We start from the raw sequence: 56,283 nt of genomic DNA, 5'->3' as shown, positions 1-56,283 counted from the left end.
CCCGTCCGTCGCGGTGCGCGAGGACGAGGTGCCGGAGCGCCAGGGCGTCGATGGGCAACATCCCCATTGCGCGCAGTGCCTGCTCGTCAGCATCGTGGATGCTGTCGCTCAGTGCCTGCAGGCTCGCGATGGCAGCCGCACCCTCGGCGGTACGGGGCTGCTGGGCGAAGAGGTCGGACTCGCTGTGAGCGTGGTTCTCGGTGCCCATCGTGTCCCGTCCCGTCGTTTGGTGGATAGATGCCATGTTCCGCCATGAAGCTGGGAACGCAAACTGGGTAAGTAATCAGCCGGGTGAGACAAGTGTCGTCGTCATGGCGCCACCGATGTGCGGTGGCGGAGATCAGAAGGAGTGACCATGTCGAACACTGCAGGGCGTCCCGCACGGAACGACTCCGTCGTCCGTGCCACCTGGAACGAGACCAAGTCCGCGCTCAAGACCACCGAGTTCTACGCCTGGCTGGTCGTGTCGATCGCGATCCTCGTCGCCTCGGCGGTCGTCGACAACGCCGACGAGGGCCACACCGGCTTCGGTGCTGACCAGGCTTGGCTGTACGTCGCGATCGTGACGGCTGCCTACATCGTCAGCCGTGGCATCGCCAAGGCCGGCGTGCGCAAGCCCGACTGGAACGACGACGACCGACGCGACGTCAACGGGCGCTCGAACTGACCCCCGAGCACCACGTGCACCCGGCTCCCTGAGCCGGAACCAGGGCCGTCCCGATCACATCGGGGCGGCCTTCGGCATGTCCGCTCGTCGTGTCCGCACCGATAGCGTGAACCACATGCTCGACGCCACCCCAGCCCCCTTCGACACCCCGGTCGGACGCATCGTCGGAACGGTCGACGGTGCTGTGGTGCGCGTGCTCGGGATCCCGTACGCGCGGGCCGAGCGCTTCGCGCCGCCGGAGCCGATGCCGCCCTTCGAGGCCGAACTGCACGCGTCGACCCCCTCGCCGGTGGCACCGCAGCCGCACGCGCAGTTCGTCGACCAGCTGCTCAACCCCGTCGAGGGGATCGAGATCGACGAGCACTGCCAGCGCCTGTCGATCACCCTGCCCGCCGACCTCCGGCCGGACGAGCGCCTGCCCGTGATGGTGTGGATCCACGGCGGCTCCTACGTCATCGGCGGCGGAGACCTGCCGATCTACGACGCCCGCGACCTGGTGACCGAGCAGCGCGTCGTCGTGGTCTCGGTCACGTTCCGGCTCGGGATCCTCGGGTTCCTCGGTGACGGCCGGACGATCCCCGCGAACCTCGGGTTGCTCGACCTGGTCGAGTCGCTGCGCTGGGTCCGCGGGAACATCGCGGCATTCGGCGGCGACCCCGACCTGGTGACGGTCTTCGGCCAGTCCGCCGGTGGGGACGCTGCCGCGCACCTCATGATCAGCGCCGGTGCCGAGGGACTGTTCCGCCGCGCGATCATCCAGAGCGCACCGCTCGGGCTGTCCCGCCGTCGAGCCCGGATGAACCGCGCCATGATCCGAGCGGTCGGCGCCGTCCACCCCGACACCCCGCTCGACGACCTGCTCGACCGGCAGGCGCTCGGCACCCGCGCCGCCGCTCCCTACGGGCTGGCCGGCGGCATGCCGTTCGGCACCCAGTACGGGTTCCCGCCGCTCCCCGCGGAGCGCGACCTCGACGCAGCCTGGAGTCGGGTCGCCCCCGACATCGACGTGCTCATCGGGTCGGGCACCGACGAAGCCGGCATGTACGTGCCGCTCGTACCCGGGCTCCGACGAACAGCACGGTCGCGGGTGCTCCGATCCGCGCTCCGCTGGTGGCTCGTGCGGCCCCTCTCCGACGTCATCTACGGGCGCGACGTGCGACGCTTCACCGAGCGGCACCGACGAGCCGGCGGCCGGGCCACGTCCTACCGTCTGGTCCGCGGCGTGACGACTGCACCGACCGGGGCCGTGCACATGAGTGATCTGCCGCTGTTGCTCGGCGGGCGCGAGGCCTGGGCCGGCACCCGCTTCGTGCCGGAGCGCGACTGGCCCGAGGTCGAGCGGCGCGGCCGGGCCTTCCGGGCGATCTGGGCGGAGTTCGCGCGCACCGGTGGAGTCAGGGCTCCCGACGACGAGACCCTGACGTTCGACCGCGGCTGACCGCGGCTGACCGCGGCGGACCCGGGGGTGCCGGCGGACAGGGTGCGCGCCGGACCCCCTGAACTGGCGGTCGCGGGGTTTCCACCCGCCCCTCCACAATCGTCAGCATGCCCACGACCGACGCCGACCTCCGCGCACGCATCGTGGCCGGTGCGATCGACGCCTACCGCGCCGGGGACTTCCACCGGGTCGGCCCGGACGAGGTCGCCGCGCACGCCGAGGTCCCCGTCGCGGACGTGCACCGAGCGTTCCCGACGTGGGACTTGCTCGTCGTCGCCGTCATCGACCGGTGGAACAACGGCAGCCGTCGCTCGCTCTGGCCCGTCGCCGAACGTGATGGGGTCGTTGCCTACCTGCGTGCGCGGCTGCAGGCCGGCATCGAGGACCCCGGCCTCGTGCGACTCCGCATCGCCGTGCTCAGCGCCGCTTCCAACCCCGGCCACCCGGCAGCGGGCTGGTTCCGGACCCAGTACACCCGGGCGTTCGAGGACCTCACCTTCGGTCTGGTCCGTGACGTCGTCGCCGGTCGTGAGCCCCGCGGCGCATCGCCCCGACACGCTGCGGAGCAGCTCATGGCGCTGTACGAGGGGCTCCAGCTGCAGTCGATGGTCCGCGACGACGCCGAACCGCTCAGCGGGTTCGATCGCGCCGTCTCGCGGATGCGGGTCGGCTGGGCAGCGGCTCGCGTCGGCGCCTGACGTTCCGGTCCGCCGTCACGGCACGGCCTGGAGGCGCGGCGCGGCTTGCGTGCGTCGGAGCACGCACCTGGCATGGTCGGGCCATGGAGTACACGGACTACGACACCCGGCTCGCCGCCTACGGCGTGATCACGGATGGTGACCGCGTGCTCCTGGCGAAGCTGCGCCGCCCCGACGCGGGCACGTGGACGCTGCCGGGCGGCGGGGTCGAGTTCGACGAGACCGTCGAACAGGCCGTCGTGCGCGAGATCCGCGAGGAGACCGGGTACGAGGCCCAGGCCGGCGCCCTGCTCGGCGTCCGGCACCACATCATCCCCGCGGAGCGTCGCCTGCACACCAACGGTCGTCCGATGAAGGCCGTGCAGGTGGTGTTCCGGGCGACGATCGTCGGCGGCGAGCGGCGTGACGAACTCGACGGCTCCACCGACGAGTCCCGCTGGATCCCCGTCGCCGAACTCCCGCACCACCGCCACGGCCTGCTCGTCCCCATCGCCCTCAGTTGGGCGGGCGCGCTCCCCCGCTGACCGCGTCACCCGGCGGTCAGGACGGCGAACTGCGGCGGGACGTCGGCGGGCACCGGAGGCTGAACACGCCAGCCGAGGTCGCGGAGCGCCTGCCGTTCACTCCTCGAGGATGCTCACGACGTTGCCCGACGGATCGGTGAACCAGGCGATGAGCGGCCCACCCTTCCGGCTCACGCCCCTGTCGTCGGTCATCCCCTCATTCCGCAGGAACGTGACGCCCTTCGCGGTGAGTTCGTCGACCGCGGCGTCGATGTCCGGCACGGGGAAGTTCAGCACCGTGGACGCCTCTGCGAGGATGAGGCCGTGAGCGACTGCGGCATGACCGTCGACCAGGCCGTCGAGCGTGCGCTCGAGCTGGCCGGTTCCGGCACGCGCACCGTGCTCGGGATCGCCGGGGCGCCAGGTGCCGGCAAGTCCACGCTCGCCCGTCGCGTCGTGACCGCCGTCGACCGCCGGCTCGGCGTGGGCACGGCGGTGCAGGTCCCGATGGACGGCTTCCACCTGTCGAACGCAGCACTCGACGCCCTCGGCCGGCACGACCGCAAGGGTGCGGCCGACACCTTCGACGCGGACGGCTACGTCGCGCTGGTCCGCCGCCTGGTCGCAGCGGACGAGGACGTCGTCTGGGCACCGGACTTCGACCGCCGCGTCGACGAGCCCGTCGCGGGGAGCATCGCCGTCCCCCGCGCAGCACGGCTCGTGGTGTCCGAGGGCAACTACCTGCTCGACGACACGGCACCGTGGTCGGCGCTCGCCGGGCTGTTCACGGAGACCTGGTTCTGCGCCGTCGACGACGGGGTGCGTCTCGACCGCCTGGTCGGGCGGCACATGCGCCACGGCCGCGACCACGACGCCGCCCGCGCCTGGGCGGTGGAGGTCGACGGCGTGAACGCGGCGAGGGTCGCGCGCACGGTGATGCGGGCCTCCAGGACGGTGTGGACGTGAGTCCCGACCACCGCGACACGACCACGAACCGACACCGACACGAGGAGCGACGATGACCATCGCCATCACCGGAGCGACCGGCAACATCGGAGGCGCCGTGGCACGGGCGCTCGCCGCGGACGGCGTGCCGTTCCGGATGCTCGTGCGCGACGCCTCGCGTGCGCCGGAGCTGCCCGGCACCGAGGTCGCGGTCGCGACGTTCGCCGACGTCGAGGCGAGCCGGGCGGCGCTCGAGAGCGTGGACGTGCTCCTCATGGTCTCCGCGGCCGAGGCCGAGGACCGCCTCGACCAGCACCGCGCGTTCGTCGGCGCGGCCGCGGCGGCTGGTGTGCAGCACGTGGTCTACACGTCGTTCCTCGGCGCGGCTCCCGACGCGACCTTCACGCTGGGACGCGACCACTGGGCGACGGAACAGGCGATCCGCGGCACCGGGATGGCCTCCACGTTCCTCCGGGACAGCTTCTACCTGGACTTCGTCGAGGACCTGGTCGGCGAGGACGGCGCGATCCGCGGCCCGGCGGGTGACGGCGCGATGGCGGCGGTCGCACGCGCCGACGTGGCACGGGTCGCGACCGCCGTGCTGCGCGACCCCGAGGCGCACCGTGACCGCACGTACGAGCTGACCGGACCCGAGGCGATCACCCTCGCCGAGGCAGCGGCCGTGGTGTCCGAGGTGCGCCGGCGCACGGTCACGTACCACCCCGAGACCCTGGACGAGGCGTACGCATCACGCGCGCAGTGGAACCCGGAGCCGTGGCAGGCCGATGCCTGGGTGAGCACCTACACGGCGATCGCCGAGGGGGCGTTGCAGCACGTGTCGAGTGACGTCGAACGGATCACCGGGCGCACGCCGATGTCCCTGCGCGAGGTGCTCGCCGCGCGGTGACGCGGCATCGAGTGTGCAGACGACGACGGGTCAGGACACGCGCCGTGCGGCGAACGTCCCGACGATGCCGAGCGTCAGCACCGCGACCAGCACGACGAGCAGCGGGGCCGTCCAGGTGCCCGTCGCACCGTGCAACGCCCCGGCGACGAGCGGACCGGCCGACCCGAGCAGGTACCCGCCGCCCTGCACGAACGCGGACATCCGGCGGGCATCGGCGTCGCTCGACACGATCCGCACGATCACGATGAAGATCACGGTGATGCCACCGCCCTGGGCCGCACCACCGAGCACCGACCAGAGCAACCAGAGCTGCGGCGCGACCAGCAGCCCGAGCGGCATCGCCAGCCACAGCGTGCCCACCAGCGCGATGATCGCGGCCGGACGCCACCGGGTCGCGAGCAGCGGGACGCCGAGCGCACCGACCACCGCGAGGATCTGGAACACCGACGAGCTCGCGCCCGACGACGCCTTCGAGAACCCGATCTCGTCGTGCAGCAGCGTCGGGATCCAGGCGGTGAGCGCGTAGTACGAGAACGCCTGCCCGCCGAACGCGAGCGTCAGCCCCCACGTGATGAGCCGCCGTGCCGGTCGGATGGGTTCGGCGGCGGCGACCCGCGCGGCCTCGGCGGCGCGCTCCGCACGGACGGTGCGGATCGCCCCGGTGTCGAGCACCTGGTCGATCGGACCGGTGACGGGCAGCGGCTCGTCCTGCTCGGACGGCAGCGGGCGGCGCCAGGCGGCACGAGCCCCGACCGCGTACGTCCAGGCCGCAGCGGCGATGAGCGCGAAGACCGCCCAGATCGCGATGGCGACCGGCCAGCCCCAGAGCGCGGCCAGGGGAGCGGTGCCGAGCGAGGTGATCATCGACCCGACGTTGAGCGCCGACGTGTAGACGCCGGTGACCAGGCCGACCCGCTCCGGCGAGGTGTCGCGCCGGATCACGACCGGGATCACCACGTTGCCGATCGTGATGCCGATGCCGATCACCGCGGTGCCGATCAGCAGCGCTGCCGACGAGGGCATCGAGCGCACGACGGTGCCGGCGAGGACGATGACGAGCGACAGCGACACCGCGCGCTCGGGGTCGGCCTTCGCGATCACCCAGCTCGCGAACGGCGTCGCGAGGGCGAAGCACAGGACGGGGATCGTCGTCAGGAGCCCGGCGATCGTCGCGGTCAGGCCGAGGTCGGCACGGACGTCGCCGATGACCGGGGCCGTCGCGACGATCGGGCCGCGGAAGTTCAGCGCGATGAGGACGATGGCGGCGGGCAGCACCCACGCGGCGGCGCGCAGTCCCTTCGTGGTGGCGCTGGTCACGGCAGCAGGATCGGCAGCAGGTCGAGCGGGGTCGCTGCGCGGGCGATGGTGCCCTCGGCCTCGTCGGGGGAGCCGTAGCCCCACTCGGCGAAGACGACCGGGACCCCGTGGACGGTCGCGCCCTCGACGTCGTGCTTCCGGTCGCCGATCAGCACCGGGCGGCTGGTGTCGAAGCCGTGGGCCTCGAGTCGGCGCAGTGCCTCTTCGACGACGTCGGCCTTGCTCGACCGGACCTCGTCGTCGCTGGCGCCGGTGATGATGTCGATGTCCCCGGTGAGGCCGTAGTGCTCGAGGATGTAGGTCGCCGGGGTCTCCGGCTTGCTCGTCGCCGTCGAGATCGGCAACCCGGCCTGGTGCACGGTGCGCAGCACGACGTCGATGTCCGGGAACATCTCGGAGTCGAGCGCCCCGTGCGAGAAGTAGTGCTCGCGGTAGACGGCGAGGGTGCGGTCGGCGAGCTCGTCGTCCATGCCCATCGCGACCCGGAACGTGTCCATGATCGGCGGGCCCACGAACGACATCAGGGTGTCGTGGTCGGGCACCGGGACGCCGACGGTGCGGAAGGTGTGCGTCAGGCTCTCGAGGATGCCCGGCGCGGAGTCGCTGATGGTGCCGTCGAGGTCGAACAGGATGGCGGAGAACGGGCTGGTCATGTCCTGCCCACCCTATCCGGGACGCGGGGGCGACCATCCGGGATCCGTCGGCGGTGGGGCGGGCGGGTGCCGCGCCTCCAGACCGGTCCGTCCGTCCGGAACCAGGTTCCGGACACAGAACCGTGGAGAAGCGCGGTGCGGTGTCCGGAACCTGGTTCCGCCGGCGTGGCGGTGACGTCGTCCGCTCAGAACAGGCGGGTGTGCCCGCCCTCGATGCCGCGCATGGCGTCGTAGTCGAGCACGAGGACGCGGATGCCGCGGTCCTCGGCGAGGGTGCGCGCCTGCGGTGCCACCGTCTGCGCCGCCAGCACGCCCTGCACCGGACGCAGGTGCGGGTCGCGGTTCATGAGCTCGAGGTACCGGGTGAGCTGCTCGACCGCGTCGATGTTGGCGTTGCGCTTCATCTCGACCGCGACGCTTGCCCCGGCGTCGTCACGGGCCAGGATGTCGACGGGCCCGATCGCGGTCATGTACTCGCGGCGGACCAGGGTGTGGCCGTCGCCGAGGAGTTCGATCTGCTCGGCCAGCAGCTGCTGCAGGTGCGCCTCGACCCCGTCCTTCACCAGGCCCGGGTCGACGCCGAGGTCGTGGGTCTCGTCCGCGACGACCTCGTACAGGGACACGATGATCTTGTCCTGCGTCTTCTTCTGCGTGACCGTCCACAACTGCGTGATGCCGGCGCTCGACTGCTCGTCGTCCGGCTCGGTGATCTCGATCGAGCAGGGCGGGCTCATCCAGTTCAGCGGCTTGTAGCTGCCGCCGTCGGAGTGCACGAGCAGCGAGCCGTCCGCCTTGAGCATGAGCAGGCGGGTCGCGAGCGGCAGGTGGGCTGAGAGCCGGCCCGCGTAGTCGACGGAGCACCGGGCGATGACGAGACGCACCCCGGAAGCCTAACCGGCGTCGGGTCGCTGCCCGGACGGCGCGCTCGTCGCGTTGACGGTGCTGTCGGCCTGGAGGCGCGGCTCGCCTCCGCCGTGTCCGTCGCCGCCCTTGCGGGTCGGGCGGGCGGCGGCGCCGGTCTCACGGGCGGCACCCGATGCCAGGCCGGCCGCGATGATGAACACGAAGACGATCAGCAGCGCCCCGAGCAGTCCGATGTGCTCGCCGAGGAACCCGATCAGGGGCGGTCCGGCCAGGAACGCCACGTACCCGATGGTCGCAACGGCGCTGACCTTGGCGGCCGCGGTGCGGGGGTCGTCGGCCGCGGCGGACATGCCCATCGGGAAGCCGAGGCTCGCGCCGAGGCCCCAGAGCACGACGCCGACGATCGCGAGCGGCACGTTGTCGATGAAGATGAGCATGCCGAGGCCGACGACCGCGACGGCGGCACTGACGCGAAGCACCGGCACGCGACCGAATCTGTCGATCAGCGGGCTGCCGGCGACACGGCCCACGGTCATCGCGGCGAGGAACACGGTGAGCACTCCGGCGCCCGCGGCGTTGTCGAGCCCGTGCCCGTCGATCATCGCGAGGGGCAGCCAGTCGTTCGCAGAGCCCTCGGCCAGGGCCATGCCGAGCACGATCACGCCGATCAGGAGCGTCGAGGGCTGCGCCCAGACCTGCCAGCGGGTGAGTGGTGCCGCGATCGGGCTGGTGTCGGTGGAGACCGGGTCCTCGAAGCGGTGCTCGTCCTGGAACTTCGCGACGGCGATGAGCATGGCGGCGCTCGTGATGACGACCAGGACGATGAAGTGCCAGGAGACCGGGATCTCGAACCGCTCGGCCAGGGCACCGAGGCCCGCGCCCGCAAGCGTGCCGAGGCTGAACGCGGCATGGAACAGCGGCATGATCGTGCGCCCGCCGGCCTTCTCGGCGGCGGCGCCGGAGACGTTCATCGACACGTCGCACAGACCGTTGCCGAACCCGAAGGCGATGAGCGCGATCCAGATGGTCGCGAAGCCCCACTCGAGGGTGACCGCGACGCCGACGAAGATCATGCCGAGCGCCAGGCAGGCCGCAGCCACCTGCGCGCCCCGACGGGCACCGAGCTTGGCGACGATGTGCCCCGCGAAGGTCAGGCCACCGATCGAGCCGACGGCCATGCCGAGCACGAGGATCCCCATCTCGAAGGTGCTCGCCCCGAGCGAGTCGCGGACGCTCGGGATCCGGCCCAGCCAGGTCGCGATGTCGAGCCCGGACAGGGTGAACACCACGAACACCGCGATGATCCAGGCCTTGGTGGTCGGGACGGTGCGGGTGGACGGCGTCGTCATGGTGGTTCCCATCGTGCTGCGGTGCGCCTGGTGGTGCGCGTTCTGGTGCCTGGTGATGCTTGTGTTGCGATGGTCGAATCGATTCGACTGCTCGTTCCGGTTACGCTAACGGGCGATGGACGAGGCGGCAACAGCACCCGGCGCGTCGCGGACGAAGCCCTCCCGCGACGGCGCGCTACGTCCGTCGCGCCCGACGCTGGCCGCGGTCGCCCGTGCTGCCGGGGTCGCGCCGTCGACGGCATCGCTCGCGTTCAGTGGTCTCGGCCCGGTGTCCGAGGACGCCAAGGCCCGCGTGCTCGCCGCCGCCGCCGACCTCGGTTACGGCGGCCCCGATCCCCGCGCTCGTTCCCTGCGCCGCGGTCGCTCCGGCGTCATCGGTGTCGTGATGGACGAGCGCCTGAGCGACGCCTTTCGCGATCCGGTCAACGTCCTGACGCTCGACGGCATCGCCGAGGTCGCGGGTGCCGCGGGTGTGTCCCTACTTCTGGTGCGGAGTCCGCTCGACGACGAGCAGAGCGCCGGCCCGTTGGTCGATGCCCCGATGGACGCCGTCGTGCTCGTCGGGTGCAACGTCCGGATCGACCCCGCCGTCGCCGTGTTGCGCCGTCGGCAGATCCCCGTCGTCGCGATCGAGGCGGACGAGATCGAGGGCGCCGTCCCCGTCCAGCTCGACAACCGGGACGCTTCACGCCGTGCCGCTGCGTACCTGCAGGAGCTCGGCCACCAGGACGTGACCGTGGTGACCCTGCCCCTCGATGCCGCACGTCGCCGTGGCCCCATCGACGCAGCCCGGCAGGCGGAGGGCATCGCCTTCACCACACTCGAACGACTGCGTGGTGTGCGGGGGGTCTACCCGGACGCCGTCGCGATCGAGACCGCCGGCAGCTCGGTGGAAGAGGGGCGTCTTGCCGGCACCGACCTCTTCGCCCCTGATGGCCCCCGCCCCACCGCCGTCATCGCCCAGAGTGACCTGATCGCCGTCGGTGTGATCTCGGCCGCACTCGACGCCGGACTCCGTGTCCCCGAGGACGTCAGCGTCGTCGGGTTCGACGGGATCACGGTGGACGACAGCCTGCTCCACCGCACCCCGATCCGGCACCTGACCACCCTGGTGCAGCCCTTCGTGCAGAAGGGCCAGGCCGCGGCCCGCGCCGCCCTGGCCATGCTCGAGGGGGCGGAGCCGCAGCCCGCATCGTTCACCTCGGAGTTGCGGGTGGGGGACACGACGGGGCCGCCGCCGGACACTCGCACCCACTGACACATCGGCTCGGTGAGGGTGCGGCGTGGGGTCTAGACCTGCGCGCACTCCTGTGGTTGAACGTCCTAGCTCAACCTCAGAACAACACGTTTTGCGCGGGGGAACCGCTGTGGCGTTGGGGCATACCCCAACGCGGCAGAGCCGACCAAGCTCCTGGGACGTTGCGGGGCGATTCCGTCGCGCATAGAGGGGCGAGGGATGCAGTGCTACTGCAGCGCTCTTGACTTCGGCGTCCTACTCGCCAAACGACGGCCGAGTATGAGCGAGTCTCGAAATCGTAGTCGGGGCGGGTAAAGTTTCCCCGGCTGCCAACGTCGGTAGCCGCCATCGCGGGGTCCCGAGCCCTGATCATTGAGGTAACTATGGATGTTCATGAGCTGGCGCAGACCCTGACGCCCACTCGCACCGCCCTGCTCTTCGGAGCAGGTGCGTCCATTCCTTCCGGAGCACCGAGTGGTGCCGTCCTTGCCCGGCGGCTTGGACGGCTCATCCATCTCGATCCAGATGAAGCCGAGCTGGCAGAGGTGGCTCAACTCGTAGAGAATCGCAAGGGTCGGCCCGCGCTGGTGGCCGAGGTTCGCTCGGCGCTCAAAGGATTGCACCCAACTTCGGGTCTGCTTGCACTCCCAAACTTCGACTGGTTGTCCATCTACACCACCAATTTCGACACCTTGGTGGAACAGGCGTACCTACAATTCGGACGGTCCATCGACGTTTATCGCTCTAACTTTGATATAGGGAAACCAAGGACGCAGGAAGTTACCTCCCTTTACAAGATTCACGGCTGCGTCACGCAGGATTCGGCAGACGGGCATAGAAGCCGAATGCTGATTACCGAGAGTGATTACGACGATTTTGAGCGATATCGACAGACACTCTTCAATTCCCTGCAAGGGGACATGTTCACAGGGGACACTGTCATCATTGGTCAGTCACTTGCGGACCGGCACCTGAAAGAGCTCGCTAAGCAAGTTGTCGCTCTTCGCGCCGAGGGCGTCAACACGCGCGTTTTCTTACTGGTGCACCAATACGACGCTGACCGTGCTGAGTTGTATACCCGCATCGGCTTGGAAGTAGTCCACGCGGACCTGGACACTTTTCTCTTGGCTCTCATCGGTGCCGGAAAGACTCGAGAGACGAGAGCGTACTCCACGTCCAGCGGTAGTTCACTGCTATCAGCTTCCCTAGTAGTGACCACTATTGATGTCACTCATGCAACAGCGCTGGAGACGAACGTTACCAAGCTATTCAACGGATCGCCGGCATCTTATGCCGATATCAAACAGGGCCTGACAATATCGCGGGTGGCGCAGCACCGAATGCGAGACGCATTCAAGGGTGCGCGGGGGTATTTCCATGTCGTTGAAGGCGCGCGGGGAGTTGGTAAAACTTCTCTCGCCCGCGCGTTCATGCTGGAGTTGTCGCAACGTGGCGTACCCACTTGGGAGCACCGTCCCGACGTTCCACTCGATGTAGCTTCATGGTTGGACGCCGAAAAGCGGCTCCGTGAAGCAGGTCAAGATGGCGTGCTTCTGATCGACGACTGCTATCGCCATTTGAGGGAGGTCAACAAGCTCGTTGATGCACTCGCAGGGCTCGACCGCCCGAGCTTGCGAGTGGTCGTCACTGTGGACGCCGCCCGATGGAAAGTATCGCGAAAATCGCCGGGATTTTTCTCCCGTGGTAGCAATGTTCGCCTTTCTGTCCTCGAGCGCAGCGACCTCGATGAACTTGTCGCGTTGCTCGATCGCCGTCCGGAGATCAAGCAACTTGTTGAGCAGAGCTTCCTTCACCTCAGTCGAGGCGCGCGCCTCTCGCGCTTGAAGAATAAGTGCAGTTCAGAGATGTTCGTTTGCCTAAAGAATATCTTCGCCAACGATAACCTCGACGATCTTCTCTTGCAAGAGTATTTCACGCTCAGTCAAGATGCACGCGAGGTATACCGATACGTGGCCGCGGTGCAAGCACTTGGCGGCCACGTGCATAGGCAGCTTATTCTGCGCCTTTTAGGCCTAGACGCAACATCACTCGACGCGGTCCTGGCGCAACTTGAAGGCGTAGTCTTTGAGCATGTCATCGATGGCGGAAGAGGCATATTCGGGTGGGAGACAAGACATGACGTCATCGCTACCGTGATCGCGCGTGTTAAGTTTGCTGATCAAGACGAGATTCGTAATCTATTTTTTGACCTGATCAACGGCTTGAACCCAAGTGTAGACATCGAGATGGAAACGGCGGTCGCGCTTGCTACCGAAGGCCTGGGCATAGCTCGTTTGACGAGTTTTGGAGATCAGATCGCGGCGTACAGGCGTCTTATCGATGTCATCCCTGCCCATAGGACACCCCGACGGCGACTCGCAAAGCTGTTCCTGTCTCGAGACATGCTGCCCGAAGCGAGCAACGAGATTGCGGTAGCCGAGCGCGTGAATGGTACCGATGCGGTCCTGCAAAGGTATAAGGCACAGGTGGCGCTTCGTAAGTCGGAGGTTATAACGCTTGTCGAAGACTCGGATAGGCATGCAATCCTGCTAGACGCCTTGAATACGATCAATTCGTGTATTGCGAGGTACGGGTCGGATCTGTACAGTTATAAGACCCTGGGGGAGATTGGGCTGTCTCTGGCTGAGCGGTACAACGATTTCAGTGCGGTGGATGATGCAATCCAGTTGCTCACGCAATATGAGCGCGAAAACGGTGACCCGCAGATCCAGGCGGTGCAGCGCCGCCTCGCAAGCCGTGTGCGTCAGCTCACAACAGGTGAGGCGTCGCTCGATGGTGTAACTGAGGATCTGGGAGATGATCTCGGAATTGACTGAAAGGGCAGGTGCGACGACGTCCCTGTCTGCAGGGCTGCCGTCCTCGCCAATCGTGCTGACATAAGAGACCGCTATCGGCGTCGCACGTGGCGGGGTCTGCCGGGCTCAAACCTCACGTCGGGCTGTCCGCCTCGCGTGATGGTGTGGCCGTGGGCTAGATGGCCGTGTCGTATCGCGGGATGAGGTGGAGTAGTTCGGAGACGTCGCCGGCGACTTCGCGTATGGGGTGTCCGCGTTGCAGGAGCACGGCTGGGCCTGCTGCGCTGTGCAAGGTCGGGTGCCCGCCGATGGTTGCGGAGTTCTGCCCGTCGCTCTCTGGTTTGAGTTGGAGCCAGGTGCCTTCTCGCAGGCCGAGGACGGCGGCGTCGTTCTGTTCGAGGAACTCGGCGAGTCGTTGCTCGCGGGTCTCACCAGCGTGGGTCGAGGTCGGGTCAGCGTCGAGGTAGTGCGGGTTGATCTGGAAAGGCACAAGGCCGAGCGTCGTGAATGACGTGGGTTCAGCGATCGGCATGTCGTTCGTGGTGCGCATTGTCGGAGCCGCGACGACTGTGCCAGCACTTGCTCCGCCGTAGCGGAGTCCGCCGTTGACCGCTGCTGTGCGGATGGCGTCGATGAGGCCGTGACGGTGCAGCGCGGCGGTCAGTCGAAAGGTGTTTCCGCCGCCGACGTAGAGGGCATCTGCATCCCTCACGGCCGCGGCGGGGTCATCGATGGTGTGGAGTCCGCGAACGCTGATGCCGATCGATCGGAACGCCGGTGCGACCCGCTCCACGTACTGGTCGTGATTGGCGAGGGCCCACGGCGCGAACAGGACCTCTGCGACGCCGTCGTAGTGGTCGGCGAGGACGTCCAGGGCGTGCCCGAGGTACGCGCCGCCGTGGTTGGTCGAGTTGGAGAAGAGGAGGGCCTGGGTCATCGGGGTCCGTTCGTCGATGTGGTGCCCCGGCCACGCCGCCAGTCCCGTCGGGGAGCGGCGGGCGGCCGGTTCGAGAGGAGGTCGCTCAGCGCGTCGGCCGTGGTGCGGAGGGTGGGGAGCGCGTCGATCAAGAGGTCGTCGTGCTCGGTCGTCTTGTCCTCGAGCAGTGACAGCGAGCCGACGGGCCGACGACCGGCGAAGACCGGCACGGCGATCGCGCGTGATGTGGCGTCGAACTCGCCCTCGGAGGCGGCGTACCCGCCCAGCACCGTGCCGTCGAAGAGCTGACGGAGTGCGTCCTCGTCGACTTCGGTCAGCTCCGAGTACCTTGCCGAGGGGCGTCCGTGCAGCAGGGCTGAGCGTTCGGTCGGCACCAGGAACGCGAAGTACGCGCGCGAGGTGGCCCCGGCGTGGGCGGGGAAGACGTCGCCGATGTACGGGTGCGCCCGCCGGGGGCCGTCGACACCGTCCACTGCGGTGATGCAGCGAACGTAGGCGCCGTCGGGCGTGCAGAACAGCGCCGTCCGGTCGGTCTCGCGGGCGAGGTCCGCGAGGAACGGCTCGCTCAGGGCTGCGAGTCCACCACCGCGTTCCCACATCGCCGCGGTCTTCCAGATGGCCGGGCCGAGGCGGTAGCGCCGGGTGTGCGGATCGGCGTGCAGGAACCCGCGGGCGGCGAGAGCGGCGAGCAGGCGCTGTGCTGTCGAGCGGGTCAGTCCGAACTCCTCGGCGAGCTCCAGCACGCCCCACTCCTTGCGGTACTCGTCGAAGGACAGCAAGACCTCGAGCGCTCGATCGACGGTCTGCAGCGGTGTCGGAGAGGGAGTCGGCACACCGGCAGCCTAGGGAGGATTCGCCCGAAATGTGACTGTAACTCCCAGATAGTGGGATTTGCTTCCGCTCTCCTCGATCGAGACGGCACAGTACCTGCCATGGCCCAGCAGACCGTCACACCTCCGACCGCAGCGCGGTCGGAGCGCCACCCGAGCGCCCTGCAACCGCTGATGCTCGTCATCACGATCCTGGTGAGCATCCTCGGTGCGTTGATCGGCATCCACATGATCACGACCCTCGGCGTCTCGCCGAACACCAGCGTCATCGGTGCCGTGATCGCGATGCTCATCGGACGTATCGGGTTCTTCGGGCTCCGGAAGATGCGCGACGTGAACCGGCAGAACCTCGCCCAGAGCGCGATCTCCGGATCCACCTTCGCCGCGGCGAACTCGCTCATCACGCCCATCGCCGTGCCGTTCGCGTTCGGCCGCGCCGACCTGGTCTGGCCGATGCTGCTGGGCGCGTCGCTCGGACTCGTCATCGACGCGTTGGTCCTGTACAAGGCGTTCGGCTCGAAGTTCTTGCCGGCCGACGCCGCGTGGCCTCCCGGGGTCGCAGCCGCCGAGACGATCAAGGCGGGCGACCGCGGCGGCAAGCAGGCGCTCTGGCTCGTCGGGGGTACCGCGGTCGGTATCGGGGCGTCCTTCCTCGGACTGCCGATGTCCGCCGCCGGCATCGCGATGATCGGGAACGTCTGGGCGCTGATGATGTTCGGCGTCGGCCTGCTCGTGAACCAGTACGCCCCGGTGCTGCTGGACGTGAACCTCGCCGAGCTGTACATCCCGCACGGCGTGATGATCGGGGCGGGCGTCGTCGCCCTCGTGCAGGTCGGCATGATCCTTGCTGGACGGGTCAGCAAGCGCGAGCGAGCAGAGGCCGAGGCAGCGCGCGATGTCGTCGCCGCCGACCCCTCGCTGGCTCCGACGGTCCAGCCCCGGCAGCTCCGACGCGTGCTCGGTTCGGGCTACGTCGCGTACGTCATCGGTGCGCTGGTCCTCGCCACGCTGGGCGGCGTCTGGGCAGACATGCCCGTCGCTGCGGTGATCGCATGGGTGCTGTTCGCCGGGGTCGCCGCGCTGGTCCACGAGCTCATCGTCGGCCTGGCTGCCATGCACGCAGGGTGGTTCCCGGCGTTCGCCGTGACGCTCATCTTCTTGGTCGTCGGGCTCCTCCTGCAGATCCCCGCCGTCCCGCTCGCGCTGGTCGTCGGCTACTGCGCCGCCACCGGCCCCGCGTTCGCCGACATGGGCTACGACTTCAAGGCCGGGTGGATCCTCCGTCGCGACCGTCGTCCGTACACCGCCTACGAGATGGACGGCCGCCGCCAGCAAATGATCGCGAGCATGATCGGATTCGCCGTCTCGATCGGCATGGTGGCGTTGCTCTGGCGAGGGCTCTTCGCCGACGGAGCCATCCCGCCGACCGCCATCGTCTACGCCGACACCATCCGCGCCGGTCTCGGTGACGGCCACGCGATCGGCAACCTGCTCCTCTGGGCGATCCCCGGCGCCGTCGTGCAGATCCTCGGCGGTCCGAAGCGCCAGATGGGCGTCCTGCTGGCCACCGGCCTCCTCATCAGCACCGCCAACGCTGGCTGGATGGTCCTCGGCGCCCTGGTGCTCCGTGGCATCTGGAAGAAGGCCCGTGGTGAGAAGGGCGAGCGTGAGGTTTCCCTGACGGGCGCCGGGCTCATCGCCGGCGACTCCGTCTTCTCCCTCGGGAAGATCCTGTGACCCGCCTCGGCGTCGTCACCATCGGCCAGGCCCCCCGCATCGACCTCACCCCCGAGCTGTCGCGCTGGCTCCCCGGCGTGGAACTCGTCGAACGCGGTGTCCTCGACGCCATGAGCGCCGAAGCACTCGCCACGATGGGGCCAGCCGACGACGACCACGTACTCACGACGAGACTGGCGGACGGTGGATCCATCGAGATCGGCGAACGACAGGTCCAGGAGCGGCTGCCCGGCGTCCTCGCAGCGCTCGAGGCCGAGGTCGACGCCGTGTTCCTCGCGTGCACCGGTCCGTTCGATGCGCTCCCGCACACGAAACCGTTGTTCGTTCCGGATGCGCTCATCGCCCTCGGGACGGCAGCGCTCGCGACCGCGGTCGGTGGTGCCGGCAGTGCGCGGGTCGGCGTGGTCTGTCCACTCCCGGCGCAGCAGGACTTCACCGTCGCGAAGTTCGCCCGGCGCCTTGCCGGGCAGCATGTCCTGACCGCGCCGAGCTCTCCGTACACCGGGACGGACGCGACCCTGGCAGATGCGGCGCGCTGCCTGCTGGAAGGCGGGGCGGAGCTCATCGCGCTCGACTGCATCGGCTACACCGAGCACATGCGGCGGGTGGTCGCAGCTGCCACGGGCCTCCCGGTCGTCCTGGCGCGTTCGGTCGCCGCCCGCCTGGCGGCGGAGGTCCTCGACGGATTGCGGACCGCCACGGCGATCGCCCGGTGATCGGGACGGTCAGCCTGGTCCGACCGGCTCACGACCGACATCGACGTCCGGTCATCGACGCGGTCTTGGCCGCCGGTACGGCCGCCCGCGGCGCCAACAGCTGAACGAACGACCATCATCCCCACGAACCACGCAAGGAGCACCATGTCCTGGACCCACACCCTCGCCGCCTACGACCTGCTCGACGACCCGAACACGTCCGGAGCCGCGGTCGCCGCATTCCTCGCTGGGTACACCGCTGACGGCGGCCCGACCGCCGAGGTCGAGACCGTGACCGGTGAGAAGGGCGCCACCGACTTCGTCCGCATCACGATCCCGGGCCGGCGCGGCAAGACCGCCGGTGGCGACGCCCCGACACTCGGGCTGCTCGGACGCTTGGGCGGACTCGGTGCCCGACCCGAACAGATCGGATTCGTCTCGGATGGCGACGGCGCCCTCACCGTGATCGCCGCGGCCGCGAAGCTGCTCGACATGGCCCGGCGTGGTGACGTGCTGGACGGGGACGTCATCATCGCCACGCACGTCGACCCGGACGCTCCGACGCAGCCCCACGACCCGGTGCCGTTCATGGACTCGGCCGTCGACATGGCCGTCGCGAACGACCTCGAGGTCCGGCCCGAGATGGACGCAATCCTCTCCGTCGACACCACCAAGGGAAACCGCGTCCTCAATCACCGCGGCTTCGCGATCACTCCCACGGTCAAAGACGGTTGGATCCTCCGCGTGTCCGAAACACTGCTCGACGTGGTCGCCCGGACCACCGGTGTGGCGCCGGCTGTCCTGCCGATCACAACCCAGGACATCACCCCCTACGGCAACGGGGTGTTCCACGTGAACTCGATCATGCAGCCAGCGACCGCCACCGACGCCCCCGTGGTCGGTGTCGCGATCACGACCGAGACTGCCGTCGCCGGATCGGCCACCGGAGCCACCGACCTTCGCGTCGTCGAGAGTGCCGTGCGATTCGTCATCGAAGCCGCCAAGGACCACGGCCGCGGCATTGTCTCGTTCCACGACGAGGCCGAGTTCGTCAGCCTCCTCAGCCAGTACGGTTCCATGTCACAGCTTCGAACCGCATCGTCTCAATCCGCTTAGAACGGCCAGCTGCCGCGAGGGAGCACCGGCTCCGCGTACGGGAGCGGCGTCGGGTCGGGCGTTCCTGCGGCGAGCAGCCAGCCGGGTGCGGCAACGCTGCTCGCGGGCGGTCAGCCCCGCCGCACTCCGAGCCCGACCACCGCAACCAGGTTCACCGCACTCCCCACCAGGAACCCCGTCGTCCCACCCGCAACACCTGCGGTCGGCCCAAGCGCAGCCATGAGCCCAGCGCCGACGACGAACCCCGCGACCGAAGCCAGGGCGACCTGCCGTGAGCGTCCAGCGGCGAGCAGCAATGCCGCCGGCACGAGCCCGACGGTGAACACCCACACCGCGACCATCAGGTACCGCAGGTCGGCGACGGCAGCGGCACCCTCGGAGGGGTAGACGATCGGCAGGAACCACCCGGCGAGCAGTGCGACCAGGCCGAGCACGACGGCGGAAGCAGCAGCGAACCCGACGACGAGCAGCAGCGCCCCACGCGAGCGCAACGAGCCACCATCGGTCCGGTGCGCGAACGCCGGCACGAGCACCTGCCCCAACGCCTGCCCGAGCATCGACGCCGGCGTCGCCAGGGTGAACGCGGCGGCGTAGACACCGGCGTCGTGCGCCGACGACGTCACCTGCGCCGAGATCATCGTCAACTGCAGCAACCCGTTCGAGGTCACCACGGCCAGCACGTTCCACGCCGCGAATCCGAGCACCCCGGCGGCGGGTTCGCGAGAAGCAGGTGCGAAGCCGTTGCCCCGCGGCCAGCACGCGATGGCGAACACCGTGTACCCGGTGGCCAGGGGAAGCAGCACGAACGGCTCGAGCCGCGCGACGCACGCCACCACGAGCAACCCGAGCGCCAGCACGCTCGTCACCGAGTCCCACAGTGCGACGCGCGGCGCCCGGTCGTAGCCGAGCTGCGCGCCGCGGGCGTAGCAGTAGAGGCCGTAGCCGACGACGACCGCAGCGCCGCCGAGCACCATGCCGGGGCCGTTGCCCCAGGCCAGCGCGACCGGCACGGTGACCGCCGCGAGCACCACGCTCGACACCAGCATCGAGACCCCGAGCAGCCGGTTCACTGCGGCATCGGAGTGCCGACGCCGCAGCGCGATCGCCAGGAACCGCGACGCGGTGTTGCCCGCGGCGTTCGGCCAGAGCAGGGCGACGAACACCGAGAGCGACAGCAGGGCGGTGGTCTGTCCGAGGGTCTCGGTGCCGAACACCCGCCCGACGACGACGGTCACGAGCAGCTTCGTGACACCCTGCACCCCGATGCCGACTGTGGCGAGCACGGCCGACGAAGCCACCGACGACGACGGTGCCGCAGGAGAATCAGGTCCAGCAGACGAAGCAGGCCCAGCCGACGAAGGTTCAGCAGAAGAACCAGGCCCGCTCACCGCGCCAACGCCTGTTCCACCCATCCGCGCCGGTGCGCCCGCACCCCGAGCGTCACCGCCCGGACCCCGATGTATCCGAGGGCGAACGCCGCCCACAACCCCGCGAGCGTCCCACCGGCCCACCACAGCAACGGCAGGTACACGACGAGGTTCACGCCTCCGGCGATGGCCAGGTACCGCGCATCCCCGGCACCGATTAACACCCCGTCGAGCACGAAGACGTACCCGGCGACGGGCATCCCGACGGCGATGAGCACCAGCACGACGGGCAGGGCGTCCCGCACCGCCCGCGAGTCCGAGAACACCGGCCCGAGCACTCCGCTCACCGCCAGGGTCAGCACCCCGAGCAGCACACCACCGGCGATCCCGAGCAGCACGAGCCGCCGCGTGACCAACCGCACCCGCGAGGGATCGCGCGCCCCGAGCCCGTGTCCGACGAGCGCCTGCCCGGCGATCGCCAGGGCGTCGAGCGCGAACGCCAGCGTCGAGAAGACGGTCAGCCCGACCTGGGTCGTCGCCAGCCCGGTGGTCCCCAGCCCGGCAGCGGCCCCGACGGTCGCGAGCATCGCGATCCGCAGCGACGCGGTCCGCAGGAACAGCCAGGCTCCCGACCGCAGGGCCCGTGCGACGCCGGAGGCGCCGGGTCGCAGCGGCGCCCCCGACGACCGGGCTGCCCGCACCGCGATGCGGACGTAGACGACGGCCATCGCCCACTGCACGATGACGGTGCCGGCGGCGGATCCCTCGACGCCCCAGCCGGCGCCGTAGATCAGGACGGCGTTGAGCAGCCCGTTCGCGACGAACCCGACGGTCGCGACGACGAGCGGGGTCTTCGTGTCCTGCAGTCCGCGCAGCAGCCCGGTCGAGGCCGTCACGAGCAGGATGCCGGGCAGCCCGATCAGCGAGATGGTCAGGTACGTGGTCGCCGCCGCGGACACCTCGGTCGACGCGCCGAACAGGTCGACGAGCGGCCCGGCGAGCGGCCACCCGAACAGGGCCAGCACCACCCCCAGCACGAGCGCGAGCCACATCCCGTCGATGCCCGCGTGCACGGCTCCGCGACGATCGCCACCGCCGAGCGCCCGCGCCACGGCCGGCGTCGTCGAGTACGCCAGGAACACCAGCAGCCCGGTCACCGTCGACAGCACGGCACTCGCCAATCCCACGGCCGCCAGCGGCGTCGCCCCCAGGTGCCCGACGAGCGCGGTGTCGGTCAGCAGGAACAGCGGCTCGACCACGAGCGCGCCGAGCGCCGGCACCGCCAGCCGCACGATGTCGCGGTCGACCGCGCGCCGCTCAGCGGTCACAGCGGGTCGCGTCGGTCGGTGCACCGACCCATTCTGTCGGCGATGCCGACCAGTCGTGGTCACCAGACGGGTGCGCGCGACGCCAGGACGGACGGGAGGCCCGTGGCGACGCCGCCACGGGCCTCCCGTCCGGTGTTCCCACGTCGTCAGGCGCGGGGCGCCGTCCGGCCGACCACCCGCGTCAGTCGGCGCGCGGCCGTGCGGGGGCGGCGCCGGTGGCGGAGTGGGCGGGGTCGGCGACCTCGGTCGAGGGTTCGTCGGTGCCGCGCGCCCGGCCGATCAGGTCCATCAGGTGGTAGACGACGATGGCGGCGATCGTGCCGACGATGATGCCGCCGAAGCTCGCCTGGCCGAAGCGGAACGTGAAGTCCGCGATGCCGATGATCAGGGCGATGCCGGCCGTCAACTGGTTCTTCGGCTTCGAGAAGTCGACGCGGTTCTCGACCCAGATCCGGATGCCGATGACCCCGATCAGGCCGTAGAGCGCGGTGGTGGCGCCGCCGAGCACGCCGGCCGGCACCGAGGAGATGACGACACCGATCTTCGGCGACAGGCCGAGCAGGACGGCCGCGATGGCGGCGACCCAGTAGGCGGCGGTGGAGAAGACGCGGGTGGCGGCCATCACGCCGATGTTCTCGCCGTAGGTGGTGGTGGCGGAGCCGCCGCCGACGCCCGCCAGGACGGTCGAGATGCTGTCGGCGAAGAGCGCGCGCCCGGTGAGGGGCGTGAGGTCGCGGCCGGTGAGCTGCCCGACGCCCTTCACGTGACCGACGTTCTCGGCGACGAGCGCCAGCACGACCGGCACGAACGCCAGGTAGATGGCGAGCTGCGACGGGTCGAACGCGGGGGCGGTGAACTCCGGCAGACCGATCCACGGGGCGGCGTCGACCTTCGAGAAGTCGACCTGGCCGCCGATGAGCGCGGCGACGTAGCCGACCAGCACGCCGATGACGATCGACAGGCGGCCGATCAGGCCCTTGAACAGGACGGTGACCAGGATGATCGCCGCCAGGGTGATGAGCGCGATGACCGGGGCCGCCGTGAAGTTGTCGCGGGCCGCCGGAGCGAGGTTGAAGCCGATCAGGGCGACGATCGCACCGGACACCACGGGTGGCATCAGCCGGTCGATCCAGCCGGCACCGGCCAGGTGCACGACGAGCCCGACGATCGCGAGCAGCGCGCCGACGACGATGATGCCGGACAGGGCGAGCGGGATGCCGCCGATCTTGGTGGCGGCACCGATCGGGGCGATGAACGCGAAGGACGAGCCGAGGTAGCTCGGCAGGCGGTTGCCCGTGATGAGCAGGAACAGGATCGTGCCGATGCCGCTGAACAGCAGCGTCGTCGACGGCGGGAACCCGGTGAGCAGCGGCACCAGGAACGTGGCACCGAACATCGCGACCACGTGCTGCACGCCGAGGCCGATCGTCCGGGGCCAGGTCAGGCGTTCGTCCGGTGTCACGATCGTCGTCGCGGAGACGGTCTTGCCGTCGCCGTGTAGCTTCCACGGAAGTCCCATGCGATGACCGTACCGGCCGCCGTCCACAGGTGACGACCCGGATCGACCGGCCCCATGGGGACGGTGGCTATCGTGGACCGCATGACCGACGTCGCACGTGCCTCCGGCATCCACACTGACGAACTCGACCCCGCGGTGCGCCCCCAGGACGACCTGTACCGCCACGTGAACGGGACCTGGATCGCGGCGACGCCGATCCCCGACGACAAGGCCCGGTACGGCTCCTTCACGGTGCTGGCCGAGGCTGCCGAGATCGCCGTGCGCGACATCATCGAGCGCTCGCAGCAGGCCGCCCCCGGCACCGAGGAGCGCAAGGTCGGTGACCTCTTCACCTCGTTCACCGACGAAGCGCGGCTCGAGGAGCTCGGCACCGCCCCGATCGAGCACCTGCTCGCCGAGATCACCGCGATCGAGTCCACGCGAGAGGTCATCGCCGCCGTCGGTCGCTTCGAGCGCCTGGGCCTGCCGAGCTTCCTGCAGCTCTTCGTCGACAACGACCCGGGCGACCCCGAGTCCTACGTGGTGTTCCTCGAGCAGTCCGGCCTGGGGCTGCCCGACGAGTCGTACTACCGCGAAGAGCGCTTCGCCGACATCCGCGAGAAGTACCGCGAGTTCGTCGCGGCGATGTTCCCGCTCGCCGGCCTGGACGACGGCGGTGCCCGCACCGAGCACGTCATCGCGCTCGAGACGGCGCTGGCATCGAAGCACTGGGACAACGTCACCACGCGTGACAGCCAGAAGACCTACAACAAGCTGCCGTGGGCCGAGGTCGCGGCGCTCGCGAAGGGCGTCGACCTGCAGATCTGGTGGCAGGCCATCGAAGCCCCCGCCGGCGCCTTCGAGACCGTCGTGGTCCGCGAGCCCTCGTTCATCACCGGCCTGGCCGACCTGCTGAACGACCAGCCGCTCGAGGTCTGGAAGGACTGGCTGCGCTGGCAGGTCATCCGTGGCTCCGCCGCGTACCTGACGAGCGCGTTCTCGGCCACGAACTTCTCGTTCTACGGCACCGCACTGACGGGTGCGCCCAAGCAGCGCGAGCGTTGGAAGCGTGGTGTCTCCCTGGTCGAGGGCGCGATGGGCGAGGCCGTCGGCCGCATCTACGTGCAGGAGCACTTCGACGAGACCTCGAAGGCCAAGATGGACGACCTCGTCGCCAACCTGGTCGAGGCGTACCGGCACAGCATCACGGCGCTCGACTGGATGACCGACGAGACCCGTGCCCGCGCGCTCGACAAGCTCGACAAGTTCACGCCGAAGATCGGCTACCCGGTGAAGTGGCGCGACTACTCGGCGCTGCCCGTGCGCGCCGACGACCTGCTCGCCAACGTCCGCGCCGTCGCCTCGTTCCAGGTCGACCGCGAGCTCGGCAAGATCGGCAAGCCGATCGACCGGGACGAGTGGTTCATGACCCCGCAGACGATCAACGCGTACTACAACCCGGGCTTCAACGAGATCGTGTTCCCGGCCGCCATCCTGCAGTTCCCGTTCTTCGAGGCCGGCCGCGACGCCGCGGCGAACTACGGTGCGATCGGTGCGGTCATCGGCCACGAGATCGGCCACGGCTTCGACGACCAGGGCTCGCAGTACGACGGCGACGGCAAGCTCGAGAACTGGTGGACCGAAGCCGACCGCACGGCGTTCGAGCAGCGCACGAAGGCCCTCATCGCCCAGTACGACGCCCTGGTGCCGTCCGAGGTGCCCGACGGCCACGTCAACGGTGCCCTGACGATCGGTGAGAACATCGGCGACCTCGGTGGCCTGTCGATCGCGTGGAAGGCGTACCTGCTGTCCCTCGACGGCCAGGAGCCCCCGGTCATCGACGGGCTCACCGGCGCCGAGCGGTTCTTCCTGAGCTGGGCCCAGGCCTGGCGCATGGCGATCCGTCCGGAAGAGGCCGCCCGCCTGCTGAGCATCGACCCGCACTCGCCGACCGAGTTCCGGTGCAACCAGGTCGTGCGGAACATCGACGTCTACTACGACACCTTCGGCGTGACCGAGCAGGACGCGATGTACCTGGACCCCGCCGAGCGCGTCGCCATCTGGTGATGTCGGAGCCGGACGCGGCTCGGTCGTCGCGCCGCCGGCGACCGGACGACCGTGCAGCAGGTCGCGGCCGGGGTCGCGGGCGGCACAGCGGGCGGCCCGACGACCGCTTCACGGCCACGACCGAGGCCCTCGGCGCGCTCGCGCTCGAGGGCGCCGGGGTCAGCGCCTCGGTGATCGACACCTCCAGCGGCAAGGCCCTGCTCGCGATCGACGACACCCTGGTGCAGCCGGTCGCGAGCCTGGGCCGCGTCCTGCTGCTCATCGAGGTCGCCGCCCAGCTCGAGGACGGCCGCCTGCACGGTGATCGGCTGCAGCGCATGGCCCGTGACACCGCGACCGGCGCCGGGCTGTGGCAGTTCCTGCAGGAGCCGACCATGCAGGTGCCGGATCTGGCGACCCTGGTCGGGGCCACGGCCGACGCCTGGGCCATGAACGCCCTGCTGTCGACCGTCGGCATCGACGCCGTCCGTGAGCGCGCCGAGTCCCTCGGCATCGAGCGCACGGCGCTGATCGACCGCGTCCGTGACCGCCGTGGGCCGGACGACGCCCCCGACGCCTCCGTGGCACCCACCGGCGAGCTGTCGTGGGTGATGCGCGGGCTGGCGCTCGGCGAGGTCGTCGACGAAGCGGTGTCGAACCGGGTGCTCGGCTGGTTGTCCCTTGCCAGTGACCTCACCCTGGTCGCCGGGGCCTTCGGGCTCGACCCGCTGGCGCACCGGGCGCTGGACCACGGGTTGCAGGCCGTCGCGGTGACGGGTTCGAGCACGGGGGTGCGGGCCGAGGCGGGGATCCTGCGGGGGCCCGGGTCGTCGGTCAGCTACGCCGTGACCATCACGTTCGACGACGCCTCGCTGCAGCGACGCCTGGCCGTGGTCGAGGCGCTGCGGACCATGGGCACCGAGGTGCTCGAGGCCGTACACGCCCCCGCTCGTCGCTGACCGTGCCGCCGCCGCTCAGCGCAGGAGCACGAAGGAGCGCAGCGGCTGCGGTTCGACGTCGTGGGCCTCGACGAAGCCACGTGACTCGTAGAACGCGCGCTGCCCCGGCTCGTCGTCGGTGAGCAGGACTGTCTGGCGAACGCCGGCGTAGCGATCCAGCACGGCGCCGAGCAACGCACTGCCCACGCCCGACCGGTGCGCGGACGGCACGACGAGCAGGTCCTGCACGTACACGATCGTCACGCCGTCGGAGACGGTGCGGACCAGGCCGAGCAGGTGTCCGGCGTCATCGCGCGCGGTCAGCACCCTGTGGGAGCCGACGATCGCCGCGGTGAGGGCCGCGGGGTCCTGCGTGTAGGCGGTCCACCCGACGGCGTCGTACAGCACCACCAGCTCATCGGTGTCCGGGCGTTCGTCCCTGATCGTGGTGGTCACGGTGACCATCGTGCCCGACCGCTACGAGGTCGCCTGCCCCTCCGGCACGAACGCCTGCACGGCCAGCAGCGAGGCGTCAGCGGACGCACACGCCTGGAAGTCCGTGTCCTTCACGAACAGGGACTGCTTCGACCCGGGCGGGTACACGCGGAAGCCGTCCGGGGTCTGCGGCGAGCAGTCGCCCGCCGAGTAGTTCTCGGCCCGGACGATCTTGAGCGGGGCCACGGCGGTCTTGCCGGGTGCGAGCGTCACGGTCGGGTGCGATGAACTCTTCTCCTGCGTGGCTGCGGCGCCGATCTGCTTGCCGGTGCCACCCCCGACGAACGAGACGCCCGGCCACCCCTGCACCGTGCACGTCGTCGAGCCGGTGTTCTCGAGCACCAGGTGCACGAGGACGCTGCCGGCGGCACCACCGCTGCCGGCCTCGATGCGTCCGGCCAGCGACGACACCACGCACCGGTCACCGGCGGTGTCGCCCCCGGAAGCACCGGAACCGGCGGACGACCCGGAACCGGCCGACGGCGCGGCCGAAGTGGACTCCTCCGACGACTGCGGCGCGGACGCGGACGGCGCAGGCGCGGTGACGGTCTCGGTGGCGGCGGGCTGCCCGTCCGAGGCGCACCCCGCCAGCGTCCCGACGGCGACGAGCCCGGTCACGACGAGCAGGAACTTCGATCGGCTGCTGCGTTGCATGGTGCACAGGCAACCACCGAACGCCGCATCCGGTTCGGTCGGCGTCCAGGGACCGCGGGCACACTCCGAGGCAAGCAACCCGAGCAGCGGAGGTCGGACATGACGGGCAAGCACGAACAGGCACGAGGCGACGAGGGTCGCGCGGACGGGGTCGAACCCCGCGCCGGAGCCTTCACGGACAGCGAGATCCCGGGCGAGGAGCACGTCGAGTCGACGGAGCCGGTCGGCGAGTTCGTCTCGAGCGACATCCCCGGCGAGACTCGTCCGGACGGAGCCGGACCCGACGGCGAGTACGTCGACTCGGACATCCCCGGCGAGGCCGACCCGGCGCAGAACGGCGAGGTCGGGGAGTACACCGACACCGACAAGGCCTGACGAACCCGAGCGGAAGCGAGCCCATGCTCAAGGATGAGTACTCATCCTTGAGCATGGGTTCCTCTGCGTCGTCGCTCTGCGCATGACGGTCAGTCGATGAGCTCCGCCGCCACCAGGCGGCGGAGCGTCTCCACACCAGCTGGCGGGCAGCGACCCGCGTCTGCCGAGGTGACCCACTCGACCTCGTCCACCTCTGCCGAGGCGACGGGCGTGGCGGAGTCCAGCGCGCCTCCAGGCCGGACCAGGAACAGCGTCATCGCGACCATCGTCCCCGGACCCTGCCCGTGGGCGGGCTCGAGCACGACGCCGAACGGGTCGACCTCGTCGGCGGTCAGCTGCAGGCCGGTCTCCTCGTACGCCTCGCGAACGGCGGCCTCGACGTCGGTCTCGTGCGGCTCGGCCTTGCCGCCGGGCAGGTAGAGCACGTCGCGGGCCCGCGCGCGCACCATCAGGACGCGTCGCTCACGCACCAGCAGGAGCGCACTCACGCGCAGCGTGGGTGGTTGCGTGTCGGCCGGGAGGCTCAGCTCGCGTCCGCCTGGTCGTCGCGATCCGAGACGGTCGGGTCCAGGGCCGTGCGGTCGGCCAACGGGACGACCGGTGTCGGCAACTCGGCCGCCGCCTCGGGGCGCACGCCGTACAGGGAGTCGATCGCCGCGACGAACTCCTCGCCGCGTCCGGCGCGACCGAGCTCGCGAGCGCGCACCGAGGGACGGTGCAGCAGGACGCCGACCAGGTGCCGGAGCGCCCGCTCGGTGTGCTCGACGGACTCGCCGTCGGCGTCCGCGCGGCGCTTGGCCCGCTCGATCTCGTCGTCGAGGATGTCGAACACGTGCTTGCGGAACGCCACGAGCGCGGGGGTCGTCGACTGCTCCATCGCCTGCGCGCGGAACCGGGACACGGCGTCGTCGACCATCGCGCGGGCCTCGGACTCGGCGTTCAGCTCGGAGATCGGCGCGTGGATGCTGATGGTCTCGAGGTCGAGCAGCTCGACGCCGTCGACTCCGGCGGCCGCGGGGTCCACGTTGCGGGGGAGCCCGAGGTCGATGACGATCCGGCGGACGCCGTCGTCGAGGTCGGCGGGTGCGACGACCGGGACCTCGCTCGACGTGCAGGTGATCAGGACGTCGCTCTCGCCGATGGCCTGACGCAGGTCACGGGCGGCGACGAGGTCGTGCTTGGCGGCGAACCACGGTGCCCGGCCGGAGGGCGAGAACACCTGGATGTTCGTGGCGCCGCGGTCGCGCAGGGCGGCGATGGTGGTGGCCGCGTAGCTGCCGGTGCCGACGAGCAGCACGCGGGTGTGCGCCCAGTCGGTGACGCGGGAGGACGCGAGCTCGAGGCCGAGGCGCACGAGGGACCGGCCGGCGGCACCGATGCGGGTGCGGGTCTTCACGCCGCGGGAGGTGTGCGCAGCCTCTTGGAACAGACGCTCGAGGTCGGAGGTCGTGGTGCCGTTCGACCGGGCTTCCTCCAGCGAACGACGCACCTGGCCGGAGATCTCGGTCTCGCCGACGACGACGGACTCGAGGCCACTCGACACGGCGAACAGGTGCTGGACGACGTCCTTGCCACCCAGGACGTTGACGGAGTCGAGCACTTCGGTGGAGTCCAGGTCGCTCGCGGCGGCCACGGCCTGCACGGTGGCGGCCACGGCGGAGCCGCTGTCGTCACCCGCGATGTCGAGGTAGGCCTCGAAGCGGTTGCAGGTGGCGAGGACCACGGCGCCGTCCAGGACGCCGGCATCCGTCACGAGCCGGCTCGCCGCCGAGGGTGCACCGATGCTCAGTCGCTCCAGGAGGTCGAAGCTGGCGTTGCGATGCGACGCCGTGAGACAGATGAGCACGTAGTCAATGGTAACGCGCTCGATGGGAGAATCATCCGGTGACCGACGCGACGACCACATCCCTCCCCGATTCCCACCCCCTGGCATCAGGGCGGACGAGTGGTTCCCGCCTGGTCCGGGCCCTGCGGGGTGACCGCCCCGAGACGCTCCCCGTGTGGTTCATGCGGCAGGCCGGACGGTCGCTTCCCGAGTACCGGGAGCTCCGGATCGGCACGGCCATGCTCGACGCGTGCCTCGACCCGGAGATGGCGTCGGAGATCACCCTGCAGCCGGTGCGCCGGCACAGGGTCGACGCGGGCATCTTCTTCAGCGACATCGTCGTGCCGATCAAGCTCGCGGGCGTGGACGTCGAGATCGTCCCCGGCCGCGGGCCCGTGCTCGGTTCCCCGATCCGCACCCCCGCCGACGTCGACGAGCTCGAGCAGCTCGACCCGGCGGCCCTCGCCCCGATCCAGCAGGCGGTCCAGCGCACGGTGGAGCAGCTCGGCGACACCCCGTTGATCGGGTTCGCGGGGGCGCCGTTCACCCTCGCCGCCTACCTGGTCGAGGGCGGCCCGTCGAAGGACCACATCCGCGCCCGCACCCTCATGCACGCCGACCCGGAGACCTGGTCACGGCTGCTCGCCTGGGCTGCCGAGGTGTCCGGCGCCTTCCTCCGGGCGCAGGTGCTCGCCGGGGCCTCGGCCGTGCAGCTCTTCGACTCGTGGGTCGGGTCGCTCTCGCGCGCCGACTACGTCCGGTCCGTCGCACCGCACTCCGCTCGGGCGATGGCGCACGTCGCCGACCTCGGGGTCCCGCGCATCCACTTCGGCGTCGGCAGCGGCGAGGTCCTGGCCGACATGACGACCTTCGGCACGGACACCGTCGACGTCGACGCGGTCGGCGTCGACTGGCGTCTGCCGCTCGACGAGGCCGTGCGTCGCGTCGGTACCGGGGTCAGCGTGCAGGGCAACATCGACCCGGCGATGCTCTCGGCACCGTGGGATGTCCTGGAAACGCACGTCCGCGACGTCGTCCGTCGGGGTGGCGCGGCCCGGGCGCACGTCGTGAACCTCGGCCACGGTGTCCCGCCGGAGACCGACCCGGACGTCCTGACGCGCGTGGTCGAGCTGGTCCACTCGCTCGGCGACGGGAGCGCGGACGACGGCGCTGCGCAGGACGGCGCTGCGCAGGACGGAGCCGGCGCGTGACCGACGTCGTCGTGGTCGGCGGCGGGGTCGCCGGGCTCGTCAGCGCCCGCGACCTCGCCAAGGGCGGCGCGAACGTGGTGCTCGTCGAAGCCTCCGGGGTCCTCGGCGGCATGATCCGCCGGCACACCGTCGGCGGTCTCGAGCTCGACATGGCGGCGGACTCGTTCGCCACCCGCACGGACGCCGTCGGTCGACTGGCGATCGAGCTCGGCCTCGGCAACGACGTCGTGGCGCCGGACCCCCGGGGCGCCTGGCTGATGACCCGCGACGGCCGGACCTCCCCGATCCCGGCGACCGGGCTCCTCGGCATCCCGAGCACCCCGATGGCCGCCGACGTCCTCGCCGTCGTCGGGCAGCGGGGCGGTCTCCGCGCCCAGATGGACTCGCTGCTGCCCGCTCCGGTCGGCGCCGAGGCCGCGTCGCTCGGTGAACTCGTCCGTCGGCGCATGGGCGAGCGGGTGCTCGACGACCTGGTGGTGCCGATCGCCGGCGGCGTGCACTCCACGCACCCCGACCAGCTCGACCCCGACCGAGTCGCTCCCGGCCTGCGTGCGGCACTGCTGCGTGAGGGCTCGCTCGCCCGTGCCGTCCTGTCCCTGCGCGCCCGTGCCGCCGCGGGGACGCCGGTGCAGGGCCTCCGCGGCGGCATCGTCCGCCTGGTGGACGAGCTCGTCGCGGACATGGAGACCTACGGCGTGGACGTCCGGTTGCACACCCGGGCGACCCGGATCGAGGCGCACGCCGTCGAGATCGTCACGGCCGACGGTACGAGCGAGCGCATGCCGGCCGAGCACACGCTGTCGTCGGTGCCGGACCCCGAGCGCACCGTCTCGCCGGACCGGACGGGCATCGAGCTCGTCACGCTCGTGGTCGACCAGCCGGAGCTCGGCGCCGCCCCCCGCGGCACGGGCATGCTCGTGCACCCCGATGCCCGGGCCGTGACGGCGAAGGCCCTCACCCACGCAACGGTGAAGTGGACGTGGCTGGCCGAGGCGGCCGCCGGGCGCCACGTCCTGCGACTCAGCTACGCGACCACCGCGACGGACCCTGCGGACGTCGCCACGAGCCTCCCGGTCGACCCGGCCGACCCCGTCGGTACCCGTGCCCTGCAGGACGCGTCCACGCTGCTCGGCGTGCCGATCACGGCAGACCGCGTCGACGGCGCCGCCCGCGTCGGGTGGTACGGACCGGACCTCGCCGCTGCGGGGTTGGCCGAGGGCGTCGTCGGGATCGGTGAGTCCTCAACCGGACGGGGCCTGGCGGGTGTGATCGGTGCCGCCAGGACCGCCGCCGGGCAGATCCTCGGATCCTGAGCGGACCGCGCAGCGTCCGAGGGCTACTGTTGGTGAGACCGCCGGACGTATTCCGTTCGGTGCATGACCACCGCACACCTAATGCACGGAGGAATCGCACATGCGCGGAAAGCTCCTGTTCGTCGCCGGCGCCGCACTCGGGTACGTCCTGGGATCGCGAGCCGGACGGGCGCGGTACGAGCAGATCAAGACCGTCAGCGGCAAGGTCTGGAACAGCGACGGCGTCCAGAAGGGCGTGCACGTCGCCGAGGACTTCATCGCCGACAAGACGCCGGACGTCGCTGACTTCATCGGTGAGACGACCAAGAAGGCCGTCCGCAAGGTCGGCCAGAAGAAGGACACCACCACCTCATGACGGACACCCGCGATCGCAAGTCGCGTTCGCTGTTCGGCCTGGTCGGTGACGTCCCGAAGCTCGTCAAGGGCCTGGTCAAGGGCGAGATCGACCTGCTCAAGGCCGAGATGCTCACGAAGGCGAAGATCTTCGGGCTGGCAGCCGGTCTGCTCGTCGGTGCGCTCGTCATCGTGCTCTACGCGATCGGCGTGTTGCTGACGGCTGCCGTGATGGGCCTCGCGACCGTGATGCCCGCATGGCTGGCCGCACTCGTGATCGCCGTGGTGATGCTCATCGTCGCCGCGATCCTGGGGTGGATCGGCTGGAAGCGCCTGAAGAAGGGCCTGCCGATCACGCCGAAGCGCACGATCGACAGTGTGAAGAACGACATCAACGCGGTCAAGGGCCTCGGCAAGAAGCCGACCCCGCCGACGCAGTACGGCAGCCGCAAGCCGGACGTCGACGGCCGATCCTGAGCCCCGACAGCCGCACCATCGACGGAGGAACCGTGACCGATCCGCACGACGATCTCGCTGCCCGCGTCGCCGCGACCCGCGCCCAGTTGTTCGACACACTCGATGCGATCGAGGACAAGCTCAACGTCCCCAGGCAGATCGGGATCGCCGCGTCGAAGCTCAAGCGCGGGATCGACGAGAAGCCGGTGCCGTACCTGGCTGGTCTCGCAGCCGGTGTGGTGGTGGTCGGGGGTATCGTCGTGATGGTGCTCCGACGGCGGTAGACCGCCCGAGCGCGGTCCACCGGATGCGGGGCGGCCAACACCCCTGGCAACCGATAGGACAATGGATCCATGAGCTCCGACGCGCCCGCGCCCGCCGAATCCGGGCCTGCGCCCACGCACGATTCTCCCCATGAGAGCGACCCCGCGACGGGGGTCGACCCGAACATGCTGACGGCGTACGCCCTCTGGGCAGTGTTCCGTCGGCCGCTCGGCCCGGTGCACCGCGTCGGTGACGACGCCGTCGCGGAGCTCGACGCCGTGATCACCGGCGCAGCTGAGCGCGGGGTCACGATCCGCGGGTTCTACGACGTCTCCGGCTTCCGTGCCGACGCCGACGTCATGGTCTGGCTGCACGGCGACGACGCCCAGGCGATCCAGGCCGTGCTGCGACAGGTCCGTCGCACGGGGCTGTTCCAGGACGCCGAGCCCGTCTGGCACGTCATGGCGATGCACCGCGAGGCCGAGTTCAACAAGCGGCACACCCCGGCGTTCCTGCGCGGCAAGGACCCCGAGGCGTGGATCACGGTGTACCCGTTCGTCCGCTCCTACGAGTGGTACCTGCTGCCGGAAGAGGAGCGCTCGAAGATGCTCCGCGACCACGGCATGGCCGGCGCGAAGTACCGCCGCGTGCTCACGAACACCATCGCGACCTTCGCCCTGAGCGACTACGAGTGGATCCTGCCGCTCGAGAGCCCGGACCTCGTCGACCTCGTCGACCTGATGCGCGACCTCCGGTACACCGAGGCGCGGATGCACGTGCGCGAAGAGGTCCCCTTCTTCACGGGTCGTCGTGTGACGACCGCCGAACTCCCGGAGGTGCTGTCATGACCGACACCAGCATGATCACGAACGGCCAGGTCCTCGCCGCCACCCCCGCGGCGGCGTCCGGTCCCGAGCACGTCGAGGTGCCGACCGCCTACGACGCGATCCTGCTCGCCGGGTTCGGTGGCCCCGAGGGCCAGGACGACGTCATCCCCTTCCTCCGCAACGTCACCCGTGGTCGCGGGATCCCGGACGAGCGTCTCGAAGAAGTGGCGCACCACTACCGCCACTTCGGCGGCGTGAGCCCGATCAACGCTCAGAACCGTGCGCTCAAGGCCGCGCTCGAGGCCGAGCTGGCGTCGCGCGGCATCGACATGCCGGTCCTCTGGGGCAACCGGAACTGGGAGCCCTACCTCGAAGAAGCCTTCACCGAGGCGGCCGACAAGGGCTACAACAAGCTCGTCGCCATCGCCACGAGCGCGTACTCGTCGTTCTCCAGTTGCCGGCAGTACCGCGAGGACTACGCTCGCGTCCTCGACGAGACCGGTCTGATCGACACGATCCAGATCGACAAGATCCGACAGTTCTTCGACCACCCGGGCTTCGTCCGCCCCTTCATCGACGGCGTCCGTGACGGCATGGCCCGGGCGATCGCCGAGAACGACGGCCTCGACGTCGCGACCGAGCTGCACGTGTTGTTCTCGACGCACTCGATCCCCTCGACCGACGCGGCCAAGTCCGGTCCGGACTACCGCGGCTTCGGTGCGGGCGGTGCGTACGCCGCCCAGCACCAGGCTGTCGCCCAGGTCGTCCTCGACCAGGCCTGGTCCGAGCTCGTCGAGCAGCCGGAGCACGCCCACCTGCGGGGCACGTCGAAGCCCGCCTGGAAGCTCGTCTACCAGTCGCGCTCCGGCCCTCCGACGCAGCCGTGGCTCGAGCCCGACATCAACGACTACATGAACGAGGACCTCACGGGCGGCCCGACGCGTGCCGTGCTGATCGTCCCGCTCGGCTTCGTCAGCGACCACATGGAGGTCATGTGGGACCTCGACGAGGAAGCCACCGAGACCGCCGGTGAGCTCGGCTTCTGGTCGCTCCGCACGCAGACCCCCGGCATCGACCCGGCGTACGTGTCCGGGCTCGTCGACCTGGTGCTCGAGCGCGTCAACGGCTTGCCGAAGGCCGAGCGGCCGCACATGACCGACATCGGCCCCTGGTACGACGTGTGCCGTCCGGGGTGCTGCGAGAACGTACGAGCGGGGTTCAAGCCCGCCGCCGCCGGCGTCGCCCCGTGACCGACGCGACCGTGAACGACCCCAGCGTCACGGCGCCCGACGGTCCGACCCCGATCCGACTCGGCACCCGTGCCAGCCGGCTCGCGGTCGCGCAGTCCCAGGACGTCGCCGACCGCCTGGCGAAGGCCGCCGGGCGCCCCGTCGAGCTCGTCACCGTCACGAGCGAGGGTGACACGAACCGTGCCTCCCTGGCGTCGCTCGGCGGCACCGGTGTCTTCGCGAGCGCCCTGCGCGAGGCCCTGGTCGCGGGCGAGGTCGACGTGCTCGTGCACTCGCTCAAGGACCTGCCGACCGCGCCGTACCCGGGCCTGACGATCGGTGCCGTGCCGAAGCGCGCGGACGCCCGTGACGTCCTGGTCGCCCGGAACGGCGCGACGGTCGAGACCCTGCCCGAGCACGCCAAGGTCGGCACCGGCTCACCCCGCCGTGCCGCGCAGCTCCGTGCGACGCGTCCGGACCTCGACGTGGTCGACATCCGCGGCAACATCGACACCCGCCTCGGCCGGGTGGACGACGACCTCGACGCCGTGGTGCTCGCCGCCGCCGGTCTCGGGCGCATCGACCGCCTGTCCGCCGCCACCGAGCTGCTCGACCTCGGCTTCTGGCCGAGTGCTCCCGGTCAGGGTGCGCTCGCGGTCGAGATCCGCTCGGACGAGACCGACCGTGGGCTGCTCGCCGCACTCCGCAAGATCGAGCACGCCCCGACCCGCCTGACGGTGGCGGCCGAGCGCGAGGTCCTCGCCAAGCTCGAGGCCGGTTGCTCTGCGCCGATCGGTGCGACGGCCGTGGTGGACGCCGAGCTCCTGCTCGTCTCCGCGACGGTCTACCGCCCCGACGGCACCGAGTACCGCACCGCGTCGCACGCTGCCGTGCTCGAGGGCTCGGCACAGGACCGTCTCGACGAGGCGCTCGCGGTCGGCGGCCGTGTCGCGACCGAGCTGCTCGAGAACGGTGCGGCCGACCTGGCGGCCCTGGCGAGCACCGTCGCCGAGGACACCACGGACGGTCCGCACACCGCGGGCCCTGGCCTCGCGACCCCGGCGGAGTAGGCGGTCACCACGGACCCCACCGCCACCGACGCGGACGAGGCGCGACCCCCGGTCGTCCTCGTCCCGCGCGGCGGCGCGTGGGGCGACCGGGTCGCTCGCGAGGCGCGTGCACGCGGGCTCAGCCCCGTCGTCGTACCCCTCATCACGGACGCCCCGCCGTCCGACCCGTCCGCGCTCGACGCTGCGGTCTGCCGCCTGGTCGTGCAGGACGCGGCCGGGAGGAACGGATCACCCGCTCCTGTCGGTGACCGTGCACCCGTGGCCGGGTACGCGTGGGTGGTGGTGACCAGTGCGACGGCCGTGACGGTCCTCGCCGGACGCATGGCGCGCCTCCCGGCCGGGGTGCGCGTCGCCGCAGTCGGCGAGCCGACCGCCCGTGCTGCGCGGGCGGCGGACTGGGTCGTCGACCTGGTGCCGGACGAGACGTCCGCGGCCGGCCTGGTCGAGGCGTTCCCGCACACCGACGGCACCGTCCTGTCAGCCCGGTCCGAGATCGCCGCACCGACGCTCGTCGACGGGCTCCGCGCCCGCGGCATCGACGTGGACGACGTGGTGGCGTACCGTACCGTGGGGACCGGCGACGAGCCGATCACCCTCGAAGCGGCACCCGACGCGGTGCTCGTGACGAGCGGCAGCGTCGCCCGCGAGATCGCCCGCCGGATGACCCCGCTCGACCCCAGCACCCTCGTGGCCTGCATCGGCCCCGGAACCGCAGCCGATGCGCGCGCGGCCGGACTGCCCGTCCACGCCGTCGGACGGTCCCGGTCCGCAGAAGCCCTGCTCGACGCCGTCGTCGAGGCACTGAACCCGATCACCCCCCATCAGGAAGGTCACCCGTGACTGGACGCTTCCCCCAGGTCCGCCCCCGTCGGCTGCGCGCCACCCCCGCGATGCGACGCCTCGTGGCCGAGACCCGGCTCCACCCCGCCGAGCTCGTGCTGCCGATGTTCATCCGCGAGGGCGCGACCGACGCCGTCGACATCTCGAGCATGCCGGGCGTGCAGCAGCACTCCCTCGACTCGTTCCGCCGCGCGCTCGTGTCGGCTGCGGAGGTCGGGGTCGGCGGCGTGAACCTGTTCGGTGTCCCGACCACGAAGGACGCCACCGGCTCCGGCGCGACCGACCCGGACGGCATCCTCAACGTGGCCATCCGGGTGGCGAGGGAAGAGGTCGGTGACGCGCTCGTCGTGCAGTCCGACCTGTGCCTCGACGAGTTCACCGACCACGGGCACTGCGGTGTCCTGGCGGCGGACGGCTCGGTCGACAACGACGCGACGCTGCTGCGCTACCGCGACATGGCGGTCGCCCAGGCCGAGGCAGGCGCCGAGCTGGTCTGCATGAGCGGGATGATGGACGGCCAGATCGCCGCCGCGCGTGACGCCCTCGACGGTGCCGGCCACAGCGGCACCGCGCTGCTCGCCTACGCCGCCAAGTACGCCTCGGCGTTCTACGGGCCCTTCCGCGAGGCGGTGTCCTCGTCGCTCGTCGGTGACCGCCGGACGTACCAGATCGACGCCGCGAACGGCCGACAGGGGCTCCGCGAGGTCGCGCTCGACGTCGACGAGGGCGCGGACATCGTCATGGTGAAGCCCGCGATGAGCTACCTCGACGTGCTCGCCGAGACGGCGGCCACGTCGCCCGTGCCGGTCTGGGCGTACCAGATCTCCGGCGAGTACGCGATGATCACGGCAGCGGCGCAGAACGGCTGGATCGACCGCGACGCCGCGGCGATGGAGTCGCTCGTCGGCATCAAGCGCGCGGGTGCCGACGCGATCCTGACCTACTTCGCCGTGGACATCGCGCGGAAGCTCAACGAGGAAGCGGGCCTCCGCACCTCGGGCAGCACCGCGGACGTCGCCGGCATCGCCTCGACCGGGAAGGCCCCCGAATGACCACGAACGACCAGCTCTTCGGGCGTGCGAAGAACGCCATCCCCGGTGGCGTGAACTCGCCGGTCCGCGCCTACGGCTCGGTCGGCGGCACGCCGCGCTTCTTGGTCTCCGCGAAGGGCGCCTACGTCACCGACGCCGAGGGTCGCGAGTACGTCGACCTCGTCGCGTCGTGGGGCCCCGCGATCCTCGGGCACGCGCACCCCGGCACCGTCGAGGCCGTGCAGCAGGCCGCAGCGCACGGGCTGTCGTTCGGGGCGTCCACCCCGGGCGAGACCGAGCTGGCCGAACTCGTGAAGCAGCGGGTGTCGGTCGACGGCGACGGGCCGATCGAGAAGCTCCGGATGGTGTCCACCGGCACCGAGGCGACGATGACCGCGATCCGGCTGGCCCGCGGCTACACCGGCCGCGACCTGCTCGTGAAGTTCGCCGGGCACTACCACGGGCACTCGGACTCGCTGCTGGCCGAGGCCGGTTCGGGCGTCGCGACCCTGGCCATGCCGGGCAGCGCGGGCATCACCGCCGAGACCGCCGCGCAGACCCTCGTGCTGCCCTACAACGACCTCGACGCGGTCCGCCGCGCCTTCGACGAGCACTCCGAGCGCATCGCCGGCGTCATCGTGGAGTCCGCCGCCGCCAACATGGGCGTGCTCGCCCCGGAGCGCGGCTTCAACCGGGCGCTCGCGCAGATCGTGCAGTCGCACGGCGCGCTGCTCATCGTCGACGAGGTCCTGACCGGGTTCCGCGTGGGTGCCGCCGGTTGGTGGGGCCTCGAGGCGTCCAAGGTCGTCCCCGACGGCGCCGGGTGGAAGCCCGACCTCATCACGTTCGGCAAGGTCATCGGTGGAGGCATGCCCCTCGCCGCGCTCGGCGGTCGGCGCGAGGTCATGGACTTCCTCGCCCCGCTCGGTCCCGTGTACCAGGCGGGCACGCTGTCCGGCAACCCGCTCGCGGTCGCGGCCGGTACCGCCACGCTGCGCGCCGCGACGCCCGAGGTGTACGAGCACCTCGACCGCACCGCCGCCGTGATCGCGACCGCGACGAGCGAGGCGCTGTCGGCCGAGGGCGTGGCGCACTCCGTGCAGCACGCGGGCAACCTGTTCTCGTTCGCGTTCACCGACCAGGCGCCGCGGAACTACGACGACGTGCGGGCCCAGGACGTGTTCCGCTACGCGCCGTTCTTCCACGCGATGCTCGATGGCGGGGTCACCCTGCCGCCGAGCGTGTTCGAGGCCTGGTTCGTCACGGCCGCCCACGACGACCGCGCCGTCGGGCGGATCCTCGACGCCCTGCCCGCGGCCGCGAAGGCAGCTGCCGCCGCGACAGCCTGACGGTCGCGGAGCAAGCACGCGTCAAGCGGATCGGCGCGCGGCCCACCGGCCCTCGGCGCGCAGGATCGCGAGTGGGAAGTCGAACGCGTGGGAGACCGCCGATGACGTGATCACCTCGTCCGAGGTGCCCTGGGCCACGGCCACCCCGTCACGCAGCAGCATCGCGTGCGACGTCGAGGCCGGCAGGTCCTCCAGGTGGTGGGTCACCATGACGCTGCCGAGGTCGGGGTGCCGGTGCCGCAGCGCGTCGACGGTCTCGAGCAGGTGCTCCCGCGCGGCGACGTCGAGTCCGGTCGCCGGCTCGTCGAGCAGCAGCAGCTGGGGCTCGGAAATCAGTGCCCGGGCGATGAGGGCCCGGCCGCGTTCGCCCTGGGACAGCACGGGCCAACGGGCGTGCCGTCGCGCGGTGAGTCCGACGTCGGCGATGTGCTGCTCGGCCAGCGCGACCTGGCCGGCGGACGGCTCCCACCGCATCATGAGGTCGGTCGTGCCGGTCAGCCCGGTGAGCACCGTCTCGAGCACGGTGAGCGGCGAGAGCATCCGGTGTCGCGGGTCGACGTGCCCGATGTGTTCGCGGAGTTCCCGCACGTCGGTGCGTCCGAGCCGACGGCCGAGGATCTCGACCGTGCCCGCCGTCGGGTGCCCGGTCGCGCCGAGGACGGCGAGCAGGGTCGACTTGCCGGCGCCGTTCGGTCCGAGCAGCGCCCAGTGCTCACCGCGCCGGACGGTCAGGTCGATGTCGTGCAGCAGGTCGCGGCCGGACCGCGTGACGCGGACTCCGGCGGCGTGGATCAGGACGTCGCTCACGAGTCCATCGTGCCGTACCGCGCCGTGACGTCGTCCACGTGCGCGCCGGCGATGCCGATGAAGAGCCGGGCCGCGGTCCGAGCGGTACCGACGTCCCCACTGCCGGCAGCCGCGTCGAGGGACATCCACAGCGCGTCCGCTTCCCACTGCCGGAAGGCCGGTGCCTCCGGGATCGCGTAGGCGAGCCGCGCCATCGCGAGACGCAGGGCCTGGCGTTCCCAGCGGTTGCCGGACTGCTCGGCCAGGAACCGGGTGACGGCGAACGCGCTCTCCGTGTACCGGTGGTCGCGGACCTCGCCGTCGGAACGAGCTCGTGTGAGCAGCCGGCGGAGCTCGTCGAGTGCGGTGCCCGCGAGGCCGGGCAGGACGTGGACGACGGCACTGCCGAAGACCCCGACGAGCAGCCCCATCGCGTCCTGCCAGTTGGTGAGGGAGGGTTCCGCGACGCGGTACCGGCCCCGGTCGCCGGAGACCAAGCCGAGGTCGTGCAGCCGCCGCAGCGCCTTGAGCACCGCCACGGGCGGAGCGCCCGTCCGCGTGACGAGGCCCGAGAGGGACTGCGTCGAACCGACCGGCAGCGCGCCCGAACGCACGTCGCGGAGCAGGGCGCGGTCGAGGGCGCTCGGGAGCCGTTCGGCGACCTCGGCGCTCGGTCGACTCGTCCGTGGGATCCCGACGTTCCGGCGGTGGACCTCGAACAGGCGCTCGAGGATCTCCGCGGCGGCCGTCGCGACGGCCGGGTCACCGGTGTCCACTGCCCGGGTGATCGTGGCCGACCACGTCCCGATGTCGTGCACCGACCAGAGCTGCGTCGGGAACCGAGCCCACCGGACCCGCTCGAACGCCCGCAGGCCGAGGCCACGGACGAGTGCGTTGGGGCAGTGCTCGAACCAGAACTGCACCGAGGCCGAGAACGCGGTCGGGTACTCCGGGAGCCGCAGCGACGCCGACGTGCTGGCCCGCGCGACCAGGTCGTCGAGCTCTCGGCGCAGCTCGGCGGTCAGCACCGGGATCGTGGCGCGGATCGCCGGACCCATCAGCGCGACCCAGAAGTCCAGCGCGTCGGACAGCTCGGCGTCGGACAGCTCGGCGTACTGCCACGTGCCGTCCGGGCGCCGGGACAGGATGCCGAGGTCCTCGAGCCGTGCGGCCGCCGCTCGGACACGGCCGCGGGACGTCCCCCACTCCCACCCGAGCGCGTCGAGGTCGACGGCCGTCGTGCTGCTGGGGCCGGAGCGGACGTGGGCGAGCAGGGACGTGTACGCGTCGTCGTTCGCCGCCGTCCACGGATCGGCGTCGCCCCACTCGCCGTCGTCCACGGTCAGCCGCGGTCGGCGCGGACCGCCTCGATGTGCTGCTCGAAGTTGCGGGTGAGGGCCCGTCCGGCCTCGGCGGCCGCTTCGCCGTCGCGGTCGGTCAGGGCCTCGCGCAGGATGGAGAAGAACGCCTCGGACCCGTACTGCTCGAACGCCGGCGTCGGGTTGAGCGTGAAGCGCACGCGTTCCATCGCCCCGACCGCGGCGTGCTGCACCAGGGGGTTGCCGGAGTGCTCGACCGCGAACTCGATGATGCCGGTCAGGGCACCGCTGAAGCCGTAGTCCCGGACCTTCCGCATCCGGTCCGCCTTGTCGAGCAGGGCGGAGAGGGCCTCGACGTCCTCGTCGCTGTACTCGGGGACGCCCCAGCGCAGGCTGAGCTCGAAGAACCCGGCGGTCGCACGGGTCGCGGTGACCCAGTCGTCGAAGGTCGGGGTCGCGACGCGGGTGTACCGGTTCGCCTCCATCTCGACCAGGCCGATGTCGACGAGCTTCGCGATGGCCTCGCGGATGGGGGTGCGACTGACACCGAGCCACTGCACCAGCTCGTCGTCGTTCAGGCGCTCGCCGTGCTGGAGCGTGCCGTCGCGGAGCGCCGCGAGCATCTTCTCGTAGACGACGTCGCGCAGGAGCTTGCGGGGCGAGCTCTCCACCGTGGACTTGGGGACCGGCATGTCATCTCCTCGTGGACGAAATCGACACTCGAAATCCTAACGTGCCAATATGCAAACGGTTGGGAAATGAAGACGCAGTCTTGGCCAGCACGCTCACCTGATCGCGACCACCGTCCGGCCGTGCACGCGCCCCGCCACCACCTCGGCCCCGATCGCGATGGCCTGCTCGGGTGGCACGGTCCGGGTGACGTCCGCGAGCAGGGCCGCGTCCAGGTCGGTCGCCAGCCGGTCCCACGCCCGACGGCGGAGCTCCACCGGGGCGTCGACCGAGTTGATGCCGAGCAGGGACACCGAGCGCAGGATGAACGGCAGGACGGTCGTCGGCAGCGCTGAGTCTTGCGCCAGCCCGCAGGCCGTCACCGCTCCTCCCCAGCGCGTGGACGACAGCGCGTTCGCCAGGGTGGCACCGCCGACGCTGTCCACGGCACCGGCCCAGGTGGCCCGCTGCATCGGACGACCCAGCTCGGCCAGGGCACCGCGGTCGACGACGTCGCGGGCACCGAGACGCCGGAGCGAGTCAGCGTTGGCCGTCCGACCCGTCGACGCCGTCACCCGGTAGCCGCGGGCCGCGAGCAGCGCGATCGCCACCGTGCCGACGCCCCCGGAGGCACCCGTGACCAGCACCGGACCGGCGTCGGGCGTGACGAAGCGCTCGAGCGCCAGGACGCTGAGCATCGCCGTGAACCCCGCGGTGCCGATGGCGGCCGCGAACGAGTCGTCGATCGCCTCGGGCAGGACCACGAGCGACCCCGACGGCACGACCGCCTGGGTCGCCCATCCACCGTGGCGGGTCTCGCCCAGGCCGGCGCCGTTCAGCACGACGCGGTCACCGATCGCGACGTCGTGCACCCCCGGGCCGAGACCCGAGACGGTGCCGACGACGTCGATGCCCGGCACGAGCGGGTCGAGCCGGGCGACCCCGGGGTTCCGGGCGAGCGCGAGGCCGTCCTTGTAGTTGACGCTCGAGTACGTGACGTCGACGAGGGCTTCGCCCTCGGCCGGATCCGGCAGGTCGACGTCGGTGACGGTGGGCGGGGCGGAACTGGAGACGAGGACGGCGCGGGTCACACGCCGGACGCTACCCCCCTCCCTCGCAGGCTCGGTCGGCGCGCCCGGCATGCCGCTGGCGCGTCATCACCGAGCCGGTCGCGCCCGGCGGCCTGCCCGTTCTTTCCCAGAACGCGTGCGATGCCTGGTGGGTTCGGGCGTACCGGGTCAGAAGAACCGACCAGGTACGCCCGATTCGACCAGGTGCGCCCGAAACAGCCAGCCGCCCCGCGCCGCCCAGTCCCGCCAGCCCGATCACCCGAACATGATCGCGGCCTCGTCGAAGCGCGCCTGTGGCACCGTCTTCAGCGCGCCCAGCGCCTCGTCGAACGAGACGTGCACGATGTCCGTGCCCTTCAGCGCGACCATCCGACCCCAGCGCTCCTCGACCACCGCGTCGATGGCCGCCAGCCCGAGCCGCGTCGACAGCACCCGGTCGTACGCGGTCGGTGTGCCACCCCGCTGGATGTGCCCGAGGGTCGTCGCACGGGTCTCGATGCCCGTCATCTCCTCGATCAGCGGCGCGAGGCGCTCGCCGATGCCACCCAGGCGCGGGCGCCCGAAGGCGTCGAGTCCGCGCTCGGTGTGTGCGGTGTCCTCGTGGTCCGGCACGAAGCCCTCGGCCACCACCACGAGCGGCGCGCGACCGCGGTCGTAGGCGGCGCGCACCCACTTCGCGATCTGCTCCATGCTCGTCTTCTGCTCCGGGATGAGGATCGCGTGCGCGCCCGCTGCCATCCCCGAGTGCAGGGCGATCCAGCCCACGTGCCTGCCCATCACCTCGGCGACCATGCAGCGCGAGTGCGACTCGCCGGTGGTGCGGAGGCGGTCCATCGCCTCGGTCGCGATCGCGACTGCGGTGTCGAACCCGAACGTGTAGTCCGTCGCGCCGAGGTCGTTGTCGACCGTCTTCGGCACGCCCACGATCTTCAGGCCGGCGTCGGTCAGGCGCTTCGCGGCGGCCAGGGTGCCCTCGCCGCCGATCGCGACGATGGCGTCGATGCCGTGCTTCTCGAGCATCCGCTCGATGGCCTCGGCGCCGCCGTTCGGCCCCTCGAACGGGTTGGTGCGGCTGGTGCCGAGGATCGTGCCGCCCTGCTTCGCGATCCCCTGGATGTCCTTGCGGCCGAGCGGGACGATGTCGCCGTCGACGACGCCACGCCACCCGTCGCGGAAGCCGACGAAGTCGTGTCCGTAGATGGCGATGCCCTTGAGGACGATCGCGCGGATGACCGCGTTCAGGCCGGGGCAGTCGCCTCCGGAGGTGAGGATGCCGATGCGCATGGGGAGCTCCGTCGTCGGGTGGTGGGGACTGTGCGGGGGACTGTGCCCATCATGACTGACGGTGGTTCCGCATTACCATCCCGGTGTGCCCCCGCTCGCTTCCGCCCCGACGCCCACTGGCGCGTCTGCTGCTGCGGGTGCGTCCGAGGACGCGGCTCGCGTCGACACGGTGTACCGGCCTGGAGGCGCGGTGGACGTCGCGTCGACCCTGCGGCCCCTGCAGCGCGGCTCCGGCGACCCCGCCTACCGGGTGGTCGACGGCGTCGTGTGGCTCGCGTTGCGCACACCCACGGGTCCTGCCACCGTCGCGATCCGGCGGGCCGGCGACGCGATCGTGGTCTCGGCGTGGGGGAGTGGTGCGTCGTGGGCGGTCGAGCACGCACCCGATCTGCTCGGCCGCGGCGACGACTGGTCGGCGTTCGACGTCTCCGGCCACGAGTTCCTGGCGGCCGCCCGGCACCGGCAGCCCGGGCTCCGGCTGCTCCGCACGAACACCGTCGTCGCGATGCTCGTGCCCGCGATCATGGAGCAGAAGGTGACCTCGCGGCAGGCGTGGGGCGCGTGGCGGTACCTGCTCCGCCGGCACGGGACCCCGGCACCCGGGCCCGCACCCGCGGGGATGATGGTCCCGCCCGACGCCGCGACGTGGGCGAGGATCCCGAGCTGGGAGTGGCACCGCGCCGGCATCGAGCCCGGTCGCTCCGCCACCGTGATGCGTGCCGTGAAGCTGGCGCCGGCGCTCGAACGGACCCTTGCGCACGGGCGTGGGGGAGCCGAGGTGTCCGCGAAGCTGCAGTCGATCCCCGGGGTCGGCCGGTGGACCGCCGCCGAGACCGCGCAGCGCTCCCACGGCGACCCGGACGCACCGAGCGTGGGGGACTTCCACGTGCCGGCGCTCGTCGGGTGGGCGCTGACCGGTGCTCCCGTTGACGACGACGGGATGCTCGAGCTGCTGGAGCCGTGGCGCGGGCACCGGGAGCGGGTCGTGCGGTTGATCGGCGGCTCGGGGTTCCGGAAGCCGGCGTTCGGGCCGCGCATCACCATCCAGGACCACCGGCACCACTGAGCCTCGCCTTCCTCAACGGCCGTTCGTCTGCCGCCGTCTACCGTGACGCCCGGTCCGGGGTGCGCCCGGCACGGAGAGGACGCGATGACGACCACCACCGACGAGCACGAGGACGAGCACGAGAACGTCCCCGGCGTGCCCCGGGCGATCCCCGACGACACCGGGCCGGCCGAGACCGCCCGCACGACCAAGCGGCACGTCACCCGGGTGGCGTTCGTCGCCGCACTCGGCGGACTGCTCTACGGCTACGACACCGGCGTCATCTCGGGCACGCTCATCGAGATCGGCAAGGAGTTCTCGATCGGCTCCAGCGTCAAGGAGTTCATCACCGCGTCGATCCTGGTCGGCGCGATCCTCGGGGCGTTCTTCACCGGGCCGATCTCGGCACGGATCGGCCGGCGGCGCACCATCCTGGTCATCGCCGCGGTCTTCGGCCTGGGCGTGCTGTTCGCCGCGGTGTCCCCGAGTCCGGTGTTCCTCATCCTCAGCCGCCTGTTCCTCGGCCTGGCCGTCGGCGGGTCGACCCAGACGATCCCGACCTACATCGCCGAGATCGCACCCGGACCCCGCCGCGGCAGCCTGGTCACCGTGTTCAACTGTGCGATCGGCGTCGGCATCCTGTCCGCCGCGATCGTCGGGGTCACCCTGAACGGTGTGCTGTCCTGGCGCTTCATGATCGGCGTCGCGGCCGCACCCGCCATCGTGCTGCTGCTCGGGATGCTGCGGCTGCCGGAGAGCCCGCGCTGGTTCGTCTCACAGGACCGCATCGGTCCCGCCCGCCGGGTGCTGCGCTGGCTGCGGCCGGACCACCGCACCGCCGAGGACGAGCTCGACGACATCCGGAAGCTCGACGAGGCCGAGCCGGACGCCGGTTCCGGGCAGTGGTCCCAGCTGCGGAAACCGTGGGTCCGGCCCGCCCTGGTCGCGGGGCTCATCGTCGCCGCGTTCACGCAGCTGACCGGGCTCGAGATGATGATCTACTACACGCCCACGATCCTGACCGACGCCGGGTTCCCGCACGTCTACTCCCTGTGGGCGAACGTCGGTGTCGGCGTCGTCTACCTGGTGATGACCTTCGTCGGGTCTCGGTTGGTCGACCGGATCGGGCGCAGACGGCTCACCCTCGTGATGCTGCCGGGTGCCGCGGTCAGCATCGGGCTCTTCGGTGCGCTCTTCTTCGTGCAGGGCGGCAAGCCGTCGCCGGTGGTCACGATCGTCCTGATCCTGGCGTTCATGTTCTTCCAGGCCGGTGGGATCCAGGTCGTCGGGTGGCTCGTCGGCTCCGAGATGTACCCGCTGCGGATCCGCGCTGCCGCGACGAGCCTGCACGCCATGGTGCTGTGGGGCGCCAACCTGCTCGTGACCTCGACCGCGCTGACCCTGACCGGGTGGATCGGCCTCGGCGGCACGATGCTGCTCTACGCGGGGCTCAACGTGCTCGGTTGGGTCCTGGTGTTCCTGCGGGTGCCGGAGACGAAGGGCAAGTCCCTCGAGCAGATCGAGCAGTCCCTGCGGGACGGGACGTTCCTGCCGCACCGGCGCGGTCACGAGGACCGCGCGGTCGACCGGACCGCCTGACGGGCCGGGAGGCGCGTGGCGGCACCGTCACGCGCCTCCCGGCCGTCAGCAGCACCGTCCGGGCGTGCGTCAGGGGTGGCGCGTGCCCTCGCCGGACAGCACGGCGCGGTAGCCCTCGCGGAACGTCGGGTACTGCGGGGTCCACCCCGTCGACCGCAGCAGCGCGTTGGACAGGCGTTTGTCGCCACCGGCCTGCCGCGCGTCGCCCTCACCCGTCACCGGATGGGGAACGCCGAGCTCGTCCGCCAGGAACCGCAGCACGTCGTCGAGCCGGCTCGGCTCGTCGTCCGTGCCGAGGTAGAGCGGTGCCGGGTCGGGCAGGGACGCCAGGTGCACGAGCGCGGCGGCGGCGTCGTCGCGGTGGATGCGGTTCGTGTGCGGTGAGGTGCCGGGTGCCAGTCGTGCGGAGCCGGACCGGACCTGGTCGATGAGTCGCTCGCGGCCGGGGCCGTAGACGCCCGACAGCCGGAGCAGCACAGCGCCCGGTGCCCGCTCGCGCAGCAGGACCTCGGCCTCGACCAGGACCTCGGCGGTCGGGGTCGCACCGTGCGCCGGGGTGTCCTCGGTGACCTCGCTGCCGTCGGCGACGTCGTGGACCGCGGTCGAGGACACCACGAGCAGGCGCGGATCGGCGGCCGAGGCGGCGATGCCGTCGAGCACGTTGCGCAGGCCGTCGACGTAGGTGGCGCGGTACTCGTCGACGTCACGGCTGCCGGCGGCGAAGGCCACGACGACGACGCTCGTGTCGGCGGGGACCTCGGGGACCTCGCGGCGGAGGTCGACGCTGCGGCCGGTGATCGGGGAGGGGACCAGTTCGGCCCGTCGGCGGAGGCCGAGCACCCGGTGGCCCTGCTCGGCGAAGCGGAGGCCGGTCTCGGTCCCGAGGTCGCCGCAGCCGGCGATGACGACGGTGGTGGAGTTCTGCACGGGTCGACCTTGCCACGGACGACACTGCCCGGTGGTCGCGGTTCCGGCCGACGACCGATGGCGGGTGCGAGGATGTGCGCATGCAGACTGACGGCGCGGGCGACATCTCCGGGATCCACGGGCCCGCCTGGGAGCGCACGGTGCTCCTGCGGGTGCCACCGAACGACGTCGACGAGGTGCACGAGTCGATCGACGATCTCTGGCACCTCAACGCCGATCTGGGCGACGGGGAGAGGATCCGGTTCGAGACCGCGATGGTCGAGCTCGCCGGGAACGTCATCGACCACGCCGAGGGAGACGAGCGGCTGCTCTGCGAGTTGACGCTGCGACGGACGTCCACGTCCCTGGAGGCGGTGCTCAGCGACAGCAGTGCCGAGGTGCACGTGCCGTTCCGTGCGGTCATGCCGGACCCGGAGGAGATGGCGGAGTCCGGGCGGGGGATCGCGATGATCGAACTCCTCATGGACGACTTCTCCTACGAGCGGGACTCCCACGGGAACAAGTGGCGCCTCGTGATGCGCCTCCCCGCGGCGCTCCAGCGCGACCACCACGTCGCCGACAGCCGAGGCGGAGACGAGCCGGGACCCGCACCGGCCTGAGCGCGCCGACGAGCGCCGACGAGCGGCGAGTGGTCCGCCCGTTCTGGGGCGTGTCCCGTCGGCGCAGTTCGCCGTAGCGTTCGGACGGTGACATCACCGACGGGCATCTCGGTCCAGGCCCGGCAGGGCGCTGTTCGACCCGAGCCTGCGACCGCGCGGGTCGCGACGTCCCTCGGCCTGGTGTCGTTGCGCCTCGGAGCCGAGCGCGCCATGGTGGCGATGCTGGCCGTCGTCACCGCGTCGCTGGTCGTGCTCTCACTGCCGGCCTTCGCCGCGGGCCACCCGACGGGCATGGCTCCGCTGCCGGTCGTGTCACTGTGCCTGGCGGGGGCGATGGTCACAGCGCTCCCGCTCGCGCTGCTCCGGCGCGGACGACCCGCGCGAGCAGGACTGTGGGTACCGGTCGCCGCCTTCGTCGGACTCCTCGTCCTGGAACCGTTCGCACTCCACGATCCCCTGCCGACCGGGTCCACTCCATGGCTCGTCGGACTGTCCCTGACCGCCTTCAGCTGCACGGCGGTGGCCGAGGCGAGCCCAGCACGCGCCGCCGTGATCTGCGCAGGGCTCAACGCTGCTCTCGCTTGCGTCTTCGCCGAACAGTCCCCGGCCAGCCACAGCGTCGTCAGGGTCATCGCGCTCGCCCTGCTCGCGGCAGGCCTGATCGCGGGGGTGAGGATCGTCCGGGTGCGGGCGGACAGGGCCGACGCCGCGGAGCACGACGCGCAACGGCTGTTCGAGAACCACCAACGGCAGGTGGCGACGGAGGCGGAGCGCGTGCACACGGACGGGCTGTTGCACGACACCGTCCTCGCCGCGCTCCTCGCAGCTGCGGGGAACCAAGCACCGGAGCAGGCCACCAGCATGTCCCGGTCCGCACTCGAGCTCGTCTCCGACCTGGGCGATCACCCTGACCCGCAGCCGGCAACCGTCCGGTTCGGGCAGGTGCTGTCGTGCAGGCAACCGGAACTCGACCTGTTCCACGAACGTGTCGAGGTCGACCTGGAGGACGCGCGCACCGTGCGCCTCCCACCCAACGTCGCCGAGGCGCTCGTCTCGGCGACCCTGCAAGCGCTCAGCAACAGCGTCGAGCACGCGGGACCTTCCGCGCGCAGGACGGCGGCCGCCACCCGCCTCGACGACGGTGGGCTCAGCATCACCATCGCCGATGACGGTGCGGGCTTCGACATCGCCGAGATCACGGAGGAACGACTGGGGGTGCGCGTGTCCATCCTCGAGCACACGCGCCTCGCCGGCGCCTCGGCGACGATCGACTCGTCCCCTGGACGTGGCACGACCGTCTCCCTCGAGTGGCACCCGACCGACCAGGCCGCGCCCTCGAACCGTCGACCGGGTGAGGCGCTCCTGAACCTCATCCCCAGGCGCCATCTCTCCCGCGTCCTCGGAACGGTGATCGTGGTGGCGGTCCTGATCGCCAACGTGGAAGCGTTCCTCGTCACCCACGCCTACGCGTCCGTCCTCGCCTCGATCCTCGGTCTCACGCTCCTCCCGGCCCTCCTCCGCGGAGCGAGGCGGGGGACCGTGTCGAACCGGGTCGCGTGGGGCACCACCGTGATCAGCTGCCTCCTGTGCTGCATCGCGACGATCGGTCTCGACCCGGCCACCTTCGACGCCCTGTCGATCAGCCGGTACACCTGCGGCGTCCTCGCCGGCGCCGTGATGGGGTGGATGGCCGGACGAAGAGGACTCCCCATGGTGGCAGTCGCCGTCCTGCTCGCGCAGATCACCCTGTGGGCAGGGCCGGCCGCGATCATCCGGCTCGGTCTCGCGGGTGAGATCGTCATCGTCATCGCCGGGCTGTTGATGCACCACACCCTCCGACGCGTCACCGCAGCCGCCCAGGTCGCAGCCGACCAGCACCGTGAACTGACGATCCGGCAGGCGGAGTTGGACGCGTTCCACCTCGAACGGCAGCGACGGCTCCGCCATGCCAGCCAGGCCGCCGCCCCGATGCTCCACCACATCGTCCTGGTGCGCGGGAGACTCGACGCCCATCACCGATCAGAGTGCCGCGTCCTCGAGCAGGCCCTCCGCGACGAGATCCGCGGCCGCCACCTGCTCAACGACGCCGTCCGGAGCGTCGTCTCCGCGCACCGTCGTCGCGGGTCCCTCGTGCAGATCCTCGACGACGGAGGACTCGACGGGCTCGCCCCCGACACCCTCGACGCCCTGCTCGACGACGTCGTCGAGCACCTCGAGCCGGTGCGGTCGAGCCGCATCGTCATCCGCAGCGGACATCCGGAATCGGGGACTGCCGTCACCATCGTCGCCTCGACTCCGGACGAGACCGCCGCTGCCCTCGGCATCGACGCGGACGACGAGGTCGACCTCTGGGTTACCATCCCCCACCCGGCCAGCGTCACCGCCGGTTCGACGAGCAGGGCGAGCGCGGCCTGATCCCGCGCGACACGAAGCGACCGCGCTGACGGCGGCCGGGGTCAGTCGTCGGGCTGCTCGTCCGGCCCGATCGCGGCGTCGACGCGTGCGCTGACGGACCGCAGCGTGTCCGCGTCCGTCCCCACGGGCCTCCAGAACAGGTCTTCCAGCGCACCCGTGTGCGCGCGGATGCCGGCGAGCACCGCACGACGACCATCCGTGGTCATCACCACCCAGCTGCCGCGACCATCGCTGGGACAGTCGGCGCGCTCCACCAGGCCGCGGGAGACCATCCGTGTGACCTGGTGGCTGACGCGCGACTTCTCCCACCCGATCCCCGCGGCGATGTCCCGGACGCGCAGACGGTGGTCGGGGTCACGGTGCAGGCCGATCAGGATCTCGAACTCGGGGACGGAGATGCCCGCACCCGCCTGGACCGCCTGGTCCAGCGCCCGGTCGAGCCGTCGCCAGACGTCGTGGTACGCGTCCCAGGTGGCCCAGTCGTGGCCACCGTTGCCCTCCGTCGACATGCCGACCAGCGTATCCACCGGGCGGACGGTCGGGCCGCGCCGTCGGTGCTTTCATCCGCACGGATGACTCCTGGCCGACGTGCGGCGCGCTCCGAGGTCGCGTCGGACGTGCGGCATACGATCGAAGCATGCCGCGCGCCCGCCTCCAGGACACCACCGATGAGGCCGTCGCGCTCGTGCGACGGTGGCTGGCGGCGTCCGCCGGGGCGAAGCCGGACCCGGGCGCAGCCCGGTTGGCGCAGGTCCTGCGCGACGAGCGGGGGCTCGACTTCACGCGCGGGTTCGTGGACAAGGTCATCCGCCCCGAGGACCCCCGGGTCGCCGCCCGCAACCTCGAGCAGCTCAGCCGCGACGTCCCCGACTTCCTCGCCTGGTACCTCCGCGGCGCCGTGACGCTCGGCGGTGGGTTCGCGACCATGGCGCCGTGGGCGGTCATCCCGACGGCGCGCCGGATCCTGCGCCGGATGACCGGGCACCTGGTGATCGACGCGAGCACGGCCAAGCTCGGACCGGCGCTCGCCAAGATCGGCGGACCGGGCACCCGGCTCAACGTGCACCTGCTCGGTGAAGCCGTCCTCGGCAGCGGCGAGAGCGACCGTCGGCTGCAGGGCACGATGGACCTGCTCGCCCGCGACGACGTCGACCACGTGTCGATCAAGGTCAGTTCGGTCGTGCCACAGATGTCGATGTGGGCCTTCGACCAGACGGTCGAGCGCGTCGTCGACCGGCTCGTCCCGCTGTACCGACTGGCCGCTGCGCCGCTGGCGTCCGGCCGACCCGCCAAGTTCATCAACCTCGACATGGAGGAGTACCGCGACCTCGACGTCACCCTCGCGGTGTTCCGGACCCTGCTCGACCGCGACGAGTTCGCCGACCTGCAGGCGGGCATCGTCCTGCAGGCGTACCTGCCCGACACCGCCGGAGCCTTCGAGTCGCTGACGGCGTGGGCCCAGGCCCGCCGAGCGCGCGGCGGCGCCCCGATCAAGGTGCGGCTCGTCAAGGGTGCCAACCTCGCGATGGAACACGTGGACGCGATCGTGCACGAGTGGCCCCTCGCGACCTGGGGCAGCAAGCGCGAGACCGACACCGCCTACCTGCGGATGCTCGACGCCGCACTGACCCCGGAGCGGACCGACGCGGTGCGGATCGGTGTCGCCGGCCACAACCTGTTCGACCTCGCCACCGCGTGGGTGCTCGCGCAGCGCCGCGGGGTGACCGACGCGGTCGACGTCGAGATGCTCCTCGGCATGGCGTCCACGCACGCTGATGCCGTCCGGGCCGACGTCGGCCAGATCCTGCTCTACACGCCCGTCGTGCAGCCCGACGAGTTCGACTCGGCGATCGCGTACCTGGCCCGACGGCTGGAGCAGAGCGCGAACCCCGAGAACTTCATCTCCGGCGCCTTCGACATCGACCGCGATGCGAGCGTGTTCGAGCGCGAGCACGCCCGGTACCTCGCCTCCGTCCAGGCGCTCGACGAACCCGTCCCCGCGAGTCACCGCACGCAGGACCGCCGTCGCGCGCTCGGCGAGCCCGTGCTGCGCGACGCGTTCCGGAACGCCCCGGACACCGACCCGTCGATCGCCGCGAACCGGACCTGGGCGCTCGACGTCCTGCGCCGGGTGCCGCGCTCGCAGCTCGGCGCGCAGACCATCCGCGGAGCGAAGGTCACCGACCGTTCCAAGCTCGAACGGATCATGGCCCGGACGGCCCAGGCCGGGGTGAACTGGGGACGGCAGGACCCGTCCGACCGCGCCGAGCTCCTCGACCTGATCGGGCACGAGCTCGAGACCCGTCGCGCCGACCTGATCGAGGTCATGGCCGCCGAGACGGGCAAGACGTTCTCCGAGGCCGACACCGAGGTCACCGAGGCCGTCGACGCCGCCCACTACTACGCCGAGAGCGCCCGCCGCCTCGGCGACGTCGAGGGCGCGCAGTACGTCCCGCCGCGACTCACCGTCGTGGTCCCGCCGTGGAACTTCCCCGTCGCGATCCCCGCCGGCGGCGTGCTGGCGGCGCTCGCCGCGGGCAGTGGTGTCGTCCTGAAGCCCGCGCCCGAGGCCACGCGGTCCGGCGCGGTGCTCGCCGACGTGCTCTGGGACGCCGGGGTGCCGCACTCGCTGCTGCAGCTCGTCGACCTCGCCGAGGACGAACTCGGCCGCGACCTCATCGGCCACCCGGCGGTCGACCGCATCATCCTGACCGGCTCCGCCGACACCGCCCGCTCGTTCCGCTGGTGGCGAGCCGGGTTGCCGCTGAGCGCCGAGACGAGCGGCAAGAACGCCGTCGTCGTCACACCGAGCGCTGACCTCGACCTCGCGGTGCAGGACATCGTGCAGTCCGCCTTCGGGCACGCCGGGCAGGAGTGCTCCGCTGCGTCCCTCGTGATCCTGGTCGGGTCGGTCGGCGAGAGCGAACGCTTCCACCGCCAGCTCGTCGACGCCACCCGCACGCTGCGGGTCGCCTGGCCCGACGACCCCACGGCACAGGTCGGCCCGCTCATCGCCGAGCCGCAGGGCAAGCTGCGCCAGGGTCTGACCGAACTCGGGCCGGGGGAGTCCTGGCTCGTGCAGCCGGAGGCGCTCGACGACTCCGGGCGGCTCTGGTCGCCGGGCATCCGCGACGGCGTCCGGCCCGGCAGCGACTTCCACCAGACCGAGTACTCCGGTCCGGTGCTCGGCATCATGCGTGCCGAGACCCTCGAGCAGGCGATCGCGATCCAGAACGGCACCGACTTCGGGCTGACGGCGGGCATCCACTCGCTCGACGTCGACGAGGTCTCCGAGTGGCTCATCCGCGTCCGCGCGGGCAACCTGTGCGTCAACCGCGGCATCACCGGCGCCGTCGTCGGGCGCCAGCCGTTCGGCGGCTGGAAGGGTTCGTCGGTCGGCACCGGCACCAAGGCCGGCGGCCCGATGTACGTCGCGACGCTCGGCCGCTGGCTGCCCGTGCCGCGCACCGTGCACAAGAGCATCCAGCTGCACGGTCTGCCCCCGCGCGTGACCGCGGTCATCGAGGCCGCTCGCACCGGCCTGTCGTTCGAGGACTTCGACCGCGTCCGTGCCGGTGCCCTGAGCGACGTCCGCGCGCGGGAGACGCTGTACGGCCGGTCGCAGGACCTGTCCGGGCTCGTCGTGCAGCGGAACGTGCTGCGGCACCGCCCGCAGTCCGTCATCGTCCGCCAGGCCGAGGACGCCTCGATGGGCGACCTCGTCCGCACGCTCGTCGCCGCGACCTCGGCCCGAGCCCACATCCTGCTCAGCACCGCTCGGCCCCTGCCCGGCCCGCTCACCCAGCTGCTGGCATCGAGCCGGTCACCGCTCGACGTCGTCGACCACCTGGTGGAGTCCGACCAGGACTTCCACGCCCGGGCGTCGTCGGGATCCGTGTTCCAGGCGGACTGGTCGAACGGCGAGGACGAACAGCCCGTCGACGCGCTCGAGGCCGTGTTGTCACAGGGGCAGGACCGCCCGACCCACACGGCGTTCGGCGGCCCGGGCGCTCGGATCCGGCTGCTCGGAGGCGACTCGCTCGCGCTCGAGGAAGCCTTCGGGGCGAGCATCGACGTCGCGATCCACGACGCCCCGGTGGTCGAGGCGGGCCTGATCGAGATGCTTCCCTACCTGCGCGAGCAGTCGGTGTCGATCACGGCGCACCGGTTCGGGGACGTGGACGGCGACTTCTCCGAGCTGCGGGTCTAGGCGCCGCCCGCTCCGTTCCGTCGGTTCGCGCGAGGGTCAGTCCTCGACGTCGCCGCCCTCTTCGTCCTCGACACCGGTCTCGTCCATGCGGTCGCGCAGGTGGTCCGACATCGCGCCAGCACCCTCGCCCGCGTGGTCGTGGTCGACCTGCTCGATCAGGCCGTGCAGCTTCTCGTGGTTCGTGGCATCGGTGGCACCGTCCATGACGGGCTCGGTCTGCTCGTTGTCGCTCATGCTCCGGACGCTACGCCGCGGTTGCTGCGGAACGGTCGTGGAGTTCGATCGCACCGCCGTCGCACGCCGTGGTGCCCACGAGGTCGAACACCGGGATCGGTGCCGCCACCGACAGCGTTCAGCGACGGCTTCCGCGACCCACCACCGCTGCCTCGGCGACCGCGAGCACGGTCGCGATCCACAGCTGCTCGGTGGCGAACCGGCGTCGGCGGGGATCGGCGACGGCCAGCGGCACCATCGTCACGCCGTGCAGGGTGTCGACGACGGCGCTCAGGGTGTGTGCGCTGCCGGAGCCCGCACGCGCGACGAGCACGGCCTGCGCGAGCTGCCGGACACCCAGGACGCCGTGCAACACGGCCTGGTCCGACCCGCGGAACGCACGGCTCAGGTGCCACAGGCCGAGTCCGGCGCGGGCCAGGTCGACGACGGCTGCCCCTGCGGATCCACCGGTCACCACTGCCACTCGAGTCATGGCTCCTTTGTACTTGCGGGCAGCCGCGTCCCACTCAGCCGCTGTCCCCGGAGCGGCGACCCCGCCTCAGCGACCCCGCCCGAACCGCGTCGTGACCCCCGACGAGTACAGCACCGAGTCCGGCTCCAGCTCCGTCAGCCCGAACGGCAGCCCCGCCGCTCCGACCAGGTCGTCCCGCAGCGACACCACCGAGGCCCGGTGCAACGGCCACGACTCGTGCTCGTTCGGCCAGAACCGCGTCCGTCCGGCCCGGTGCACGTGCATGCCCCACCGCGCCGTCAGGAACGTCTCGAGCGGTCCCGGCTCGTCGAGCAGGTCGCCGACCCGCACGTCGACCATCGACCGCAGGTGCGTTCCGTGCCGGCGCATCGCGTACCCGACGCGGCCGTCGCCGCTGCGCGACTCGGCGACCGCCCACCGGTACGGCAGGCCGGTGGCGACGCGTGCGCCGACGGTCGGCAGGAGCTTGCCGGCGTCGAGCGACAGGAACACGACG

The 56,283-nt window shown here is 71.1% G+C and carries 55 protein-coding genes (2 of these 55 running past the window's edge); 30 read left to right on the top strand and 25 right to left on the bottom strand.

Annotated elements, in window-relative coordinates:
* On the bottom strand, positions 1–208 hold the 5' portion of the coding sequence (locus tag ITJ56_RS12770; protein WP_194630985.1) for a MarR family winged helix-turn-helix transcriptional regulator. It extends 308 nt beyond the left edge of the window; 208 of the gene's 516 nt are visible here — the first part of the coding sequence; it begins with the start codon at positions 206–208; its stop codon lies off the left edge, out of view.
* A gap of 147 nt (positions 209–355) precedes the next feature.
* Between ITJ56_RS12770 and ITJ56_RS12765 the strand changes: the two genes are divergently transcribed.
* From ITJ56_RS12765 to ITJ56_RS12750, 4 genes are all read left to right on the top strand, one after another.
* A complete protein-coding gene (locus ITJ56_RS12765) occupies positions 356–667 on the top strand; it encodes a hypothetical protein (RefSeq protein ID WP_194630984.1) in 312 nt (103 codons plus the stop codon).
* A gap of 115 nt (positions 668–782) precedes the next feature.
* A complete protein-coding gene (locus ITJ56_RS12760; protein ID WP_228517757.1) occupies positions 783–2,105 on the top strand; it encodes a carboxylesterase family protein in 1,323 nt (440 codons plus the stop codon).
* 107 nt (positions 2,106–2,212) lie between these two features.
* Entirely contained in the window at positions 2,213–2,803 is a 591-nt protein-coding gene (locus ITJ56_RS12755) for a TetR/AcrR family transcriptional regulator (RefSeq protein ID WP_194630982.1), read from the top strand.
* An 83-nt stretch (positions 2,804–2,886) separates the two neighbouring features.
* Entirely contained in the window at positions 2,887–3,327 is a 441-nt protein-coding gene (locus tag ITJ56_RS12750) for an NUDIX hydrolase (RefSeq protein WP_194630981.1), read from the top strand.
* 96 nt (positions 3,328–3,423) lie between these two features.
* Here ITJ56_RS12750 and ITJ56_RS12745 read toward each other — a convergent pair whose 3' ends face one another.
* Positions 3,424–3,603, bottom strand: a complete 180-nt coding sequence (locus ITJ56_RS12745) for a VOC family protein (protein ID WP_228517755.1) — start codon at positions 3,601–3,603, stop codon at positions 3,424–3,426.
* Positions 3,604–3,630: 27 nt separating this feature from the next.
* On the opposite strand from ITJ56_RS12745, the gene ITJ56_RS12740 reads away from it, so the two are divergent.
* Positions 3,631–4,272 carry a nucleoside/nucleotide kinase family protein gene (locus ITJ56_RS12740; protein WP_194630980.1) on the top strand — a complete coding sequence of 214 codons (642 nt, stop codon included), beginning with the start codon at positions 3,631–3,633 and terminating at the stop codon, positions 4,270–4,272.
* A 52-nt stretch (positions 4,273–4,324) separates the two neighbouring features.
* Positions 4,325–5,158 carry an NmrA family NAD(P)-binding protein gene (locus ITJ56_RS12735; RefSeq protein WP_194630979.1) on the top strand — a complete coding sequence of 278 codons (834 nt, stop codon included), beginning with the start codon at positions 4,325–4,327 and terminating at the stop codon, positions 5,156–5,158.
* 30 nt (positions 5,159–5,188) lie between these two features.
* On the opposite strand, the gene ITJ56_RS12730 is transcribed toward ITJ56_RS12735, so the two are convergent.
* The 4 genes from ITJ56_RS12730 to ITJ56_RS12715 all read right to left on the bottom strand — a co-directional run bounded on the left by ITJ56_RS12730 (position 5,189) and on the right by ITJ56_RS12715 (position 9,341).
* Positions 5,189–6,475 (bottom strand): CynX/NimT family MFS transporter, encoded by a 1,287-nt coding sequence (locus ITJ56_RS12730; RefSeq protein WP_194630978.1) that lies wholly within the window; start codon positions 6,473–6,475, stop codon positions 5,189–5,191.
* Entirely contained in the window at positions 6,472–7,128 is a 657-nt protein-coding gene (locus ITJ56_RS12725; protein WP_194630977.1) for an HAD hydrolase-like protein, read from the bottom strand. Before ITJ56_RS12725 ends, ITJ56_RS12730 begins: the two co-directional genes overlap by 4 nt.
* A 185-nt stretch (positions 7,129–7,313) precedes the next feature.
* Positions 7,314–8,009, bottom strand: coding sequence for an endonuclease NucS (nucS, locus tag ITJ56_RS12720; protein WP_194630976.1), 696 nt, complete (start codon positions 8,007–8,009; stop codon positions 7,314–7,316).
* A 9-nt stretch (positions 8,010–8,018) separates the two neighbouring features.
* On the bottom strand, positions 8,019–9,341 hold the full coding sequence (locus ITJ56_RS12715) for an MFS transporter (RefSeq protein WP_228517753.1): 1,323 nt from the start codon (positions 9,339–9,341) through the stop codon (positions 8,019–8,021).
* 115 nt (positions 9,342–9,456) lie between these two features.
* Here ITJ56_RS12715 and ITJ56_RS12710 point away from each other — a divergent pair, with 115 nt between their 5' ends.
* The gene (locus ITJ56_RS12710) at positions 9,457–10,599 is read left to right on the top strand and encodes a substrate-binding domain-containing protein (protein ID WP_194630975.1); all 1,143 of its coding nucleotides are present in this window, start codon (positions 9,457–9,459) and stop codon (positions 10,597–10,599) included.
* A gap of 362 nt (positions 10,600–10,961) precedes the next feature.
* Entirely contained in the window at positions 10,962–13,415 is a 2,454-nt protein-coding gene (locus tag ITJ56_RS12705) for an SIR2 family protein (RefSeq protein WP_194630974.1), read from the top strand.
* 154 nt (positions 13,416–13,569) lie between these two features.
* Here the strand turns inward: ITJ56_RS12705 and pepE are convergent, their stop codons facing one another.
* Together pepE and ITJ56_RS12695 are read right to left on the bottom strand one after the other, a co-directional pair.
* A complete protein-coding gene (pepE, locus tag ITJ56_RS12700; RefSeq protein WP_194630973.1) occupies positions 13,570–14,331 on the bottom strand; it encodes a dipeptidase PepE in 762 nt (253 codons plus the stop codon).
* Positions 14,328–15,164, bottom strand: coding sequence for an IclR family transcriptional regulator (locus ITJ56_RS12695; RefSeq protein WP_194630972.1), 837 nt, complete (start codon positions 15,162–15,164; stop codon positions 14,328–14,330). The genes pepE and ITJ56_RS12695 overlap by 4 nt, the downstream gene beginning before the upstream one ends.
* Positions 15,165–15,263: 99 nt before the next feature.
* Between ITJ56_RS12695 and ITJ56_RS12690 the strand changes: the two genes are divergently transcribed.
* From ITJ56_RS12690 to ITJ56_RS12680, 3 genes are all read left to right on the top strand, one after another.
* Complete coding sequence (locus tag ITJ56_RS12690; protein ID WP_194630971.1) at positions 15,264–16,898, top strand: OPT/YSL family transporter; 1,635 nt, start codon at positions 15,264–15,266, stop codon at positions 16,896–16,898.
* Positions 16,895–17,614, top strand: coding sequence for an AroM family protein (locus tag ITJ56_RS12685; RefSeq protein ID WP_194630970.1), 720 nt, complete (start codon positions 16,895–16,897; stop codon positions 17,612–17,614). Before ITJ56_RS12690 ends, ITJ56_RS12685 begins: the two co-directional genes overlap by 4 nt.
* Positions 17,615–17,758: 144 nt before the next feature.
* A complete protein-coding gene (locus tag ITJ56_RS12680; protein ID WP_194630969.1) occupies positions 17,759–18,709 on the top strand; it encodes a DUF1177 domain-containing protein in 951 nt (316 codons plus the stop codon).
* A gap of 110 nt (positions 18,710–18,819) precedes the next feature.
* Here the strand turns inward: ITJ56_RS12680 and ITJ56_RS12675 are convergent, their stop codons facing one another.
* From ITJ56_RS12675 to ITJ56_RS12665, 3 genes are all read right to left on the bottom strand, one after another.
* Positions 18,820–20,007 (bottom strand): lipopolysaccharide biosynthesis protein, encoded by a 1,188-nt coding sequence (locus tag ITJ56_RS12675; protein ID WP_194630968.1) that lies wholly within the window; start codon positions 20,005–20,007, stop codon positions 18,820–18,822.
* An 86-nt stretch (positions 20,008–20,093) separates the two neighbouring features.
* Positions 20,094–21,404 carry an MATE family efflux transporter gene (locus tag ITJ56_RS12670; RefSeq protein WP_194631011.1) on the bottom strand — a complete coding sequence of 437 codons (1,311 nt, stop codon included), beginning with the start codon at positions 21,402–21,404 and terminating at the stop codon, positions 20,094–20,096.
* Positions 21,405–21,585: 181 nt separating this feature from the next.
* Complete coding sequence (locus tag ITJ56_RS12665) at positions 21,586–22,923, bottom strand: uracil-xanthine permease family protein (protein WP_194630967.1); 1,338 nt, start codon at positions 22,921–22,923, stop codon at positions 21,586–21,588.
* An 81-nt stretch (positions 22,924–23,004) separates the two neighbouring features.
* Between ITJ56_RS12665 and ITJ56_RS12660 the strand changes: the two genes are divergently transcribed.
* Positions 23,005–24,969 carry a M13 family metallopeptidase gene (locus tag ITJ56_RS12660; protein ID WP_194630966.1) on the top strand — a complete coding sequence of 655 codons (1,965 nt, stop codon included), beginning with the start codon at positions 23,005–23,007 and terminating at the stop codon, positions 24,967–24,969.
* Positions 24,969–25,907 carry a serine hydrolase gene (locus ITJ56_RS12655; protein ID WP_194630965.1) on the top strand — a complete coding sequence of 313 codons (939 nt, stop codon included), beginning with the start codon at positions 24,969–24,971 and terminating at the stop codon, positions 25,905–25,907. Before ITJ56_RS12660 ends, ITJ56_RS12655 begins: the two co-directional genes overlap by 1 nt.
* 15 nt (positions 25,908–25,922) lie before the next feature.
* On the opposite strand, the gene ITJ56_RS12650 is transcribed toward ITJ56_RS12655, so the two are convergent.
* Together ITJ56_RS12650 and ITJ56_RS12645 are read right to left on the bottom strand one after the other, a co-directional pair.
* Entirely contained in the window at positions 25,923–26,342 is a 420-nt protein-coding gene (locus ITJ56_RS12650; RefSeq protein WP_416354780.1) for a GNAT family N-acetyltransferase, read from the bottom strand.
* Positions 26,343–26,363: 21 nt separating this feature from the next.
* Positions 26,364–27,035, bottom strand: coding sequence for a DUF4232 domain-containing protein (locus tag ITJ56_RS12645; RefSeq protein ID WP_194630963.1), 672 nt, complete (start codon positions 27,033–27,035; stop codon positions 26,364–26,366).
* Between the two features lie 99 nt (positions 27,036–27,134).
* Here ITJ56_RS12645 and ITJ56_RS12640 point away from each other — a divergent pair, with 99 nt between their 5' ends.
* On the top strand, positions 27,135–27,410 hold the full coding sequence (locus tag ITJ56_RS12640; protein WP_194630962.1) for a hypothetical protein: 276 nt from the start codon (positions 27,135–27,137) through the stop codon (positions 27,408–27,410).
* A gap of 89 nt (positions 27,411–27,499) precedes the next feature.
* Here ITJ56_RS12640 and ITJ56_RS12635 read toward each other — a convergent pair whose 3' ends face one another.
* A complete protein-coding gene (locus tag ITJ56_RS12635; RefSeq protein ID WP_194630961.1) occupies positions 27,500–27,898 on the bottom strand; it encodes an NUDIX hydrolase in 399 nt (132 codons plus the stop codon).
* A 35-nt stretch (positions 27,899–27,933) separates the two neighbouring features.
* A complete protein-coding gene (locus tag ITJ56_RS12630; protein WP_194630960.1) occupies positions 27,934–29,256 on the bottom strand; it encodes a glutamyl-tRNA reductase in 1,323 nt (440 codons plus the stop codon).
* A 38-nt stretch (positions 29,257–29,294) separates the two neighbouring features.
* Here ITJ56_RS12630 and hemE point away from each other — a divergent pair, with 38 nt between their 5' ends.
* The 11 genes from hemE (at position 29,295) to hemL (ending at position 39,158) form a co-directional block, all read left to right on the top strand.
* Complete coding sequence (hemE, locus tag ITJ56_RS12625; RefSeq protein WP_323749804.1) at positions 29,295–30,446, top strand: uroporphyrinogen decarboxylase; 1,152 nt, start codon at positions 29,295–29,297, stop codon at positions 30,444–30,446.
* The gene (locus ITJ56_RS12620) at positions 30,443–31,759 is read left to right on the top strand and encodes a protoporphyrinogen/coproporphyrinogen oxidase (RefSeq protein ID WP_323749803.1); all 1,317 of its coding nucleotides are present in this window, start codon (positions 30,443–30,445) and stop codon (positions 31,757–31,759) included. The genes hemE and ITJ56_RS12620 overlap by 4 nt, the downstream gene beginning before the upstream one ends.
* A 100-nt stretch (positions 31,760–31,859) precedes the next feature.
* Positions 31,860–32,114, top strand: coding sequence for a hypothetical protein (locus tag ITJ56_RS12615; RefSeq protein ID WP_194630959.1), 255 nt, complete (start codon positions 31,860–31,862; stop codon positions 32,112–32,114).
* Entirely contained in the window at positions 32,111–32,569 is a 459-nt protein-coding gene (locus tag ITJ56_RS12610; protein WP_194630958.1) for a phage holin family protein, read from the top strand. Before ITJ56_RS12615 ends, ITJ56_RS12610 begins: the two co-directional genes overlap by 4 nt.
* A gap of 32 nt (positions 32,570–32,601) precedes the next feature.
* Complete coding sequence (locus ITJ56_RS12605; RefSeq protein ID WP_194630957.1) at positions 32,602–32,832, top strand: DUF3618 domain-containing protein; 231 nt, start codon at positions 32,602–32,604, stop codon at positions 32,830–32,832.
* Between the two features lie 69 nt (positions 32,833–32,901).
* Complete coding sequence (gene hemQ, locus ITJ56_RS12600) at positions 32,902–33,660, top strand: hydrogen peroxide-dependent heme synthase (RefSeq protein WP_194630956.1); 759 nt, start codon at positions 32,902–32,904, stop codon at positions 33,658–33,660.
* Positions 33,657–34,889 carry a ferrochelatase gene (locus ITJ56_RS12595; RefSeq protein ID WP_194630955.1) on the top strand — a complete coding sequence of 411 codons (1,233 nt, stop codon included), beginning with the start codon at positions 33,657–33,659 and terminating at the stop codon, positions 34,887–34,889. The genes hemQ and ITJ56_RS12595 overlap by 4 nt, the downstream gene beginning before the upstream one ends.
* Positions 34,886–35,938, top strand: coding sequence for a hydroxymethylbilane synthase (hemC, locus tag ITJ56_RS12590; RefSeq protein WP_323749802.1), 1,053 nt, complete (start codon positions 34,886–34,888; stop codon positions 35,936–35,938). Before ITJ56_RS12595 ends, hemC begins: the two co-directional genes overlap by 4 nt.
* 258 nt (positions 35,939–36,196) lie before the next feature.
* The gene (locus ITJ56_RS12585) at positions 36,197–36,778 is read left to right on the top strand and encodes a uroporphyrinogen-III synthase (protein WP_323749801.1); all 582 of its coding nucleotides are present in this window, start codon (positions 36,197–36,199) and stop codon (positions 36,776–36,778) included.
* A complete protein-coding gene (hemB, locus tag ITJ56_RS12580; protein WP_323749800.1) occupies positions 36,775–37,830 on the top strand; it encodes a porphobilinogen synthase in 1,056 nt (351 codons plus the stop codon). Before ITJ56_RS12585 ends, hemB begins: the two co-directional genes overlap by 4 nt.
* Positions 37,827–39,158: a glutamate-1-semialdehyde 2,1-aminomutase gene (gene hemL / locus ITJ56_RS12575; protein WP_194630954.1), complete on the top strand. Its 1,332-nt coding sequence runs from the start codon at positions 37,827–37,829 to the stop codon at positions 39,156–39,158. The genes hemB and hemL overlap by 4 nt, the downstream gene beginning before the upstream one ends.
* A 21-nt stretch (positions 39,159–39,179) precedes the next feature.
* Here hemL and ITJ56_RS12570 read toward each other — a convergent pair whose 3' ends face one another.
* The 5 genes from ITJ56_RS12570 to ITJ56_RS12550 all read right to left on the bottom strand — a co-directional run bounded on the left by ITJ56_RS12570 (position 39,180) and on the right by ITJ56_RS12550 (position 44,286).
* Positions 39,180–39,965: an ABC transporter ATP-binding protein gene (locus ITJ56_RS12570; protein ID WP_194630953.1), complete on the bottom strand. Its 786-nt coding sequence runs from the start codon at positions 39,963–39,965 to the stop codon at positions 39,180–39,182.
* Positions 39,962–41,284: a hypothetical protein gene (locus ITJ56_RS12565; protein WP_194630952.1), complete on the bottom strand. Its 1,323-nt coding sequence runs from the start codon at positions 41,282–41,284 to the stop codon at positions 39,962–39,964. Before ITJ56_RS12565 ends, ITJ56_RS12570 begins: the two co-directional genes overlap by 4 nt.
* A 2-nt stretch (positions 41,285–41,286) precedes the next feature.
* Positions 41,287–41,955 (bottom strand): GntR family transcriptional regulator, encoded by a 669-nt coding sequence (locus ITJ56_RS12560; RefSeq protein ID WP_194630951.1) that lies wholly within the window; start codon positions 41,953–41,955, stop codon positions 41,287–41,289.
* 93 nt (positions 41,956–42,048) lie between these two features.
* Complete coding sequence (locus ITJ56_RS12555; RefSeq protein ID WP_194630950.1) at positions 42,049–43,023, bottom strand: acryloyl-CoA reductase; 975 nt, start codon at positions 43,021–43,023, stop codon at positions 42,049–42,051.
* 234 nt (positions 43,024–43,257) lie between these two features.
* Entirely contained in the window at positions 43,258–44,286 is a 1,029-nt protein-coding gene (locus ITJ56_RS12550; protein ID WP_194630949.1) for a 6-phosphofructokinase, read from the bottom strand.
* 85 nt (positions 44,287–44,371) lie between these two features.
* Between ITJ56_RS12550 and ITJ56_RS12545 the strand changes: the two genes are divergently transcribed.
* Both ITJ56_RS12545 and ITJ56_RS12540 read left to right on the top strand, forming a co-directional pair.
* On the top strand, positions 44,372–45,352 hold the full coding sequence (locus ITJ56_RS12545; protein WP_194630948.1) for a DNA-3-methyladenine glycosylase family protein: 981 nt from the start codon (positions 44,372–44,374) through the stop codon (positions 45,350–45,352).
* 84 nt (positions 45,353–45,436) lie between these two features.
* Positions 45,437–46,930 (top strand): sugar porter family MFS transporter, encoded by a 1,494-nt coding sequence (locus ITJ56_RS12540; RefSeq protein ID WP_194630947.1) that lies wholly within the window; start codon positions 45,437–45,439, stop codon positions 46,928–46,930.
* A 69-nt stretch (positions 46,931–46,999) separates the two neighbouring features.
* On the opposite strand, the gene ITJ56_RS12535 is transcribed toward ITJ56_RS12540, so the two are convergent.
* A complete protein-coding gene (locus tag ITJ56_RS12535) occupies positions 47,000–47,857 on the bottom strand; it encodes an NAD-dependent epimerase/dehydratase family protein (protein WP_194630946.1) in 858 nt (285 codons plus the stop codon).
* Positions 47,858–47,937: 80 nt separating this feature from the next.
* On the opposite strand from ITJ56_RS12535, the gene ITJ56_RS12530 reads away from it, so the two are divergent.
* Both ITJ56_RS12530 and ITJ56_RS12525 read left to right on the top strand, forming a co-directional pair.
* Complete coding sequence (locus ITJ56_RS12530; RefSeq protein ID WP_194630945.1) at positions 47,938–48,456, top strand: ATP-binding protein; 519 nt, start codon at positions 47,938–47,940, stop codon at positions 48,454–48,456.
* Positions 48,457–48,543: 87 nt separating this feature from the next.
* Positions 48,544–50,871: an ATP-binding protein gene (locus ITJ56_RS12525; protein ID WP_194630944.1), complete on the top strand. Its 2,328-nt coding sequence runs from the start codon at positions 48,544–48,546 to the stop codon at positions 50,869–50,871.
* Positions 50,872–50,912: 41 nt separating this feature from the next.
* On the opposite strand, the gene ITJ56_RS12520 is transcribed toward ITJ56_RS12525, so the two are convergent.
* Positions 50,913–51,380, bottom strand: coding sequence for a MarR family winged helix-turn-helix transcriptional regulator (locus ITJ56_RS12520; protein ID WP_194630943.1), 468 nt, complete (start codon positions 51,378–51,380; stop codon positions 50,913–50,915).
* A 128-nt stretch (positions 51,381–51,508) separates the two neighbouring features.
* Between ITJ56_RS12520 and ITJ56_RS12515 the strand changes: the two genes are divergently transcribed.
* Complete coding sequence (locus tag ITJ56_RS12515) at positions 51,509–55,081, top strand: bifunctional proline dehydrogenase/L-glutamate gamma-semialdehyde dehydrogenase (RefSeq protein ID WP_194630942.1); 3,573 nt, start codon at positions 51,509–51,511, stop codon at positions 55,079–55,081.
* Between the two features lie 36 nt (positions 55,082–55,117).
* On the opposite strand, the gene ITJ56_RS12510 is transcribed toward ITJ56_RS12515, so the two are convergent.
* The 3 genes from ITJ56_RS12510 to ITJ56_RS12500 form a co-directional block, all read right to left on the bottom strand.
* A complete protein-coding gene (locus ITJ56_RS12510) occupies positions 55,118–55,315 on the bottom strand; it encodes a hypothetical protein (protein WP_194630941.1) in 198 nt (65 codons plus the stop codon).
* A 118-nt stretch (positions 55,316–55,433) separates the two neighbouring features.
* Positions 55,434–55,787, bottom strand: coding sequence for a hypothetical protein (locus ITJ56_RS12505; protein ID WP_194630940.1), 354 nt, complete (start codon positions 55,785–55,787; stop codon positions 55,434–55,436).
* Between the two features lie 66 nt (positions 55,788–55,853).
* Positions 55,854–56,283, bottom strand: the 3' portion of a protein-coding gene (locus tag ITJ56_RS12500) for a DUF2071 domain-containing protein (protein ID WP_323749799.1). The gene runs 332 nt beyond the window's last position; only the last 430 of its 762 coding nucleotides appear in the window; its start codon lies beyond the right edge, outside the window; the stop codon is at positions 55,854–55,856.

Origin of the sequence: Curtobacterium sp. VKM Ac-1376 (assembly GCF_015351025.1) — a bacterium.
GTDB lineage: Bacteria > Actinomycetota > Actinomycetes > Actinomycetales > Microbacteriaceae > Curtobacterium.
This window is presented reverse-complemented; position numbering and strand designations above follow the sequence as displayed.

Excerpts from the sequence above, each read along its gene's own strand:
- ITJ56_RS12765 (WP_194630984.1), top strand. The coding sequence starts at position 356 with ATGTCGAACACTGCAGGGCGTCCCGCACGGAACGACTCCGTCGTCCGT.
- ITJ56_RS12760 (WP_228517757.1), top strand. The coding sequence starts at position 783 with ATGCTCGACGCCACCCCAGCCCCCTTCGACACCCCGGTCGGACGCATC.
- ITJ56_RS12755 (WP_194630982.1), top strand. The coding sequence starts at position 2,213 with ATGCCCACGACCGACGCCGACCTCCGCGCACGCATCGTGGCCGGTGCG.
- ITJ56_RS12750 (WP_194630981.1), top strand. The coding sequence starts at position 2,887 with ATGGAGTACACGGACTACGACACCCGGCTCGCCGCCTACGGCGTGATC.
- ITJ56_RS12735 (WP_194630979.1), top strand. The coding sequence starts at position 4,325 with ATGACCATCGCCATCACCGGAGCGACCGGCAACATCGGAGGCGCCGTG.
- ITJ56_RS12725 (WP_194630977.1), bottom strand. The coding sequence starts at position 7,128 with ATGACCAGCCCGTTCTCCGCCATCCTGTTCGACCTCGACGGCACCATC.
- ITJ56_RS12715 (WP_228517753.1), bottom strand. The coding sequence starts at position 9,341 with ATGACGACGCCGTCCACCCGCACCGTCCCGACCACCAAGGCCTGGATC.
- ITJ56_RS12710 (WP_194630975.1), top strand. The coding sequence starts at position 9,457 with ATGGACGAGGCGGCAACAGCACCCGGCGCGTCGCGGACGAAGCCCTCC.
- ITJ56_RS12705 (WP_194630974.1), top strand. The coding sequence starts at position 10,962 with ATGGATGTTCATGAGCTGGCGCAGACCCTGACGCCCACTCGCACCGCC.
- pepE (WP_194630973.1), bottom strand. The coding sequence starts at position 14,331 with ATGACCCAGGCCCTCCTCTTCTCCAACTCGACCAACCACGGCGGCGCG.
- ITJ56_RS12690 (WP_194630971.1), top strand. The coding sequence starts at position 15,264 with ATGGCCCAGCAGACCGTCACACCTCCGACCGCAGCGCGGTCGGAGCGC.
- ITJ56_RS12680 (WP_194630969.1), top strand. The coding sequence starts at position 17,759 with ATGTCCTGGACCCACACCCTCGCCGCCTACGACCTGCTCGACGACCCG.
- ITJ56_RS12665 (WP_194630967.1), bottom strand. The coding sequence starts at position 22,923 with ATGGGACTTCCGTGGAAGCTACACGGCGACGGCAAGACCGTCTCCGCG.
- ITJ56_RS12660 (WP_194630966.1), top strand. The coding sequence starts at position 23,005 with ATGACCGACGTCGCACGTGCCTCCGGCATCCACACTGACGAACTCGAC.
- ITJ56_RS12655 (WP_194630965.1), top strand. The coding sequence starts at position 24,969 with ATGTCGGAGCCGGACGCGGCTCGGTCGTCGCGCCGCCGGCGACCGGAC.
- ITJ56_RS12645 (WP_194630963.1), bottom strand. The coding sequence starts at position 27,035 with ATGCAACGCAGCAGCCGATCGAAGTTCCTGCTCGTCGTGACCGGGCTC.
- ITJ56_RS12640 (WP_194630962.1), top strand. The coding sequence starts at position 27,135 with ATGACGGGCAAGCACGAACAGGCACGAGGCGACGAGGGTCGCGCGGAC.
- ITJ56_RS12615 (WP_194630959.1), top strand. The coding sequence starts at position 31,860 with ATGCGCGGAAAGCTCCTGTTCGTCGCCGGCGCCGCACTCGGGTACGTC.
- ITJ56_RS12610 (WP_194630958.1), top strand. The coding sequence starts at position 32,111 with ATGACGGACACCCGCGATCGCAAGTCGCGTTCGCTGTTCGGCCTGGTC.
- hemQ (WP_194630956.1), top strand. The coding sequence starts at position 32,902 with ATGAGCTCCGACGCGCCCGCGCCCGCCGAATCCGGGCCTGCGCCCACG.
- ITJ56_RS12595 (WP_194630955.1), top strand. The coding sequence starts at position 33,657 with ATGACCGACACCAGCATGATCACGAACGGCCAGGTCCTCGCCGCCACC.
- hemL (WP_194630954.1), top strand. The coding sequence starts at position 37,827 with ATGACCACGAACGACCAGCTCTTCGGGCGTGCGAAGAACGCCATCCCC.
- ITJ56_RS12560 (WP_194630951.1), bottom strand. The coding sequence starts at position 41,955 with ATGCCGGTCCCCAAGTCCACGGTGGAGAGCTCGCCCCGCAAGCTCCTG.
- ITJ56_RS12550 (WP_194630949.1), bottom strand. The coding sequence starts at position 44,286 with ATGCGCATCGGCATCCTCACCTCCGGAGGCGACTGCCCCGGCCTGAAC.
- ITJ56_RS12540 (WP_194630947.1), top strand. The coding sequence starts at position 45,437 with ATGACGACCACCACCGACGAGCACGAGGACGAGCACGAGAACGTCCCC.
- ITJ56_RS12530 (WP_194630945.1), top strand. The coding sequence starts at position 47,938 with ATGCAGACTGACGGCGCGGGCGACATCTCCGGGATCCACGGGCCCGCC.
- ITJ56_RS12520 (WP_194630943.1), bottom strand. The coding sequence starts at position 51,380 with ATGTCGACGGAGGGCAACGGTGGCCACGACTGGGCCACCTGGGACGCG.
- ITJ56_RS12515 (WP_194630942.1), top strand. The coding sequence starts at position 51,509 with ATGCCGCGCGCCCGCCTCCAGGACACCACCGATGAGGCCGTCGCGCTC.
- ITJ56_RS12510 (WP_194630941.1), bottom strand. The coding sequence starts at position 55,315 with ATGAGCGACAACGAGCAGACCGAGCCCGTCATGGACGGTGCCACCGAT.
- ITJ56_RS12505 (WP_194630940.1), bottom strand. The coding sequence starts at position 55,787 with ATGACTCGAGTGGCAGTGGTGACCGGTGGATCCGCAGGGGCAGCCGTC.